This window comes from Streptomyces sp. NPDC093510 (assembly GCF_040683555.1).
In the GTDB taxonomy this organism is placed as follows: Bacteria; Actinomycetota; Actinomycetes; order Streptomycetales; family Streptomycetaceae; genus Streptomyces.
In genome coordinates this window covers 88,820-137,468 of record NZ_JBFBEE010000022.1, presented here as the reverse complement: position 1 = coordinate 137,468, position 48,649 = coordinate 88,820, and the positions used below count along the sequence as shown (strand labels likewise).

The following is a 48,649-nucleotide window of genomic DNA, read 5'->3' as shown; positions in this document are numbered from 1 at the left end:
GGGATACATCCGCCGCGAAGCGGCGGGCTTGAGGCTCCTACCGCGGGGGGGCGTCGCGGGGAACACCCCACCCACCCGCCCCTACTCCCGCAGGACGTCGCGGGGCGAACGGGTGGGTGGGTGGGATGCATCCGCCGCGGAGCGGCGGGCTTGGGGCTCCTACCTCGGGGGGACGTCGCGGGGCAACGGACGGGGAGCGGGACGGGGAAGTCGCGTACCGGCGCCCCGGGGACCCGTGGTCGCCAGATACTCTGGAAGGCGACCTGTTCCCCTTTCCCCGACCCGAGGATTCGCGACCGCCGTGTTCGATACTCTCTCCGACCGCCTCGCAGCGACATTCAAGAACCTCCGGGGCAAGGGCCGCCTGTCCGAGGCGGACATCGACGCCACGGCGCGCGAGATCCGCATCGCCCTCCTCGAGGCGGACGTGGCCCTGCCCGTCGTCCGCGCCTTCATCAAGCAGGTCAAGGAGCGCGCGGCCGGTGCCGAGGTCTCCCAGGCCCTCAACCCCGCCCAGCAGGTCATCAAGATCGTCAATGAGGAGCTCATTGGCATTCTGGGTGGCGAGACGCGGCGCCTCCGGTTCGCCAAGACCGCGCCGACCGTCATCATGCTCGCGGGTCTGCAGGGTGCTGGTAAGACGACCCTCGCCGGAAAGCTCGGTCTCTGGCTGAAGGCCCAGGGCCACTCGCCGCTCCTCGTAGCGTGCGACCTGCAGCGCCCCAACGCCGTCAACCAGCTGAGCGTGGTCGCCGAGCGCGCGGGCGTCGGTGTGTACGCCCCGCAGCCGGGCAACGGCGTCGGTGACCCCGTGCAGGTCGCCAAGGACTCCATCGAGTTCGCGAGGACCAAGCAGTACGACGTCGTCATCGTCGACACCGCCGGCCGCCTCGGCATCGACCAGGAGCTCATGCAGCAGGCCGCCGACATCCGGGACGCGGTCAGCCCGGACGAGGTCCTCTTCGTCGTCGACGCCATGATCGGCCAGGACGCCGTCAACACGGCCGAGGCCTTCCGCGACGGCGTCGGCTTCGACGGCGTCGTGCTGTCGAAGCTCGACGGTGACGCCCGTGGTGGTGCCGCTCTGTCGATCGCGCAGGTCACCGGGCGCCAGATCATGTTCGCGTCGAACGGCGAGAAGCTGGACGACTTCGACGCGTTCCACCCGGACCGCATGGCGTCCCGCATCCTCGGCATGGGCGACATGCTCACGCTCATCGAGAAGGCCGAGCAGACCTTCTCGCAGCAAGAGGCCGAGAAGATGGCCTCGAAGCTGGCCTCCAAGAAGGGCCAGGACTTCACGCTCGACGACTTCCTGGCCCAGATGGAGCAGGTCAGGAAGATGGGCAGCATCAGCAAGCTGCTCGGGATGATGCCCGGCATGGGGCAGATCAAGGACCAGATCAACAATCTGGACGAGCGGGACGTCGACCGCACCGCCGCCATCATCAAGTCGATGACGCCCATGGAGCGTCAGGAGCCGACGATCATCAACGGCTCGCGCCGTGCCCGTATCGCCAAGGGCTCCGGCGTCGACGTCAGCGCCGTGAAGAACCTCGTCGAGCGGTTCTTCGAGGCGCGCAAGATGATGTCCCGCATGGCCCAGGGTGGCGGCATGCCGGGTATGCCCGGGATGCCGGGCATGGGTGGCGGCGCCGGCAAGCAGAAGAAGAAGCAGAAGCAGGCCAAGGGCAAGCGGCGCTCCGGTAACCCGATGAAGCGCAAGCAGGAGGAGCAGGAGGAGGCCGCCCGCCGCGAGGCCGCCGCTCAGTCCGGGGGCGCCCTCGGACTCCCGGGCGGCAAGGCCCCGCAGGACTTCGAGCTGCCGGACGAGTTCAAGAAGTTCATGGGCTGAGAGCGAAGAGCCCGCCCGCCTCGTCGCGGGCCGCTTCGCCTCTCGTACGAGTACGTCATGACCGGCGCCCCTCTGTGGAGGGGCGCCGGTCGCGTTCCGGCGCCCGGAGCGAGTGCTGGCGATCGGAACGAGTGCCGGGGGTTGATTTGTGACGTAACGTCCGGATATGAGCAACCCTGTGCCGCCGCGCCAGGCGTCCGACCCGCCATGGCGCTCCGAGGGCGCGCCGCCCCCCGACCCCACGCCCCCGCCGAAGAAGAAGATGCCCGGCGGCTGGGGCGGGCTGATCCTGACGGCTCTGATCGTCTACCTCATCGCCAACCTCGTGCTGTCCTTCTTCAACGAAGGCGACGAGCCGACGATCTCGTACACGGAGTTCAGCAAGCAGGTCGACTCCGGAAACGTCACCAAGATCTACTCCAAGGGCGACGCGATCCAGGGGCAGCTCAAGAAGGAGCAGTCGAAACCGGGCGGTGACAAGGGGAAGTACACCAAGTTCACGACCCAGCGACCGGCCTTCGCCGACGACAAGCTCTGGGACGACCTGACCGAGCACGACGTCACGGTCACCGCCGAGCCCGTCGTGCAGGAGCGCAGTTTCCTCTCGAATCTCCTCATCTCGCTCGCCCCGATGCTGCTGCTCGTTGTTCTGTGGATCTTCATCGCCCGGCGCATGAGTGCCGGGATGGGCGGCGGTGGCGGCATGCTCGGGCGCAAGACGCCGCCCAAGCCGGTCGAGCTGGAGCCGGGAGCGAAGCGGACCACGTTCGAGGACGTGGCGGGCATCGACGAGGTCGAGGGCGAGCTCAACGACGTCGTCGACTTCCTCAAGAACCCGGACGCCTACCGGGCGATGGGCGCCAAGATGCCGCGCGGCGTGCTGCTCGCGGGGCCGCCCGGCACCGGCAAGACGCTGCTCGCGCGCGCCGTCGCGGGCGAGGCGGGCGTGCCCTTCTTCTCGGCCTCCGCCTCGGGTTTCATCGAGATGATCGTGGGTGTGGGCGCCTCACGCGTACGGGAACTCTTCGCCGAGGCCCGCAAGGTCGCGCCGTCGATCATCTTCATCGACGAGATCGACACCATCGGACGCGCGCGCGGTGGTGGCGGCGCGATGGGCGGGCACGACGAACGCGAGCAGACGCTGAACCAGATCCTCACCGAGATGGATGGTTTTTCGGGTGCTGAGGGTGTGATCGTGCTCGCCGCCACCAACCGCGCCGACGTCCTCGACCCCGCTCTCACCAGGCCGGGGCGGTTCGACCGGGTCGTCAACGTCTCGCCCCCCGACCGGGGAGGCCGCGAGGCCATCCTCAAGATCCACACGAGGGCCATCCCGCTGGCCGACGACGTCGACCTCGCCCAGGTCGCCCGTACGACTCCGGGCATGACCGGCGCCGAACTGGCCAACCTCGCCAACGAAGCCGCCCTCATCGCCGTCAAGCGCCAGCAGAAGACCGTCACGCAGTCCGACCTCTCCGAAGCCATGGAGAAGGTGCAGCTCGGCGCCGAGCGGCCGCTGGTGATGCCGGAGGAGGAGCGCCGGCGTACGGCTTACCACGAGAGCGGACACGCCCTGCTCGGCATGCTCCAGCCCGGCGCCGACCCGGTCCGCAAGATCACGATCGTGCCGCGCGGGCGCGCGCTGGGCGTGACGCTCTCGACCCCGGACTCCGACAAGTACGCCTACACCGAGGAGTACCTCCGGGGCAGGATCATCGGTGCCCTAGGAGGCATGGCCGCCGAACACGTCGTCTACGGAGTCATCACCACCGGCGCCGAGAACGACCTGGAGCAGGTCACCAACATCGCTCGCGGCATGGTCGGCCGATGGGGCATGAGCGCGCGGGTGGGCCGCCTCTCGGCCCTGCCCAACGACGCACAGCAGGCATACGGGCTCGCGGCCGCCCCGCAGACCCTCGACACGATCGACGGCGAGATGCGGCGGATCGTGGACGAGTGCTACGAGAGCGCCTGCCGGCAACTGCGCGAGCACCGGGACCAACTGGACGCACTGGCCGCGGCCCTGCTGGAGAACGAGACGCTGGAGGAGGCGGCGGCGTACCGGATCGCGGGCATCACACGGATGACCAAGGACGGCTAGCACCCGGGCACACGCGCGTGTGCCCGGCATCGCCTCCAGCAACAGCACTACGGAACGGGTCGCTACGGGATACGCGCGATCAGGTACCGGAAGACGTTCGGCATCCACACCGTCCCGTCCCCGCGCCGATGCGCATGCAGTGCCTCCGTCAGCTCCTTGTCCACCTGCACCTGGTCCGTCGCCCGCACCGCCGCATCGAACAGGCCCGTCGAGAGCAGCCCACGTGCCGCGCTCTCCACGTCCGCGTACCCGAAGGGGCACGCCACCCGGCCCGATCCGTCCGGCTTGAGCCCCGCCCGGTGGGCGACCTCCTCCAGGTCGTCCCGGAGCGCGGGGCGCCAACTGCCCGTGCTGCGCAACGGTTCGGCGAGCTTCGTCGCCACCCTCAGCACGGAAGAGGTCGCGCAACGCTCCGGAGGGCCCCAGCCGACGAGCACCACCGGCGTGCCGCGCCCGGCGAGCGGTGCGGCCGACTCCAGGAGCCCGGACAGCCCTTCGGAGTCACCCGCCATGCAGCCGATCGGCTGGAAGGCGGTGACGAGGTTGTACGCGGGCAGATCCGGATCCGCCAGATCCGCGGGGCCGCCATCGGCGAGGCGGGGGCCGGTACGCGCGCGTGCCTCCTTCGCGTCCGGCAGGAGGCGTTCTCGCGCGAGAGCGAGGCGTTCGGGCTGCGACGGGTCGACGCCGGTGACCGCGGCGCCCCGTGAGGCCGCCATCAGCAGAGCCAGTCCGGAACCGCAGCCGAGGCCGAGGAGCCGGGTGGCGTCCGACACTTCGAGCCGTTCGTACACCGCTTCATAGAGCGGGACCAGCATTCGCTCCTGGATCTCCGCCCAGTCACGCGCGCGTGCACACAGGTCCACACGGGGTCCAGCGCCCGCGGGGGAGAGGTGCGACTGCACGAGTGTTGGTGTCATCGAATGCGCCCCAATCAGCCGAGAGTAAGTGCCGTGCCGTAATCCAACGGTTCGTCCGCCCCCGTGCAGTGCGCTCGCACTCCCCCCGTATGCCAGAGAACTCCGCATCCGTCGTTGAGTCCAGAGGTTGTGGGCCAATGCTTGCGTTCCACCGCCGTGCGCCCCCGGACGATAAAGACACGCATCCTCAGGAGGCTCGCCCCTACCATGCGCGCCATGGCCAAAACACCTGTGCTCACACCCCGGGCGGACGACTTTCCGCGCTGGTACCAGGACCTGATCAACAAGGCCGAACTGGCCGACAACGGCCCGGTGCGCGGCACCATGGTGATCCGACCGTACGGCTACGGCCTGTGGGAGCGGATGCAGCAGGACATGGACGCCCGCATCAAGGCGACGGGCACCCAGAACGCCTACTTCCCCCTCCTCATCCCGCAGTCGTACCTGACCAGGGAGGCGGAGCACGTCGAAGGCTTCGCTCCGGAGCTCGCGGTCGTCACGCACGGGGGCGGCAAGGAACTGGAGGAGCCTGTCGTCATCCGCCCCACCTCGGAGACGATCGTCAACGAGTACTTCTCCAAGTGGATGCAGAGCTACCGCGACCTCCCGCTGCTGATCAACCAGTGGGCGAACGTCGTCCGCTGGGAGATGCGTCCGCGCCTGTTCCTGCGTACGTCGGAGTTCCTCTGGCAGGAGGGCCACACGGCCCACGCGACGTACGAAGAAGCCCGAGACTTCGCCGCCCACATCCACCGCCACGTCTACGGAGACTTCATGCGCGACGTCCTCGCCATGGACTTCGTGCTCGGCCGCAAGACCGCCAAGGAGCGCTTCGCCGGCGCCATCAACACCCTCACCCTCGAAGGCATGATGGGCGACGGCAAAGCCCTCCAGCTCGGCACCAGCCATGAGCTCGGGCAGAACTTCGCCAAGGCCTTCCACACCCGGTACCTGTCCAGGGACGGCAATCAGGAGCTGGTCTGGCAGACCTCCTGGGGCAGCACGACACGGATGATCGGCGCCCTGGTGATGATGCACGGCGACGACAACGGCCTGCGCGTGCCGCCCCGCCTCGCCCCCGTCCAGGCCGTCGTCCTCGCCATCAAGGGCGACGACGCCGTGCTCGTCAAGGTCCACGAGATCGGCGAGACCCTGAAGGCCGCGGGCGTACGCGTCCAGGTCGACGACCGCACGGACACCCCCTTCGGAAGGCGCGCAGTCGACTGGGAGCTCAAGGGCGTGCCGGTCCGCGTCGAGATCGGCCCGCGCGACCTGGACAACGGCACCGCGATGCTGGCCCGCCGCATCAGGGGAGGCAAGGAGCCGGTCGTGATCGACGCCCTCGCCGCCCTGCTGCCCACCATCCTCGAGGAGGACCAGGCGTTGCTCCTGACGCAGGCCCGTGAGCGCCGCGAGTCCCGCACCTCGGACGTCCGCACGGTCGACGAGGCCGTGGAGGCCACCGCCGCGGGTGGCTGGGCCCGCGTCCCGTGGGCCGCGCTCGGCGAGGAAGGCGAGGCCAGGCTGGCCGAGCACTCCGTGACCGTACGGTGTCTGGTCGCCGAGGACGGGGCGGTGCCGGACGCCGACGAGACCCCGGGTAACGTCGCTCTTGTGGCCCGCGCCTACTGAGGAGCGCGACTCCGTTCAAGGAGCGCCCCGGCGCGCGGAGTTGGTCTACGCGCTGGGGCGTACGCGCCACTACGTACCGGCTTGATGCGAGCTGTGAGGCTTCTCCGCAGATCAGCGCACCCGCCCTCGTCCGGACGCATCAATGGCAACTGACGGGTACGTGCAAATTATTTGGGATGCCCCGTAATGGAACCCCCGGGGCACCCGGCTCGTTGTCACGACGTGAGCACGACACCACCTGTTCTCGCCGCAGAGCTGGCACAGGCGTGGGCCGACATTCAGCGGCACCACCCCGAGCTGCCCGACCTTGCCGCGCCCGAATCCCTGATCGGAGAGTCGTCGTCCGCCTGCGGCGCCGAGCTCTCCTTCGAGCGACTGCTTCACGAGGCAGTCCATGGCATCGCCGCCTCGCGCGGCGTACGCGACACCTCACGCGCCGGCCGCTATCACAACCGCAGATTCCTCTCGATCGCCGAGGAGCTGGGTCTGGACCACCCCGAGGAACCGCATCCCAGCAGCGGCTTCTCACTGGTCACGCTCAACCCCGAGGCCAAGAAGCGCTACCGCCCGACGATCGACCGGCTGCAGCGTGCCGTGAAGGCGCACAGCGCGGCGACGACGGCGGACACCGCACGCAGTTTCCGGGGCCCGGCCGCCCGGCACGGCTCCTCCGGAGGCGGCGTGCGCGTGAAGGCCGTCTGCGACTGCGGGCGCAACGTCCGCGTCGTGCCCTCCGTGCTCGCCCAGGCGCCGATCATGTGCGGTGGCTGCGGCAAGCCCTTCCGGATTCCGGATGTGGTCGGCGTGGGCGTGGGCTGAGCAGGAGCGGGGCGCCCGGTCCGGGTTCGGGCGCCCCAAAGACGTATGGCACAATGGCTAGCTGTACTCGACAGTCGCATAGGACCCCTCTCTCCTCCGGCTGACGCGTCCATCGGGCACTCGAGTACCGCAACCCCACGCGGCATCACTGTTGTGCCCACCCACGTCAAGACCAGGAGACACCACTCCCGTGGCAGTCAAGATCAAGCTGAAGCGTCTGGGCAAGATCCGTTCGCCTCACTACCGCATCGTCGTCGCCGACTCCCGTACCCGCCGTGACGGCCGGGCCATCGAGGAGATCGGCCTGTACCACCCGGTGCAGAACCCGTCGCGCATCGAGGTCGACTCGGAGCGCGCCCAGTACTGGCTGTCCGTCGGCGCCCAGCCGACCGAGCCGGTCATGGCCATCCTGAAGCTCACCGGCGACTGGCAGAAGCACAAGGGCCTGCCCGCCCCGGCGCCGCTGAAGGTCGCCGAGCCCAAGGACAAGCGCGCTGCGTTCGAGGCCTTCACCAAGGGTCTCGAGGGCGACGACGCCAAGGGCGAGGCCATCACCCAGAAGGCGAAGAAGTCGGACAAGAAGGCTGACGAGGCCGAGACGTCCTCGTCGGCGTCCGCCGCTGAGTCCACCGAGGCCTGAGCATGCTCGAGGAGGCTCTCGAGCACCTCGTGAAGGGCATCGTCGACAACCCCGACGACGTGCAGGTGGCCTCGCGCAACCTGCGCCGCGGGCGCGTCCTCGAGGTGCGGGTTCACCCCGATGACCTCGGCAAGGTGATCGGCCGCAACGGCCGCACCGCACGCGCTCTGCGCACGGTCGTGGGCGCCATCGGCGGCCGCGGTGTCCGCGTCGACCTCGTCGACGTGGACCAGGTTCGCTGAACCGGGTTCGTAGAACCACAGCAGCACCGGCTCGGGCCGGGGAGGGCTTCAGGGCCTTCCCCGGCCCGTAGTCGTGGATGAGGAGAAACGCAGTGCAGTTGGTAGTCGCCCGCATCGGCCGTGCGCACGGCATCAAGGGTGAGGTCACCGTCGAGGTCCGCACCGACGAGCCGGAGCTGCGGCTCGGCCCCGGCGCCGTCCTCGCCACGGACCCCGCCGCCACCGGCCCGCTGACCATCGAGACCGGCCGGGTGCACAGCGGCCGCCTCCTGCTGCGCTTCGAGGGCGTGCGCGACCGCACGGGCGCCGAGGCCCTGCGCAACACCCTCCTGATCGCCGAGATCGACCCGGAGGAGCTTCCGGAGGACCCCGACGAGTACTACGACCACCAGCTGATGGACCTCGACGTGGTCACCGCGGACGGCACCGAGATCGGCCGGATCACGGAGATCTCGCACCTGCCCTCGCAGGACCTGTTCATCGTGGAGCGCCCCGACGGCAGCGAGGTCATGATCCCCTTCGTCGAGGAGATCGTCACCGAGATCGACCTCGAGGAGCAGCGGGCGGTCATCGACCCGCCCCCCGGGCTCGTCGACGACCGTGCCGAGATCGCCTCCATGCGGGACGAGGCGGCTTCGGAGGGCAAGGCGTAATGCGGCTCGACGTCGTCACGATCTTCCCCGAGTACCTGGAACCGCTGAACGTCTCCCTCGTGGGCAAGGCACGCGCGCGTGGGCAGCTCGACGTTCAGGTGCACGACCTCAGGGAGTGGACGTACGACCGGCACAACACGGTCGACGACACCCCCTACGGCGGCGGCCCCGGCATGGTCATGAAGACCGACCCCTGGGGCGCGGCCCTCGACGACGTACTCGCCGACGGGTACGAGGCAGGGGCCCACGGGCCCGTCCTGGTCGTCCCCACGCCCAGCGGCCGCCCCTTCACCCAGGAACTCGCCGTGGAGCTCTCCGAGCGCCCCTGGCTGGTCTTCACGCCCGCGCGCTACGAAGGCATCGACCGCCGCGTCACGGACGAGTACGCGACCCGCATGCCGGTCTACGAAGTCTCCATCGGCGACTACGTCCTCGCGGGCGGGGAAGCCGCCGTCCTGGTCGTCACCGAGGCGGTGGCCCGGCTCCTGCCCGGAGTCCTGGGCAACGCCGAGTCCCACCAGGACGACTCCTTCGCCCCCGGCGCCATGGCCAACCTCCTGGAGGGCCCGGTGTACACCAAGCCTCCCCAGTGGCGCGGGCACGGCATCCCCGACGTCCTGCTCAGCGGCCACCACGGCAAGATCGCGCGCTGGCGGCGGGACGAGGCGATCCGGCGCACCACCCGCAACAGGCCAGATCTCATTGAGCGTTGTGACCCCGGGGCCTTCGACAAGAAGGACCGGGAGATGCTCTCGATCCTGGGGTGGCGGCCGGGGCCCGACGGCCGATTTGGGCGAGACCCCGAGGCCGTGGAAGAATAGAACGCTGCTGTACGTCCAGCGTGCGCCCCTGCCACAGGGGGAAAGACGCCCGCCCGACGCGATCAGCTACCGAAAACTCATCTCCACGTTCCGCTGATGACCTGTGGCATCAGCGAAGAAAGCAGACGATCATGGCTAACCTGCTCGACTCCGTCGACAGCGCGTCGCTGCGCAGCGACATCCCGGCCTTCCGCCCGGGTGACACCGTCAACGTCCACGTCCGCGTCATCGAGGGCAACCGCTCCCGTGTGCAGCAGTTCAAGGGCGTAGTCATCCGTCGCCAGGGTGCCGGCGTGCGCGAGACCTTCACGGTCCGCAAGGTCTCCTTCTCCGTCGGCGTCGAGCGCACCTTCCCGGTGCACACCCCGATCGTCGAGAAGATCGAGCTCGTCACCCGCGGTGACGTGCGTCGCGCGAAGCTGTACTACCTCCGTGACCTGCGCGGCAAGGCCGCGAAGATCAAGGAGAAGCGCGACAGCTGAGCTCCCGCGCGGGTCCACAGCGGGGCCGGATAGCATCTGGCCCCGATGGACACCGAAGCACAGCACACGGAGCGCGACCGCTCCTCCACACCCTCCGATTCCGGAGACGTCCCGCACGTCGCCGAAACATCCGAGGAGACGGAGGAACGGTCGCGCTCCGTTTTTGCGTCCTTCGTCGAGTGGCTGCCGGGCGGCAGGCTCACCCTGACGTTCCTGTCGTGCGTGGGTGCCATGCTCCTGGTCAGCGCCTTCGTGATGCAGCCCTTCCAGATCCCGAGCGGCTCCATGGAGCCCGCGTTCCGCTCCGGGGACCGGGTACTCGTCAACAAGTTGGCGTACCGTTTCGGATCCGAGCCGCAGCGGGGTGACGCGGTCGTCTTCGACGGCAGCGGCTACTTCGGAGATGCCGACTACATCAAGCGGGTCGTGGGCACAGGGGGAGACCGGGTGGTCTGCTGCGACAAGCGGGGGAGGATCAAGGTGAACGGCGAGCCCGTCGACGAGCCGTACCTGTACCCGGGAGACGCCGCCTCCCAAGTGCCCTTCGATGTCGTCGTCCCTGAAGACAGCCTTTTCCTCCTCGGCGACCACCGCAGTGACTCCCGGGACTCCCGTGACCACCTGGGAGAGCCCGGCGGAGGCATGATCCCCGTCGACGAGGTCATCGGCAGAGCCGACTGGATCGCCTGGCCGATCAGCCGCTGGACATCCCTGAAGCGCCCCGGCAGCTACGCGCGCGTGCCCGCACCGGGCGGCGCGCATGGGTAACCGCGGGCGGACACGGGCCACAGGCCACCATGCCGACACCCGGCTGCCCACCGGGTCCCGGCCGACCGAAGGGCCCGTACTGCCGGGCCGGGCCGAGCGGCGCAAGCTCGCCAAGAAGGTCAAGCGGCGCCGGCGACGCTCGGCGATCAAGGAGATACCCCTCCTCATAGGCGTGGCGCTGCTGATAGCCCTCGTCCTGAAGACGTTCCTCGTGCAGGCCTTCGTGATCCCCTCGGGCTCCATGGAGCAGACGATCCGCGTCGGTGACCGGGTCCTCGTCGACAAGCTGACCCCGTGGTTCGGATCGAAGCCGGAGCGCGGCGAGGTCGTCGTCTTCAAGGACCCCGGCAACTGGCTGGAAGAGGAACAGGGCAAGAAGAAGGACGACCCGGTGGTCGTCAAGCAGGTCAAGGAAGGCCTGACCCAGATCGGCCTGCTGCCCTCCGACAGCGAGCGGGACCTGATCAAGCGAGTGGTCGGCGTCGGCGGCGACACCGTGAAGTGCTGCGACAAGAACGACAAGGTCACCGTCAACGGAGTACCGCTGGACGAGCCGTACATCCACCCCGGGGACAAGCCGTCGGCCTTCGAGTTCGAGGTGAAGGTCCCCGAAGGGCGCCTCTTCATGATGGGCGACCACCGGAGCGATTCGGCCGATTCCCGGTTCCACCGCACCGAGAAGTTCAACGGCACCATCTCCGAGGACGAGGTGGTGGGCCGCGCCGTCGTCATCGCCTGGCCCTTCGGCCACTGGCGCAAACTGGAGAAGCCGGAGACATATGCGTCCGTTCCCGACGCGCGTGAGGGATCGGACACCGCCACAGGAGCGTCGCATAGGGTGGCCCCCGGCGATCGATACGGATTGACCCGGCTCCCGACCCCTGCGGAACTCCCGCTCGTTATGGGAGTGGTGGGCCTGCATCGCATCTGGGGCAGGCGGCGGCACGGACTGAGGAGTGGATGTGGGGGATTTGGCGGTCGGCGCACGATCCGGACACGAGGGGCCCGAGGAGCGGCCGGAACGATCCGACGAGCCGGGCGTCGACGCCGTCACGGACGGTGCGGCCCCCGGGAGTGACGCCGCAGGCGGCGACGGCGGTGACGGCGACGGCGGCGCGACGAGAGCGCAGGACACCAGGCAGCCCAAGAAGCCCCGGTCGTTCTGGAAGGAGCTCCCGCTCCTCATCGGCATCGCCCTGGTCCTGGCACTGCTCATCAAGACCTTCCTGGTCCAGGCGTTCTCGATCCCGTCGGACTCGATGCAGAACACGCTGCAGCAGGGCGACCGCGTCCTCGTCGACAAGCTGACGCCGTGGTTCGGCTCCGAGCCCGAGCGCGGCGAGGTCGTCGTCTTCAGGGACCCGGGTCACTGGCTGGACGGCGAACCCACGCCCGACCCGAACGCGATCCAGCGGGTCCTCGGCTGGGTCGGCCTGATGCCGTCCGCCGACGAGAAGGACCTCATCAAGCGCGTCATCGCGGTCGGCGGCGACACCGTGGAGTGCAAGGGCACCGGACCGGTGAAGGTCAACGGCAAGGCGCTGAACGAGCCGTACGTCTTCGCGGGGAACACCCCGTGCAGCGTCGACGACCAGGGCGGTCAGTTCAAGAAGACCGTACCCAAGGGCAAAATCTGGGTCATGGGTGACCACCGGCAGAACTCGCTGGACTCCCGCTACCACCAGAACCAGCCCGGCGGCGGCGCCGTCCCCGTGGACAACGTCGTGGGCCGCGCCATCGTGATCGCCTGGCCGCCCACCCGCTGGGCGACGCTGCCCAAGCCCGACACCTTCGACCAGCCCGGCATCAACGCCCTCTCCAGTGCCGCGCCGGGCGCCCTCGGACTCGCGGGTGCCGTGCCGCTCGTGCTGTGGCGCCGGCGCCGGCTCACGGTGGCCGCCGCCCGCGGCGCGAGGGTTTCTGGGGGCAGTACCGCCAGGTAGGGTGCCGTCCCAGATCGCCGATCTTCCGCCGTCCGTGCATACGGACGGCGGGGTCGTCTCCGAGACGGGGGAGCACTGGGATGAGCGGGACACAACGTACGGACGAGGGCCGCGGACGGCTCGGCAGCACGCTGTCGGGCATCGCCGTGGCCCTCGGCTGTGTGCTCTTCCTCGGAGGGTTCGTCTGGGGCGCCGTCCTGTACCAGCCGTACACCGTCCCCACCGGGTCGATGGCGCCGACGATCGGCTCGGGCGACCGTGTGCTCGCGCAGCGGATCGACGGCGACGAGGTGCGCCGCGGTGACGTCGTCGTCTTCAAGCAGAAGACGTGGGGCGACCTGCCGATGGTCAAGCGGGTCGTCGGCGTGGGAGGCGACCGGATCGCCTGCTGCGAGGAAGGCAAGCTGACCGTGAACGGCAAGGAAGTCGCAGAACCGTATCTTCCCCAGGACAAGTTCACCGGGACCAGCAGCATTCCCGAGACGACAGTCCCCAAGGGCCGCCTCTTCCTGCTCGGTGACGAGCGCAGCGGCTCCCTGGACTCCACCGTCCACCTGGACGACGGGCAGAACGGGTCGGTGCCCCGCGACGCCGTGAAGGGGCGGGTCGACGCGGTGGCCTGGCCGATGGAGAGGTTCGGCATGCTGGAACGGCCCGAGGGCTTCGCGGGCATGCCGGGCGGCATCTCCGAACCAGGACCGCTGCGCCTGATGGTGATCGCGGTCGTCGTGGGCATGGTCCTCGTTCTGGGCGGCGGGGCGTACGGGCCGATCGCCAAGCGCACGGGCCGCCGGCGCGGCAGCGGTCGTACGAGGGAGACCGCCAGTGCCGGCTGAGGCGGCGGCCCTGTCAGCGGGGCCGCTGCGCAGGGTGGCGCGGGTGGTCCTGCTCGACCCGAAGGACCGCGTCCTGCTGCTGCACGGCCATGAGCCCGGGAACCTCGCGGATGACTGGTGGTTCACGCCGGGCGGCGGGGTCGAGGGCGACGAGACGAGGGAGCAGGCGGCCCTGCGCGAGCTCCGGGAAGAGACCGGCATCACAGAGGTGGAGCTCGGGCCCGTCCTGTGGGAGCGGGTCTGCTCGTTCCCGTTCGCCGGACGGCGCTGGGACCAGGACGAGTGGTACTACCTGGCGCGTACGTCGCAGACCGCGATCGCCGCCGAGGGCCTCACGGAGCTGGAAAGGCGCAGTGTCGCCGGAGCACGTTGGTGGACGTGCCGAGAACTGGCCGAGGCGCATGAGACGGTGTATCCGACCAGACTCGCCGAGCTGCTTCACAGACTGCTCGGCGAAGGGCCCCCGGACAGGCCCGAGATCCTCGACACGGAAATCGTGTAGGGGCTCGCGGGGCTGACGCACAATAGGGGGACGCACGGCTGAAGGGGAACATGCCATGAGCGCCGAGGACCTCGAGAAGTACGAGACCGAGATGGAGCTGAAGCTCTACCGGGAGTACCGCGATGTCGTCGGTCTGTTCAAATACGTGATCGAGACCGAGCGGCGTTTCTACCTCACCAATGACTACGAGATGCAAGTGCACTCCGTCCAAGGCGAGGTCTTCTTCGAGGTCTCCATGGCGGACGCCTGGGTGTGGGACATGTACCGGCCGGCTCGGTTCGTCAAGCAGGTGCGCGTCCTCACGTTCAAGGACGTGAACATCGAGGAGCTCAACAAGAGCGATCTCGAACTGCCGGGCAGCTGAGGGCTACGGCCGGTGCGGCGAGGTTCACTCGCGGGGGTGGCGGAGTTTTCCACAATCGCCGAGTTGTGCACCAAGATCCAATAGGTGCGGGCTGATCCGTGACTGTGGATGCCGGAGGTGGTGCCGGCATGAACGCACAGGGAGCACTCGGCAGGTACGGCGAAGATCTGGCCGCGCGGCGGCTGGTCGAGTCGGGAATGACGGTCATCGAGCGCAATTGGCGCGCGGGCAGGACCGGTGAGATCGACATCGTGGCCATGGACGGCGAGGCCCTCGTCGTCTGCGAGGTCAAGACACGCAGGGCGGGGCGGACCGGTTCCACGCCGTTCGAGCATCCGATGGCGGCCGTGAGCCGGACCAAGGCCGAGCGGCTGCGGAGACTGGCCGAGCGCTGGATCGAGGAGCGCGGTGGCCCACCGCCCGGCGGAGTCCGCATCGATCTGGTCGGAGTCCTGATTCCGCAGCGCGGCGTTCCCGTCGTCGAGCACGCGCGGGGGGTGGCCTGATGGGATTCGCGCGTACGTGTTCGGTGGCGCTGGTCGGCGTCGAGGGCGTGGTCGTCGAGGTGCAGGCCGATCTGGAGCCGGGGGTCGCGGCGTTCACACTGGTGGGGCTCCCGGACAAGAGCCTCACCGAGAGCCGTGACCGGGTCAGGGCCGCTGTGGTCAACTCCGGCGCCGAATGGCCCCAGAAGAAGCTCACGGTCGGGCTGAGCCCGGCGTCGGTGCCGAAGGGCGGCAGCGGATTCGACCTGGCTGTCGCCTGTGCCGTCCTCGGGGCGGCCGAGCGGATCGACCCGAGGGTCCTCACCGACATCGTGATGATCGGGGAGCTCGGGCTCGACGGGCGGGTGCGACCGGTCCTCGGGGTGCTGCCCGCGGTCCTCGCGGCGGCCGACGCGGGGTACGAGCAGGTGGTCGTCCCGGAGTGCACGGCGGCCGAGGCCGCGCTGGTCCCGGGCGTCTCGGTCCTCGGTGTGCGCAGTCTGCGCCAGCTCATCGCGGTGCTGACCGACGAGCCGGTGCCGCAGGAGGAGCCGGACGAGCCGGGGCGGCCCGACCCGATGCTCGCGGGGCTCTGCGTGCCCGGCACCGGCGTGGGCACGGGCCTCAGCGGCGCTCTGGACGACACCCATGGACTGGACCTGGCCGATGTCGTCGGACAGGCGTCGGCGAGGACCGCCGTGGAGGTGGCCGCGGCAGGGGCACACCACCTCTTCCTGCAAGGACCGCCGGGGGCCGGAAAGACCATGCTCGCGGAGCGGCTGCCCGCGGTCCTGCCCAGGCTGACCCGGGAGGAATCCCTGGAGGTGACGGCGGTCCACTCGGTCGCGGGCATGCTGCCACCGGGCAAGCCCCTGGTGGACATCGCCCCGTACTGCGCGCCCCACCACTCCGCGACCATGCAGTCGCTCGTCGGCGGCGGCAAGGGTATCGCCCGGCCGGGAGCGGTCTCGCTCGCTCACCGCGGGGTGCTTTTTCTGGACGAAGCGCCGGAGTTCAGCAGCCAGACCTTGGACTCCCTGCGCCAGCCCCTCGAATCGGGGCATGTGGTGATCGCGCGCAGCGCGGGGGTGGTGCGGCTGCCCGCGAGGTTCCTGATGGTGCTCGCGGCCAACCCCTGCCCATGCGGACGGCACACACTGCTGGGTGACGGCTGCGAATGCCCGGCCTCCGTCATCCGCCGCTATCAGGCCCGCCTCTCGGGCCCGTTGCTCGACCGGGTCGACCTGAAGGTCGAGGTGGAAGCCGTCACCCGCTCCGAACTGGCCGGTTACGGCACGCGAGGGGAGTCCACACAGACCGTCGCCGACCGGGTGCGCACCGCCCGCGAGAGAGCGGCGGCCAGGCTGGCCGGCACCGGGTGGCGCACCAACAGCGAGGTTCCCGGACACGCGCTGCGCACGCGCTGGCCGGCGGCCCCCGGTGCGCTGGACGCTGCCGAACTCGATCTGGAGCGCGGCTTTCTGACCGCCCGTGGTCTGGACCGCGTCCTGCGCGTGGCCTGGACCGTCGCCGACCTCGCGGGCCACGACCGGCCCTCCGCACAGGACGTCGCCCTGGCGCTGCAACTGCGCACGGGAGTCTCACGCGGTGTGCCGATGACGATCGGGGCGACGTGAGCGCCGACTCGCCGTCGGACGACGAACGGCTCGCCCGGGTCGCCCTGACCCGGGTCCTGGAGCCGGGGGACGTCGTCGGTGGGCGGTGGCTGCGCGAGGTCGGGGCCGGCGAGGTGCTGCGGCGGCTCGGCGGGGCGAAGGAGCAGGAGCGGCTGCCGGGAGTGACCGTGCGGCGGTGGGAAGGGTTGCGGGCGCGGGCCGCGAAGGTGCTGCCGGAGCGGGATCTGGAGGTGGCGCGGGACGTCGGAGGGCGATTCGTGTGCCCGGGGGACGCCGAGTGGCCGGTGACCCTGGATGACCTGGGGGACGCGCGCCCGCTCGGCCTCTGGGTGCGGGGGCGGGCGTCCCTGCGGATATGGGCGCTCCGGTCGGTCGCGGTCGTCGGGGCCAGGGCCTGCACGGAGTACGGCGCGCACATGGCGGCGAACCTCGCGGCGGGGCTCGCGGAGCGCGGCTGGGTCGTGATCTCCGGAGGGGCGTACGGCGTGGACGGTGCCGCGCACCGGGGGGCGCTCGGCGCCGGTGGGGCGACCGTGGCCGTGCTCGCCTGTGGGGTCGACCGGCCCTATCCGAGTGGCCACGCCGAGCTGATCGGGAGGATCGCGGAACAGGGTCTGGTGGTCGGTGAGTTGCCGCCGGGAGATCATCCGACGCCGAGCCGGTTCATCCTGCGGAACAGGGTGATCGCGGCGCTGACCAGGGGGACGGTGGTGGTCGAGGCCGCCTACCGCAGCGGCGCGCTTGCCACGGCGCGCAGCGCCCGGGAGTTGGGGCGGTTCACCATGGGGGTGCCCGGCCCCGCCACCAGCGGCCTGTCCGCCGGTGTGCACGAACTGCTGCGGGGTGACGGCGTGCTCGTGACCGATGCCGCCGAAGTCGTCGAGCTGGTCGGCGACATGGGGGAGCTGGCCCCGGCCCGGCGGGGGCCCGTCGTGCCGCGTGACCTGCTCGCTTCCGGGTTGCGGCGTGTCCTGGCCGCACTGCCCGCGCGGGGATGCGCGGGGGCACGGGACGTCGCGGTCGGGGCCGGGACGACCGAGGATGACGCGGTCGGGCGACTGTACGAGCTTCAGTCGTTGGAGTTCGTCGAACGACACGGCGACGGCTGGCAGTTGACACGCCAGGCGTTTCTGTCGGTCTTCCCCGGCGGAGGCGATTCGTGACCGAGCGTGTTCCGCCGGACGGATGACCCCCGACGACCTTGGGAATTCGGGCAGTTGATACGTCGGAGCCGTCACACAGCGCGACGGCTCTGACTCCTGAAGGGGTCCAGCGGAACGTATCTGCGCACGCGCGATCCCATACTCTTCGCACACTGCGACCTTTCAGTCACGCTACGCTCACAAGGGTTCCGACACGGACAGGCGACCAGACGGACGAACTCATTCACTCCACGCACGCTCCCCACCGCTCCGGCGCGAGCGACACCGGCCACCCCACCGGCTCGCGCGACCTCCCCGACGCACGCGACCTCCCCGGCTCGCGCGACCTCACCAGTTCACGGCAGAACGGCTCAAGGCGACGAATGCCCCAGCACACCTCAGGGTCCGACCGGGCAGCGGTTCCCCCCGCCGCTCGTAGCGGCGAGCGGGAGCGGCCCCCCGCTCCCTCGTCGCTGGACGAGTTGTGGCGGTCGTACAAGGAGACGGGCGACGGGCGGCTGCGGGAGCAGCTGATCCTGCACTACTCGCCACTGGTGAAGTACGTCGCGGGCCGGGTCAGCGTGGGGTTGCCGCCCAATGTCGAGCAGGCCGACTTCGTCTCCTCCGGGGTGTTCGGGCTGATCGACGCGATCGAGAAGTTCGACATCGAGCGCTCCATCAAGTTCGAGACGTACGCCATCACGCGCATCCGCGGGGCGATGATCGACGAGCTGCGGGCGCTCGACTGGATCCCCCGTTCCGTCCGCCAGAAGGCGCGCAACGTCGAGCGGGCCTACGCCACGCTGGAGGCGCAGCTGCGGCGCACTCCCTCGGAGGGCGAGGTCGCCGCCGAGATGGGGATCGCGCTGGAGGAACTGCACGCGGTTTTCAGCCAGTTGTCGCTGGCCAACGTGGTGGCGCTCGAAGAGCTGCTGCACGCGGGAGGCGACGGCGGCGACCGGCTCAGCCTGATGGACACGCTCGAGGACCACGCGGCCGACAACCCCGTGGAGGTCGCGGAGGACCGGGAGCTGCGGAGGCTGCTTGCCCGGGCGATCAACACGCTCCCGGAGCGTGAGAAGACGGTCGTGACCCTCTACTACTACGAAGGGCTCACGCTCGCCGAGATCGGCAACGTGCTCGGGGTGACCGAGAGCCGGGTGAGCCAGATCCACACGAAGTCCGTGCTGCAGCTGCGGGCGAAGCTGGCGAGTTTTGGACGCTGAGCGCGCTGAATCGTCCCTGCCCGACGGCGTCGGCGCGGGAGCGGCTCCCGTGTGCGGCGCCCCGTCCGTAAAGTGGAGCCGTGCCAAGGATTCGAGCGGCCTCAGTGGCCGAGCACCGGTCGATGCAGCGCGGCGCCCTGCTGGACGCCGCGCGGTCCCTGCTGTCCGAGGGCGGTACGGAGGCGTTGACCTTCCCCGCCCTCGCCGAGCGCACCGGGCTCGCCCGGTCCTCCGTGTACGAGTACTTCCGGTCGCGGGCGGCCGTGGTGGAAGAGCTGTGCGAGGTCGACTTCCCCGTCTGGGCGGCTGAGGTCGCGGCGGCGATGGAGGGCGCCGAGTCGCCCGAGGGCAAGGTCGAGGCGTATGTGCGGCGGCAGCTGGCTCTGGTGGGGGACCGGCGGCACCGGGCCGTGGTCGCCATCTCCGCGAGCGAGCTCGACGCCGGGGCGCGGGAGAAGATCCGCGCCGCGCACGGCGGCCTCATCGCGATGATCGTCGAGGCTCTCGATGACCTGGGTCACGAGCAGCCCCGGATGGCGGCGATGCTGCTGCAGGGCATCGTGGACGCCGCGGTGCGGCGCATCGAGCTCGGGGTGGCCGAGCAGCCCGGCGCCATCACCGAAGCAGCCGTGGCCATGGCGCTGCGAGGGGTCCGGGGCTGACGCCTCGCTCGTACGTGCTCATCGGCGGTGGCCACGGTAGTGGGCCCGGTGGTGGTCCGGGCGGCGGTCCGGGCGGCAGCGGTCCGTTCACGGGAAGCAGGCGTGAAGGGCCGCTGCGCAGCAGCCACGGTGGGAGCAGGGTCACGGGGTTCAGGTAGATGGCGGCCCTGCGCAGGCCCCAGTGGAGGCAGCTGGTGGGGCAGTGGCCCGTGGACGGCTCCAGGAAGCCGACCGGGGCGCCCGCGGTGACCTTGTCGCCCTTCTTCAGCCTCGTCCGCACCGGTTCGTACGTCGTGCGCAGGGGGGGATCGCCTGTGCCGTCCAGTTCCACCGAGACCACACCGCGCCCCGCCACCCGCCCCGCGAACGAGATGCGGCCCGCGGCCACCGCCCGCACGGGAGAGCCCGCAGGGGCGGCCAGGTCCACGCCCCGGTGGCCCGCGCCGTAGTCGGTGGCCGGGGGGTCCCAGCCGCGGACGACCGGAGGGCGGGTGCCCACCGGCCAGGCCGTGGCCGGGCCGGGGGCCGGGGTCAGGAAGGTCGCGAGCAGGGCCGCCAGAGTTGGCAGCAGCAGTTCCAGGCGCATGTGAGAACCGTCCCGTGCCGGGCGGATCCGCGGGGATCATGGTCCGGATCTGTGGACGACCGACTGGTTGTGGACAACGCCGTCACCCGGTTGAGGCCGGGGCGTCGCCGATTGAGGCCGGGGCGTCGCCGGGTGGGATTCGGTGGCGTCATCCGGGCGGGACCGGTGGCGTCACCCCGGCGGGATCGGTGGGGTCACCCGGGCGAGATCGGTGGCGTCGCCCCGGCGGGATCGGTGGGGTCACCGGGGTCGGATCGGTGGGGTCCTGGGGGCCGGATCGTTGGCGTCACCCGGTCGATCTCAGTGGCTTCGCCGGTCAGGGGCAGCGGCGTCACCCGCTGCCCCGCGGGTCCCGTACACTTCTTGTGGCGATCCGGGTCACCGGGTCGACTTCGCACGCCCCGACACCTGGTCATGAAAATGCCGGTGTCAGCGCCCCTCGGTCCCTGGCGACAACCAGTGGCAAGGCGCACAGCGGGCGTCAGGCGCGAGTGCCGTCCGGCACACGCGGCACAACCGAGAATCTCAAGGAGAACGGCCATGGCCGTCGTCACGATGCGGGAGCTGCTGGAAAGCGGCGTCCACTTCGGTCACCAGACCCGTCGTTGGAACCCGAAGATGAAGCGCTTCATCTTCACGGAGCGCAACGGCATCTACATCATCGACCTGCTCCAGTCGCTGTCGTACATCGACCGCGCCTACGAGTTCGTCAAGGAGACCGTCGCCCACGGCGGCACGGTCATGTTCGTCGGCACGAAGAAGCAGGCGCAGGAGGCCATCGCCGAGCAGGCCACCCGCGTCGGCATGCCCTACGTGAACCAGCGCTGGCTGGGCGGCATGCTCACCAACTTCTCGACCGTCTACAAGCGTCTGCAGCGCCTCAAGGAGCTCGAGCAGATCGACTTCGAGGACGTCGCCGCGTCGGGCCTCACCAAGAAGGAGCTTCTCGTGCTCTCGCGCGAGAAGGCCAAGCTGGAGAAGACCCTCGGTGGTATCCGCGAGATGTCCAAGGTGCCCAGCGCCGTCTGGATCGTGGACACCAAGAAGGAGCACATCGCTGTCGGCGAGGCCCGGAAGCTCAACATCCCGGTCGTCGCGATCCTCGACACGAACTGTGACCCCGACGAGGTCGACTACAAGATCCCGGGCAACGACGACGCGATCCGCTCCGTCACCCTGCTCACCCGCGTGATCGCCGACGCCGTCGCCGAGGGCCTCATCGCCCGTTCCGGCGTCGCCACAGGCGACCAGAAGCCGGGCGAGAAGGCCGCCGGCGAGCCGCTCGCCGAGTGGGAGCGCGACCTGCTCGAGGGCGAGAAGAAGGCTGACTCCGAGGAGGCCGCCGAGGCCCCCGAGGCCCCCGAGGCCGAGGAGAAGCCGGCTGAGGCCGCCGCCGAGGCTCCGGCCGCCGACGCCCCGGCCGCCGAGGCGCCCGCCGCGGACGCTCCGGCCGCGGACGCCGAGCAGGCCTGACCCTCACAGGTTCGGTAGTTGACGGCGGGGGCCCGGTCGGCCCCCGCCGTTCACCCGTAGACCTCCGTAGATCTTTCAGACTTCGAGAGAGAATTTTCGATCATGGCGAACTACACCGCCGCTGACGTCAAGAAGCTCCGTGAGCTCACGGGCGCCGGCATGATGGACTGCAAGAAGGCGCTCGACGAGGCCGAGGGCGACGTCGACAAGGCCGTCGAGGCGCTCCGCATCAAGGGCCAGAAGGGCGTCGCCAAGCGCGAGGGCCGCTCCGCCGAGAACGGCGCCGTGGTCTCCCTCATCGCCGACGACAACACCTCGGGTGTCATCGTCGAGCTGAAGTGCGAGACGGACTTCGTCGCCAAGGGTGACAAGTTCCAGGCCGTGGCGAACAACCTCGCCGCCCACATCGCCAAGACCTCCCCGGCCGACCTCAAGGCGCTGCTCGCGTCCGAGATCGAGGCCGGCAAGACGGTCCAGGCGTACGTCGACGAGGCCAACGCCAACCTCGGCGAGAAGATCGTCCTGGACCGCTTCGCGCAGTTCTCGGGCGCCTACGTCTCCGCGTACATGCACCGCACGATGCCCGACCTGCCCCCGCAGATCGGTGTCCTCGTCGAGCTGGACAAGGCCGACGCCGACGTCGCCAAGGGCATCGCCCAGCACATCGCCGCCTTCGCGCCGAAGTACCTCTCCCGCGAGGACGTCCCGGCCGATGTCGTCGAGACCGAGCGTCGCGTCGCCGAGGAGACCACCCGCGCCGAGGGCAAGCCCGAGGCCGCTCTGCCGAAGATCGTCGAGGGTCGCGTCAACGGCTTCTTCAAGGAGGCCACCCTCCTCGGCCAGCCGTACGCGCTGGACAACAAGAAGTCGGTCGAGAAGGTTCTCGCCGAGGCCGGTGTCACCCTGAAGCGCTTCTCGCGTATCAAGGTCGGCATCTGAGTCCGTACCGCGATCGACGGTAGACCCCGCTAGGGTCGACAGCGGTCGCCCGCGCACGGCACTCGTGCGCGATGTACGACCGCAGGATCTGACGAGGAGGCCACTGCCGAGCATGGGATGCGAACAACACCCCACCGGCAGTGGCCTTCTTCGTATGTGTGCCTAGTAAGAGAAGCGAGAACCACATGACCACCAAGGCCGACTCGAAGAGTGACGACGGCAAAGTTGCCGGACGCTTCCTGCTGAAGCTCTCCGGCGAGGCGTTCGCCGGTGGGGGCGGCCTCGGGGTCGACCCCGACGTGGTGCACGCCATCGCCCGCGAGATCGCGGCCGTCGTCCGTGACGGCGCCCAGATCGCCATCGTCATCGGCGGCGGCAACTTCTTCCGCGGCGCCGAGCTCCAGCAGCGCGGCATGGACCGGGCCCGCTCCGACTACATGGGCATGCTCGGTACCGTCATGAACTGTCTCGCGCTGCAGGACTTCCTGGAGAAGGAAGGCATCGGCTGCCGCGTCCAGACCGCCATCACCATGGGACAGGTCGCGGAGCCGTACATCCCGCTGCGGGCCGTGCGCCACCTGGAGAAGGGCCGTGTGGTCATCTTCGGCGCCGGCATGGGCATGCCGTACTTCTCGACCGACACCACCGCAGCGCAGCGCGCCCTGGAGATCGACGCCGAGGCGCTGCTCATGGGCAAGAACGGCGTGGACGGGGTCTACGACTCCGACCCGAAGACCAACCCCGACGCGGTGAAGTTCGACTCGCTCGGCTACGGCGAGGTCATCACGCGCGACCTGAAGGTCGCCGACATGACGGCCATCACGCTGTGCCGGGACAACAAGCTGCCCATCCTGGTCTTCGAGCTGCTCTCCGAGGGCAATATCGCCCGGGCCGTCAAGGGTGAGAAGATCGGCACACTCGTGGGCGACCAGGGAAGCCGGGCCTGACCCCAGGGATCTGGACCAGTCTCAAGAGACGGACGCGAGACGTCACTTGAGAGGGATGGACAAAGCCCTGCCGGTCGGACACCGTGCAGGAAAGAGACGCGACGCAGCCGGCCGCCCCGTGCTAGCCGGGCCACTCAAGACACGCAGGAGCAAGTGGTGATCGAAGAGACCCTCCTCGAGGCCGAGGAGAAGATGGAGAAGGCCGTCGTGGTCGCCAAGGAGGACTTCGCCGCGATCCGCACCGGCCGTGCGCACCCGGCGATGTTCAACAAGATCGTGGCTGACTACTACGGCGCACTGACGCCGATCAACCAGCTGGCCTCGTTCTCGGTGCCCGAGCCGCGGATGGCCGTGGTGACCCCGTTCGACAAGAGCGCGCTGCGCAACATCGAGCAGGCGATCCGGGACTCCGACCTCGGCGTCAACCCGAGCAACGACGGCAACATCATCCGGGTGACCTTCCCGGAGCTCACCCAGGACCGCCGCAAGGAGTTCATCAAGGTCGCCAAGACCAAGGCCGAGGACTCCAAGATCTCGATCCGGTCGATCCGTCGCAAGGCCAAGGAGGCCCTCGACAAGGCGATCAAGGACGGGGACATCGGCGAGGACGAGGGCCGTCGCGGTGAGAAGGAGCTCGACGACACCACCGCGAAGTACGTCACCCAGGTGGACGAGCTGCTCAAGCACAAGGAAGCCGAGCTGCTCGAAGTCTGAGCCGAGGCTCGAGTCCGAGGAATCAGGGAACCCATCCGTGAACGACTCTTCCTGGGGGGCGCCGCCCAGAGCCGGGTATTGGGGGCCGCCCGACCAGGGGCCCGGCCAGGGGGCGACCCCGCCAGGTCCCGCGTACGATGCGCAGGACGCGCTGTTTCCGTCTGAGACGCAGCCCATGCCCATCGTGCCCGACGTACCCGTGAACGGCGGAGACCAGGACGACGACCGGGGGGCCACTCGGATGGGCGGCCCCCTGTTCCGTGACGAGCCTCCGCAGGAGCCCATGCCCAGCGCACCACAGCCGAAGCCCGCCCCGGCGGCACCGCAGAAGAAGAGCGCGGGACGGGATCTCGGGGCGGCCATAGGGGTGGGCGTGGGCCTCGGCGCGGTGATCGTCGCGTCGCTGTTCGTCGTGAAGGCCGCCTTCGTCGGCGTCATAGCGGTCGCCGTCGTCGTCGGCCTCTGGGAGCTCACCTCCCGCCTGGAGGAGCGCAAGGGCATCAAGGCGCCGCTCGTGCCGCTCGCGGTGGGCGGGGCGGCGATGGTCGTCGCCGGGTACGTCCGCGGGCCCGAGGGCGCGTGGGTCGCGATGGCGCTCACCGCGCTCGCCGTGCTGGTCTGGCGGATGACCGAGCCGCCCGAGGGCTATCTGAAGGACGTCACGGCGGGTGTCTTCGCCGCCTTCTACGTGCCGTTCCTCGCGACGTTCGTGGCGCTGATGCTGGCCGCGGACGACGGTCCTCAGCGGGTGCTCACCTTCCTGCTCCTGACCGTGGTCAGCGACACCGGTGCGTACGCGATCGGCTGGCGCTTCGGCAAGCACAAGCTGGCGCCGCGCATCAGCCCCGGCAAGACCCGCGAGGGCCTGGTCGGTGCCGTCACCTTCGCGATGGCCGCGGGCGCGCTGTGCCTGCACTTCCTGATCGACGGCGGCGAGTGGTGGCAGGGGCTGCTGATCGGCCTCGCGGTCGCGGCGAGCGCCACGCTCGGTGACCTCGGCGAGTCGATGATCAAGCGGGACCTCGGCATCAAGGACATGGGCACGCTGCTGCCCGGCCACGGCGGCATCATGGACCGCCTGGACTCGCTCCTGCCGACGGCGCCGGTGGTGTGGCTGCTGCTCGTGGTCTTCGTCGGCTCTGGTTGACACCAGGTCTGACCTGCGTAGATGTGCGTGAGGGGTTCGTTGTCCACAGGGCGGCGAGCCCCTTGTCGTATGTCTGCGACACTGGAAGGACCATGCCTGTACCCGGAGAACTCACTTTCGTCGCGCCCCGCGGTGCCAAGAAGCCCCCGCGGCATCTCGCCGACCTCACGCCCGCCGAGCGCAAGGAAGCCGTCGCCGCCATCGGCGAGAAGCCGTTCCGTGCCAAGCAGCTCTCGCAGCACTACTTCGCGCGGTACGCGCACGACCCGGCCGAGTGGACCGACATCCCCGCCGGTGCGCGCGACAAGCTCCGCGAGGCGCTGCTGCCCGACCTGATGTCCGTGGTGCGGCACATCAGCTGTGACGACGACACGACCCGTAAGACGCTGTGGCGCCTCTTCGACGGGACGCTCGTCGAGTCGGTGCTGATGCGGTATCCGGACCGGGTCACCATGTGCATCAGCTCGCAGGCCGGGTGCGGCATGAACTGCCCCTTCTGCGCCACGGGACAGGCCGGCCTCGACCGGAACCTGTCGACCGGCGAGATCGTGCACCAGATCGTCGACGGCATGCGGGCGCTCAGGGACGGCGAGATCCCGGGCGGGCCCGCCCGGCTGTCGAACATCGTCTTCATGGGCATGGGTGAGCCGCTCGCCAACTACAAGCGCGTGACCGGCGCCATCCGCCGGCTCACCGACCCGGAGCCGGACGGGCTCGGCCTCTCGCAGCGCGGGATCACGGTGTCGACGGTGGGGCTCGTGCCCGCCATCCACCGGTTCTCCGACGAGGGCTTCAAGTGCCGCCTGGCCATCTCGCTGCACGCGCCGGACGACGAGCTGCGTGACACGCTCGTCCCCGTCAACACGCGGTGGAAGGTGCGGGAGGTGCTCGACGCGGGCTGGGAGTACGCGGCCAAGTCCGGCCGCCGCCTCTCCATCGAGTACGCGCTGATCCGGGACATCAACGACCAGGCGTGGCGCGGTGACCGGCTCGGCCGGCTGCTCAAGGGCAAGCCGGTGCACGTGAACCTGATTCCGCTGAACCCGACGCCGGGCTCCAAATGGACGGCGTCGCGGCCCGAGGACGAGAAGGCGTTCGTGGAGGCCATCGCCGCCCATGGTGTGCCGGTCACGATCCGGGACACCCGTGGTCAGGAGATCGACGGAGCGTGCGGCCAGCTCGCCGCGGCCGAGAGGTAGTCTGGCGGACGTACGCCCTTGTAGGAGGGCGTGCACACATCTGCATATTCCGACAGGGGAGCGCCACAGCGCTGAGAGTGCGGCACCTTGGACAGGTGGGCCGCAGACCCTCTGAACCTCGCCCAGGTCATTCTGGGTAGGAAGTTCGGGCATCACTCAAGCTGTAGCGCCCTGCCCGCGTGCCGTCGGCGCGCGGGCAGGGCCGCGTCTCTTCCTGGTCACCCAGGAGGAAAACCAGTGAGCACCACCAAGTCAGTGAGCACCAGGGGCACCACCAAGAAGGTTTCGTTCACCGCCGTGGCGGTCGGCGTCGGGCTCGTCGCGGTCTCCGCGTGCGGCAGCTCCGACAGTGATTCCGGAGGGTCCGACTCCAAGAGCGTGACCCTCGTCAGCCACGACTCCTTCAACGTCTCCAAGGACGTGCTGAAGGACTTCGAGAAGCGCTCCGGCTACAAGGTCAAGGTCCTCAAGGACGGTGACGCGGGCGCCGCCGTGAACAAGGCGATCCTCTCCAAGGACAACCCGCAGGGCGACGTCTTCTTCGGCGTCGACAACACTCTCCTCTCGCGGGCGCTCGACAACGGCCTCTTCCAGTCGTACGAGGTCAAGGGCTCGGAGAAGATCAAGCCGGAGTTCCGGGTCGACCAGGGCAAGCACCGGGTCACGCCCGTCGACAGCGGTGACATCTGCGTCAACTACGACAAGAAGTACTTCGCCGACAAGAAGCTCGCGCCGCCGAAGTCGTTCGAGGACCTGACCGAGCCCGCGTACAAGAACCTCCTCGTCACCGAGAACGCCTCGACCTCCTCTCCCGGCCTCGGTTTCCTGCTCGGCACCGCCGCGAAGTACGGCGACAAGGGCTGGGAGAGCTACTGGAAGAAGCTCAAGGCCAACGGCGTGAAGGTCGTCGACGGCTGGGAGCAGGCCTACAACGAGGAGTTCTCCGGGTCCGCCGGCGGCAAGAAGGCCAAGGGCGACCGGCCGCTCGTCGTCTCCTACGCCTCCTCGCCGCCCGTAGAGGTCCTCTACGGAGAGCCGCAGCCGAAGAAGGCCCCGACCGGCGTCGCGACCGGCACCTGCTTCCGCCAGGTCGAGTACGCGGGCCTGCTCAGCAACGCGAAGAACGAGAAGGGCGGCAAGGCGCTCCTCGACTTCCTCGCGGGCAAGGAGTTCCAGGCGGACATGCCGCTGAACATGTTCGTGAACCCGGTGCGCGAGGGCATCGAGCTGCCCGAGCTGTTCACCGAGCACGGTGTGACGGTCGACAAGCCGCAAACCATGGACCCGAAGAAGATCGCCGACAATCGCGAGCCGTGGATCAAGTCGTGGACCTCGCTCGTACTGAAGTAACGAAGTCACGCTCCCGCGCGGGGTCCGGCCGGGGAAGCGCGGCGCGGCTCGGTCTGATGGTCGCGCCCGTCGCGTTCTTCGCGCTCTTCTTCGCCTATCCGGTCTCGGCGATCGTCGCGCGCGGGCTGCACATCGGCGGGACCTGGCAGTTCGGGCGCATCACGGACGTGCTCGGGCAGTCCGACATCCGGCACGTGCTGTGGTTCACCACCTGGCAGGCGCTCGCGTCGACCGCGCTCACGCTGCTCATCGCGCTCCCCGGCGCGTACGTCTTCGCGCGCTTCGAGTTCCCGGGCAAGGGCGTGCTGCGGGCCGTCGTCACCGTGCCGTTCGTGCTGCCGACGGTCGTCGTCGGGACGGCCTTCCTCGCGCTGATCGGGCGGGGCGGGCTCTTCGACGAGCTGTGGGGCGTGCGCCTGGACACCACTGTGTGGGCGATCCTGCTCGCGCACGTGTTCTTCAACTACGCGGTCGTCGTACGGACCGTCGGCGGGCTCTGGTCGCAGCTCGACCCGCGGCAGGAGGAGGCCGCGCGGATGCTCGGCGCCTCGCGCTGGACGGCGTGGCGGACGGTGACGCTGCCCGCGCTCGGCCCGGCGGTGGCCGCCGCGGCGCTCATGGTCTTCCTCTTCACCTTCACGTCCTTCGGCGTCGTGCAGATCCTCGGCGGACCCGCGTACTCCACGCTCGAAGTGGAGGTCTACCGGCAGACCGCGCAACTGCTCGACCTGCCGACTGCCGCGGTCCTGACCCTCGTGCAGTTCGCCGCGGTGGGACTGATCCTCGCCGTCCACGCGTGGACGGCGAGGCGGCGCGAGAGCACGCTGAAGCTCGTCGACGCCTCGGCGGTGGCGCGCAAACCGCGCGGCGCCGGGCAGCGGACGCTGCTCGGGCTCGTCATCGCGACGGTCGCTCTGCTGATACTGCTGCCGCTCGGGGTGCTGATCCAGCGGTCGTTCGACGGCCCCGACGGCTTCGGGATCACGTACTACAAGGAGCTGACCTCGGCGGACGGCGGCGCCTTCCTCGTGCCGCCGATCGAGGCGGTCTGGAACTCGCTGGAGTACGCGGTCGTGGCCACGGCCATCGCCGTGCTGATCGGCGGGCTCGCGGCCGCCGCCCTCACCCGGCGCGCCGGCCGTCTCGTGCGCGGCTTCGACGCGCTGCTCATGCTGCCGCTCGGGGTGTCCGCGGTGACCGTGGGCTTCGGCTTCCTGATCACCCTCGACAAGCCGCCGCTCGATCTGCGCTCGTCGTGGATTTTGGTGCCGCTCGCCCAGGCGCTGGTCGGCGTGCCCTTCGTCGTACGCACGATGCTGCCCGTCCTGCGCGCGGTGGACGGACGGCTGCGCGAGGCGGCGGCCGTGCTCGGGGCGTCGCCGCTTCGGGCCTGGCGGGAGGTGGATCTGCCGATGGTGCGCCGGGCGCTGCTGATCGCCGCCGGGTTCGCGTTCGCCGTGTCCCTTGGCGAGTTCGGGGCGACCGTCTTCATCGCGCGGCCCGACAACCCGACGCTGCCGGTCGCCGTGGCGCGGCTGCTCGGCCGCGCCGGCGACCTCAACTACGGGCAGGCGATGGCCCTCTCGACGATTCTGATGGTGGTGTGCGCGGTGTCTCTGCTGCTGCTGGAACGCGTCCGGACCGAGCGCACCACGGGGGAGTTCTGATGACGGACGCCTTGCTGAGTCTGCGGGACGCGACGGTACGGTTCGGGGCGCGGGCAGTGCTCGACGCCGTCGACCTCGACGTCGCTGAGCACGAGATCGTCTGTGTGCTCGGGCCGAGCGGCAGCGGCAAGTCGACGCTGCTGCGGGCGGTCGCCGGACTCCAGGGGCTCGACGCGGGGCAGGTGCTCCTCGGCGGGCACGACCAGCGCGGGGTGCCCGCGCACAAGCGGGGCGTCGGCCTGATGTTCCAGGACCATCAGCTCTTCCCGCAGCGCGATGTGGCGGGCAACGTGGCCTTCGGCCTCCGCATGCACGGCGCGTCGCGGGGCGAACAGGCCGACCGCGTCGCCGAGTTGCTGGAGCTCGTGGGCCTCCCGAAGGCGCAGCGGCGCGCGGTGGCGTCGCTGTCGGGTGGGGAGCAGCAGCGGGTGGCGCTGGCGCGGGCACTCGCGCCGCGGCCCCGGCTCCTGATGCTGGACGAGCCGCTCGGGCAGCTCGACCGCTCGCTGCGGGAACGCCTGGTCGTCGAACTCAGGGAACTCTTCGACGAGTTGGGTACGACCGTGCTGGCCGTCACGCACGATCAGGGTGAGGCCTTCGCGCTCGCCGACCGCGTCGTCGTCATGCGGGACGGGCGGATCGCGCAGTCCGGCACGCCCCTCGAGGTGTGGCAGCACCCCGTGGACGAGTTCGTGGCGCGCTTCCTCGGCTTCGACAACATCGTCCGGGCGACCGTGGCGGGCGAGACCGCCGACACGGTCTGGGGCAAGATTCCCGTGCCCGCGGGCGCCCCGTCCGGACAGCGGCAGATCCTGGTGCGGCCCGCCGGTGTCCGGCTCGTCCGCGCCGACGAAGGGCTGCCGTGCGCGGTGACGGCGCGCACCTTCCGCGGCACGCACGTCGCGGTGCATCTCCAGCCGAAGGAGGGGCCGCGCCTGGAGGCGGCGTGCGCGTTGCGCCGGGCGCCTGAGGTGGGGGAGACGGTGGGTGTCGCGTTCGACGCGGAGGACGTGGTGGTCCTCGGCTGAGGGCCGGTGGCCACGGGTCGGCCCCGTAGGAGCGCGGGTGCGGCCGAGATGCGGGTGACGGGAGCGGTCGAAATGCTGGTGACGGGCGCGGCCGGAATGCGGGTGACGGGAGCGGTCGAAATGCGGGTGACCTGCCCGAGGATTCGCTCTACTGTCCGACCATGACGACACTCAGTCACGAGCGGTACTGCGCCGAAGTCACCCGGCAGATCGACCTCTTGCGCACCACGGTGACCGGCGCGGACCTCTCGGCCACCGTGCCCACCTGCCCCGACTGGACACTGGGCGAGCTCGTACGGCACACGGGCGGCGCGGTGCGCTGGAGCGAGCGCCTGGTCGCGACGCGTGCCGAGAAGAACATCCCGGAAGAGGACATTCCGGAGGCCACAGGGCCCCGGGGCGACGACCCGGCCGCGCTCGACGCCTGGCTGGCCCGGACCGCCGAACTCGGCACGAAGACGTTCCGCGCCGCGGGCGCCGACGCCCCGGTGTGGTCCTGGTCCGGCGATCACCGCGCCGGGTTCTGGGCGCGGCGCATGACCCACGAGCTGGTGGTCCACCGCGCGGACGCGGCCATCGCCGCCGGTGTCGTGTACGAGGTCGAGCCAGATGTCGCCGTGGACGCGATCGACGAATGGCTGGACCTTGTCGCGCTCGCGCAGCGCACCGACCCGGAGGACAGCGCGACGGAGCTCAGGGGCGCGGGACGCAGCATCCACCTGCACGCGACCGACGACGCCCCGGACGGGCTCGACGCCGAGTGGCTCATCGAGTTCGGCGACGACGGCTTCACCTGGCGGCGCGGCCACGCGAAGGCGACGGTCGCGCTGCGCGGACCGCTCACGGAGGTGCTGCTCGCCTTCTACCGGCGGCGGTCCCTGGACAGCGGGCGCGTGGAGGTCCTGGGGGAGCGGGAGCTGTTGGACTTCTGGCTGGAGCGCGCGTCGTTCGTGTGACGGCGGCCGGCGCGGACCTCTTCGTACGACGGCAGCCGGAGCGGGATCGGGGGACTGGGGGCGGCCCTACGAGGTGCTCGCCGGGCTGCTCGCCGGGCTGCTCGACGCGTGACCGGACAGCGGGGCGGCACCGGACAGCAGGGCGGCGAGGGCCTGTGGTGCCTCCTCCACCCGGTCCACCAGCGCGATCCGCGACTCCATCGGCCTGCCGCGGGCCAGCGACCGGAGCAGCGGCCACACCGGCAGGTGCTCGGTCCAGTGCGCCCGGTCGACCAGCACCATCGGGGTGGGTTCGCCGCGGGACTCGTAGTAGTTGGGGGTGGCGTTGTCGAAGACCTCCTGGACCGTGCCCGCGGCGCCGGGCAGGAAGACGACGCCCGCGTTCGAGCGGGCGAGGAGACCGTCCTCGCGGGTGGCGTTGGCGAAGTACTTGGCCAGGTGGGAGGCGAACGCGTTCGGAGGCTCGTGGCCGTAGAACCAGGTGGGGATGCCCACCGACGAGCCGCCGTCGGGCCACCGCTCGCGCACGGCGAAGGCGGCCCGCGCCCAGTCGGTGACCGATGGCGTGAACGACGGGGCCTTGGCGAGGAGTTCGAGGGCCTCGTCCAGCATCGCGTCGTCGCAGGGTGCCGCGTAGGCGCCGAGGTTCGCCGCCTCCATCGCGCCGGGTCCACCGCCCGTCGCGACCGTGAAGCCCGCGCGCGCCAGCGCCCGGCCGAGCCGTGCCGCCCCCGCGTAGGACTCGGTACCGCGTGCCATCGCGTGGCCGCCCATGACGCCCACCACCCGCGACCCGGCGAGGAGTTCGTCGAGGGCGTCGGAGATGGAGTCGTCGTGGATGGCGCGCAGCATCGACGAGAAGACGTCGCCGTCGGCCTTGGTCCGCTGGAACCAGTCGTACGCGTGGGCGTCCGGCGTCGCCTCGTACCCGCCGTCGGCGAGGCCGGTGAAGAGGTCCTCGGGGGAGTACAGCAGGCCGCGGTACGGGTTGAACGGCAGACCGGGGACCGGCGGGAAGACCAGCGCGCCACCGGCCCGCACCTTCGCCGCCGCGTCCTCCCGCATCGGGCAGCCGAGGAAGACGGCGCCCGCCACGTCGGCCGCGAGGAGCGCGGAGGTGCGCTCGGTCAGATCGACGGCCTGGACGCGGCAGCCCGCCAGGGCGCCGCGGCCGGACACGTCGTCGAACTCGGCGAGGGTCTCGATCTCTCGGTCCTCACCGGGGAGTTGCGGGGCGGACGCGCGGTCGGGAGTCGGCTGCATCCGCCCATGCTATGCAGGGCGCCCACCGGGGGTTCGCTCAGCCCTGGACCTCCGACGGGTCCATCCACATGACCTCCCAGGTGTGGCCGTCCAGGTCGTCGAAGGCGCGGCCGTACATCGTGCCGTAGTCCTGGACCTTGCCGGCCGTGGCGCCGGCGGCGATCGCGCTGTCGACGAGCTCGTCGACCTTCTCGCGGCTCTCGGCGCTCAGACAGATCAGCGTCTCGCTGATCTTCGTGGAGTCCGCGATCTCCTTCTGCGTGAAGTTCGCGTAGTGCTCCTTGCTGAGCATCATCGCGATGATGGTGTCGCTGATCACCACGCACGCGCAGTCGTCGCTCGAGAACTGCGGGTTGATCGTGTAGCCCAGCTCCGTGAAGAACTTCTTCGACGCGGCGACGTCGGACACGGCCAGGTTCACGAAGATCATCTGCTGGTACATGAGTGTCTCTCCCGGTGAGTGCGTGTGCGTACTTACGGAGGGATAGACATCCGTTCGACGCGGAACTCATCGCCCGTCGCGAACTTTTCTTCCGCGAGTTCCGCGAGTTCCGCGAGTTCCGCGAGTTCCGCGAGTTCCGCGAGTTCCGCGAGTTCCGCGAGTTCCGCGAGTTCCGCAGGGCCTCGGGGCTCGCGCCGTCACGGGGCCAGCGGCAGCGCCGCCAGCTCCGCGACGATCCAGGTCAGCGGCCCGAACACGGCGGCAAGCGCACCCGCACGGAGCACCGCCGAAGCGCGCAGCATCGTCGCGGGCGCCCCGAGCCGCAGCAGCGCGGCCGTCGTGTCCGACCGGGACTGCCGCGCCTCGACGGAGGCCGTGGCCAGGGTCAGCACGGCGCAGCCCGCGACGAGCAGCCCGCCGAGCGTGGTGAGCGGCCCGGCCTCGGGGCGCGGCCCCGCGTACAGCACGATCGAGGCGTACGCCGCCGAAGCCACCGCGCACAGCACGCCGAGCGGCCGTCCGACGCGCCGCGCCTCCTCCTGAAGGACGCGCCCGGCGAGCAGGCGCAGCGCGCCGGGCCGCACCGACTGGAGGAGTCGCCCGCAGAGATAGGTGAGGCCGGGGCCCGCGAGCATGAGGCCGAGCGCGGTCAGCGCCCAGCCCGCGAGGACCCCCACGGGGCTGCCGTCGGCGCCGCCCGGCATGGGGAAGCCGCCGGAGCGCGGTCCGGCCTCGGAGCGGCTCGCGTACGTCTCCACGGCGAGGCCCGCCGCGAGCAGCGCGACGCCCCAGGGGAGGCCGCCCGGCTGCGGGGCGGGGGCGTCCGGGTCGTTGTGGTCCGTGCCGTCGGCGGGCTCGGAGCCGGGTTCCTTCCCGGTGGCCTTGGCGGGCCGGGGCCGCAGTGCGACGGCGCTCGCGGCCGACGCGGCGACCGGGACCAGGGAGAGCAGGGTGAGCGTCCCGGCGAGGGGCAACGGCCGGTCGGCGGCGAGCAGTTCGGCCGCGGCCCCGTCGAAGGGCAGCCCCGAGACGTCGCCGCGCAGGTGCAGGAAGAAGAGCAGCGCCACCATGGAGCCGAGGACGCAGGCCACGGCCGTGGAGATCGTGGCGAGCACCATCAGACGGCTGGGGCCGAGGCCCACCGCCGAGAGCCCGCTGCGCGGCCGGGTCCCGGGGTCGGTACGGGCCACGGCGACGGCGAAGTACACGGTGGCGGTGATCGGCGCGAGGCACCACACGAGGCGCAGGACGGCTCCGGCTCCCGGGTGTTCCATCGCGTACGCCAGGGTGCACAGCAGCAGGAAGCCGGTGCCGGCGGACGCGGCGGCGACGAGGAGGCGCCGCAGCTGCACGAGCGGGTGGGCGCCGCGGGCTAGACGGAGAGCGAGCACGCGGCCCGGCCTTCCGCGACGACAGAGCCGGCGCCGACCGCACCGGTGGTTCCGAGGCTGCCCGTGGTGCTGACGGTGTTGGAGGTACCGACGGGGTTGGGGGTGCCGAGGGTGCTGGGGGTGCCGACGGTGCTGGGGGTATCGACGGAGCCGGGAGCGTCGACGGAGCCGGGGGCGGCGACGGGTCCTTCCGCGCCCAGGGCGCCCGGGACGCCCGGGGCATCCAGGACATCCGGGGCATCCGGGATGTCGGGCACGGCTGGCGCCCCCGTCGTACGCGAAGTGTTCGCCCTCGGCCCGTCACCGGACGTGTCCGAGCAGCCCTCGGGGAGCCCCTCCGTCGTCGGCAGGTGGACCGTGTGCACGCGCCGGCCGTCGAGGAGCGTGAAGGTCCGGTCGGCGAGGGCGGCGACCTCCGCGTCGTGCGTGGCGAGGACGACGGTGATGCCGTGCGAGCGGGCCGCCGTCGTCAGCGTGCGCAGCGCGTGCGCGCGGTCGGCGCGGTGCAGGGGAGCGGTCGGCTCGTCGGCGAAGAGCACGGACGGCGTGGTGACCAGGGCGCGGGCGATGGCGACGCGCTGACGCTCGGCCTGGAGGAGGGCGTGCGGGCGCTTGCGGGCGCACGCGCCGATGTCGAGGCGGTCCAGCCACTCCTGGGCGGCGGCCTTGGCGACCCGGCGGGAGGCGCCGCGCAGCATCAGCGGCAGGGCGACGTTCTCCCAGGCGGTGAGTTCGGGCACGAGGTGCGGCTCGGGGTCGATCCAGCCGAACCGGTCGCGGCGCAGGCGTTCGCGCACGAGCGGGCGCATCGTGTGGACGGGGGTGCTGTTGAACCACACTTCGCCCTGCTGGGGGAGCAGCTGCCCGGACAGGCACTGGAGCAGTGTCGTTTTGCCGCAGCCGCGAGGGCCGTTGACGGCGAGGATCTCGCCCTCGCGGACACCGAGCGAGACGCCGGTGAGGGCGGGGGAGCCGTTGTGCGTGACGTGCAGTGCGCGTGCCCACAGCACGTCGTTGTCCGGCGGGGCCACCATGGCGTACACCTCGGTTCAGATCAGTTTGCCTCCCCCGTACGGGGGAACGAAGGCGGGGCCGATCGGTCACTGGGCACGCTAGGGATTCGGGCGTACCTGCCCGGAAAAGACGCGGCCCGGGGGCGCCCGTTCTCACTCGAACGGACGCCCCCGGGGCCGGTGTTCATCACTCGATCATACGAAAGGCCGACCGAGGGATCAGAGCTTCGTCCACGCCTCCGTGAGGACCTGCCGCAGGATGCCCTCGATCTCGTCGAAGGTGTCCTGCGTGGAGATCAGCGGCGGGGCGAGCTGGACGACCGGGTCGCCGCGGTCGTCGGCACGGCAGTACAGGCCGTTGTCGTAGAGCGCCTTGGAGAGGAAGCCGTACAGGACGCGCTCGGTCTCCTCGTCGTTGAACGACTCCTTGGTGTCCTTGTCCTTCACCAGCTCGATGCCGTAGAAGAAGCCGTTGCCGCGGACGTCGCCGACGATCGGCAGGTCGAGGAGCTTCCGCAGGGTCTGGTAGAACGCGTCCTCGTTGTCGAGGACGTGCTGGTTGAGACCCTCCTTCTCGAAGATGTCGAGGTTGGCGATGCCGACCGCGGCGGAGACGGGGTGGCCGCCGAAGGTGTAGCCGTGCAGGAAGGTGTTGTCGCCCTTGTAGAACGGCTCGGCGAGCTTGTCCGAGATGATGCACGCGCCGATCGGGGAGTAGCCCGAGGTCATGCCCTTGGCGCAGGTGATCATGTCCGGGACGTAGCCGAACTTGTCGCAGGCGAACATCGTGCCGAGGCGGCCGAACGCGCAGATGACCTCGTCCGAGACGAGCAGCACGTCGTACTTGTCGCAGATCTCGCGCACGCGCTGGAAGTAGCCGGGCGGGGGCGGGAAGCAGCCGCCCGCGTTCTGCACCGGCTCCAGGAAGACGGCGGCGACCGTCTCGGGGCCCTCGAAGAGGATCTCCTGCTCGATCTGGTCGGCGGCCCAGCGGCCGAAGGCCACCGGGTCGTCGCCGTGGATCGGGGCGCGGTAGATGTTCGTGTTCGGCACCTTGTGCGCGCCGGGGACCAGCGGCTCGAAGGGGGCCTTGAGGGCGGGCAGACCGGTGATGGACAGGGCGCCCTGCGGGGTGCCGTGGTAGGCGACCGCGCGGGATATGACCTTGTACTTCGTGTGGTTGCCGGTGAGCTTGTGGTACTGCTTCGCCAGCTTCCAGGCGGTCTCGACGGCCTCGCCGCCACCGGTGGTGAAGAAGACCTTGTTGAGGTCGCCCGGCGCGTAGTTCGCGAGGCGCTCGGCGAGCTCTACCGCCTTCGGGTGGGCGTAGCTCCACACCGGGAAGAAGGCCAGCTCCTGGGCCTGCTTGTAGGCGGTCTCCGCGAGCTCGTGACGGCCGTGGCCCGCGTTGACGACGAAGAGGCCGGAGAGGCCGTCCAGGTACTTCTTGCCCTTGTCGTCGTAGATGTAGGTGCCCTCGCCACGCACGATGGTGGGGACGGGCGCGTTCTCGTACGACGACATGCGGGTGAAGTGCATCCACAGGTGGTCGTAGGCGGTCTGGCTGAGGTCCTTGCTCACGGCTATCGGGTTCCCCACATATAGGTCTGCTTCTTGAGCTTGAGGTAGACGAAGCTCTCGGTGGAGCGCACGCCGGGGAGGGCGCGGATGCGCTTGTTGATGACTTCGAGCAGGTGGTCGTCGTCTTCGCAGACGATCTCCACGAGGAGGTCGTGCGAGCCCGCGGTCATCACCACGTACTCCGCCTCCGGCATGGCGGCCACGGCGTCCGCGACCGGGTCCACATCGCCCTCGACATTGATGCCGACCATCGCCTGCCTGCGGAATCCCACGGTGAGCGGGTCCGTGACGGCGACGATCTGCATCACGCCCTGGTCGAGCAGCTTCTGGACGCGCTGGCGCACGGCCGCCTCGGAGAGGCCCACGGCCTTGCCGATGGCGGCGTACGGACGGCGTCCGTCCTCCTGGAGCTGCTCGATGATCGCCAGAGAGACGGCGTCCACGGGCGGGGTGCCGTTCCCATTGCCGCTCCCGCCCGGATTACCGGTGCGTGAGCCGCGAGGGCTGCTGGGGTCTGCGCTGCGACTTGCCACGACCTCACTGTGCACGACGTCTCGTCACTTCCGCAAGGCCAGATCGATGAAATTCGTTGTCTACGACTCCGATCCTCACGGATTCCGCAGTTCTGGGCCGCTGGGTATGTTGAAAGCGTCGGTGTAGCGACTAGGGTGGGTGTCTCATCCACTGGACATCTGACTTGGAGGGCCGCGGAAGTGACCACCGAGCTGCGCCGTCTGCGCAACTACATCAACGGAGAATTCCGGGACGCGGCCGACGGACGGACCACCGAGGTCATCAACCCGGCGACCGGCGAGGCCTACGCGACCGCGCCGCTGTCGGGCCAGGCCGACGTGGACGCCGCGATGAAGGCCGCCGCCGACGCGTTCCCCGCCTGGCGGGACCTGACGCCCGCCGAGCGGCAGAAGGCCCTGCTCAAGATCGCCGACGCGTTCGAGGAGCGGGCCGAGGAGCTCATCGCCGCCGAGGTCGAGAACACGGGCAAGCCGACCGGGCTCACGCGGTCCGAGGAGATCCCGCCCATGGTCGACCAGATCCGCTTCTTCGCGGGCGCGGCCCGGATGCTGGAGGGGCGCGCCGCGGGCGAGTACATGGAGGGCCTGACCTCCATCATCCGCCGCGAGCCGATCGGTGTCTGCGCGCAGGTCGCGCCGTGGAACTACCCCATGATGATGGGCGTGTGGAAGTTCGCCCCGGCGCTCGCGGCCGGTAACACGGTCGTGCTGAAGCCGTCCGACACCACCCCCGCGTCGACCGTCCTGATGGCCGAGATCATCGGCTCCATCGTGCCGCCCGGCGTCTTCAACGTCGTCACGGGCGACCGCGACACCGGCCGCCTGATGGTCGAGCACAAGACGCCCGCGATGGCCTCCATCACCGGCTCCGTGCGCGCCGGCATGCAGGTCGCCGAGTCCGCCTCCAAGGACCTCAAGCGGGTCCACCTGGAGCTCGGCGGCAAGGCCCCCGTGGTCGTCTTCGAGGACACCGACATCCCCAAGGCCGTCGAGGACATCTCCATGGCGGGCTTCTTCAACGCGGGCCAGGACTGTACGGCCGCCACGCGCGTGCTCGTCCACGAGTCCATCCACGACGACTTCGTGACGGCGCTCGCCAAGGCCGCCGCCGACACGAAGACCGGCCAGCCGGACGACGAGGACGTGCTCTACGGCCCGCTCAACAACGCCAACCAGCTGAAGCAGGTCTCCGGCTTCATCGAGCGCCTCCCGGCGCACGCGAAGGTCGAGACGGGCGGCCAGCGGGTCGGCGAGAAGGGCTACTTCTTCGCGCCCACCGTCGTCTCGGGCCTCAAGCAGGACGACGAGATCATCCAGAACGAGGTCTTCGGCCCGGTCATCACCGTCCAGTCCTTCACGGACGAGGCGCAGGCCGTCGAGTACGCGAACGGCGTCGAGTACGCCCTCGCCTCCTCCGTCTGGACGAAGGACCACGCGCGCGCGATGCGCATGTCCAAGGTCCTCGACTTCGGCTGCGTCTGGATCAACACGCACATCCCGCTGGTCGCCGAGATGCCGCACGGCGGCTTCAAGAAGTCCGGCTACGGCAAGGACCTCTCGGCGTACGGCTTCGACGACTACACGCGCATCAAGCACGTGATGACGTCCATCGAGGGTTAGTACCTCTTTGGCCTGGGCTAATTGAGATGCCGGGCCCCGCCGCCCCCGCGTACCGTTGCGTACGCGGGGGCGGCTCCGCGGTGTGCTTCCTTCTTTCTCTTCTCTGCAAAAGATCCGTAGCGCACCCACTCCCCGCCCCCGCCCTTTTTCTGCGCGACGGGGGTGGCACCTGATGACGACGACGATGACCGACGACCTGCTGGGGATGCTGCTGCGCCGGCGGCAGAGTGTGTACGTTCCCGAAGGTGCCGGACGGTCCGCCGTGTCGGATGCCGGCGTCGTCGTCCTCGAAGCCGAACTCGCCGACCGCGGGCACCTGCTGACCGCCCCGCTGCGCCGCGCGCTGACCGCGCTGTCCGCCGACGACCTCGCGACGGCCGGGCGCAAGCTGCTCGCCGACGTCGACGCCCTGATGGGCTCCGACCGGCACCACGCCCCGCTGTTCGCACGGTTCCCCGCCGAGACCGCCTACCAGCCCGCGTACGAGCACTACATCTCCGTCGTCGCCGAGCACCTCGCCGCCCAGCCGCACCAGCCCTGCATGAACTGCGCGGGCACCAAGGCGAGCGTCCGCGCGCTCGACCCCTGCGCCCACCTCCTGTGCGACGACTGCCTCGGTGCCAAGAGGGGCGTCTGGTACTGCTGCGACCAGTGCTGCGAGTGGTACGTGTGCCCGATCTGCGACAAGCGCTACGAGACCGACGGTCCTCTGGACCCCTGGCTCGACACCGGGGCCGACCTGGGCGGTGACGGCGGCCCCGTCCTGCGCGCCCTGACCCTCGGCGCGCCCGGCGACGCCGCCGCCGAACTCGCCGCGCTGCTCGCCCGCCGCACGCCCCTGCACCTGCAGGACCACGACGACCTCGTCCTGCTCCTCGGCCACCTGGACCCGGCCGCCGCCGCGGACTGGCTCCCGGCCGCCATCCCGCTGCGCGAGAGCAAGGCGCTCGCCCTCGCGCCGCTCCTCGACCTGCCCGAGACGCGCCCGCTGGCCGGGCGGTACGCGGACACGGCCACCGACGTACTGCGCATCCTCGTCGTACGCTCCGGGGGCGACCCCGACCTGCTCGAACTCCCGCGCCTGCGCAGCCCTGCGCGTCCCGTGCGCCGCGAACTCCTCGCCCTGCTGAACGGGTTCGACTTCCGGCGCCTCGCGGAGGACATGGCACGCCACCCGCGCGCGTGGAAGCGCGTCGGTGAAATCCTGCACCCCTTCGAGCAGGCACACCGCCACGCGCGCGTGGCCCTCGCCTTCGCCGCCCTGCGCGGCACCCGCGTCGGCGACGGCCCGCTCGGCGAGGTGCTGCTCGCCGAGGCCGCCCGGCACGACGACGTCCGTCTCGTCGGGGACCGGCTGCACGTCGTGACCTGGCAGGCCCGCGCCGAGGAAGCGCTCGCACGCTGGGACGTCGAGGGGGCGGTACGGCTCCTGCGCGAGCGCCCCGGCGAACTCCTGCGCCGACTCGACCTGCTCCTTGCCCGCTCGGGTTCGACGACGCTCCCCGACACCGTCGGCGAGGCGCTCGCCGACGCCCTGCCGCACGCCGGCCCCGGGCCGCTCCTCGGCGCGTACGGCCGCATGAAGATCCGTGCCGTGCCGGGGCACCGCCGCGTCTTCTTCCCGCGCGGCCGCGTCACCAAGGCGTTCGCCGTCGAGGACCACCGGCCGCCGCTGCCCGCCCGCGTGGCGGGTCGCGCCGGTGAGCTGATCGAGGCCGAGGCGGTGCGACGCCTCACGGAACGGGACGGCGAGCGGTACGACGTGGCCGTCCTGGACGCCACGCTCGCCGACCTGCCCGTGCCCTTCGCCGAGCGCGCGTCGGCCGCCTCCCTGGTCGCCGTGCCGCGCGGCAGCTCCCTGCCCATGCCCACGGACAGCGAGACCGTACGGCTCTTCCTGCACTGGACGCAGCCCAAGGGCGTACGCGTCGACCTCGACCTGTCCGTCGCCCTCTACGACGACCTGTGGCGCTTCATGGGCCTCTGCGACTACACACAGCTGGAGTACGCGGGCGGCGCCGCCCGGCACTCCGGAGACCTGACCTCCGCGCCCGCCCCGCAGGGCGCCACCGAGTACCTGGACCTCGACCTGCCGCGGCTCGCGAACACCGGGGTGCGGTTCGTGGTGCCCGTGGTGTTCTCGTACAACGACGTGCCCTTCGAGGAACTCCCGGACGCCTTCACGGGGTTCATGGCGGTCCGGGACGAGGAGCGGGCCGTCTACGACCCGCGCACGATCCGGCAGCGCTTCGACCTCGCGGGCGACGCGAAGCTGACCGTGCCGATGATCGTCGACCTCCGGACGCGGCACGCCTGGTGGACGGACGTCACCCTCGCCACGACCGGCACCCACCACTCCGTGTGGCGCTACCGCAAGCAGATCGGCCACATGGGCAACGACCTGCTCGACACCTTCCAGCCGTGCGGCCGGGCCACCCTGTGGGACCTCGCCTGCTGGACGGCGGCGGCCCGCACCGACGGCGACGTGTACGTGCGCGGACGCGGCCACGTCCTGTGGGGCTACCGCCGAGCCGAGGACGAGCCGCGCGCCGACTTCGCGCTGCGCATACGGGATGGCTGGGAGCCCGACGCGCTGTGCGCGGAACCGCAGTTGAGGGGCCGCGCCGCCCTGCTGGCGCTGCTGCACGGCGAGCTGCCGGGCGCGCAGGACGCCGCGTCCGGCACGGCGTACCGCCTCTACCCGGGGCCCGTCGACGCCGCACCGCTGGAGCGGGTGACCGCGGGCGACCTGACGGGGTGGCTGGAGCCCGCGCGACTCCGCGCGGCGCACGCCGGGTGATCGACAAGGTGTCGGCTCCTCGCGGCGGGGCTCGACGCTGCGTCCATTGCCGCGCCGCCGAACGAGGGCGCATGCTGCCGGGGTGCGAGCGAACCCCGTAGCTTCCCCCGTGTCCCGCCGTTCCCTGCTGCGCGCCCTGGGCGGCGGTGCGGCCGTCAGCGCGCTCGCGGGCTGCGGGGTGCCCGCCGCGTACATCGCTCCGGAGGAGCGGGCCGCGGGTGACCGCTCGCGCCAGGACAAGAAGCTGGCCTTCGCCAACTGGCCGCTCTACATAGACACCGATGACACCGACAGCGGCGACAAGACGAAGCGCCCCTCGCTGGAAGCCTTCGAGAAGCGGACCGGGATCGACGTCCGCTACACGGAGGAGATCAACGACAACGACGAGTTCTTCGGCAAGATCAGCCCGTCCCTGATGAACCACCAGGAGACCGGCCGCGACCTCATCGTCATCAGTGACTGGATGTGCGCGCGCTTCGTACGGCTCGGCTGGGTCCAGGAGATGGACCGCGCGCGGCAGCCCAACGTCACCAAGTACCTGGACCCGCTGCTGCGTTCACCGCACTTCGACCCGGGCCGCAAGTACACCGTCCCCTGGCAGTCGGGCATCACCGGCATCGCGTACAACAAGCGCAAGGTCGGCCGCGAGATCAAGCAGGTCTCCGACCTGTGGGCCGACGACCTGAAGGGCCGCGTCACCCTCCTCTCCGGCCTCGACGAGGCGTTCGCGCTCCTCCTCCAGGGGGACGGCGTCGACATCAGGAAGTGGACGGCGGACGACTTCCACCGGATGTGCGACAAGGTCGAGAAGATGGTGAACAGCCACCACATCCGCCGCTTCACCGGCAACGACTACATCAAGGACCTCTCCAGCGGCGACGTCCTGGCCTGCCAGGCCTACAGCGGCGACGTCATTCAACTCCAGGCGGACGACCCGGACATCGAGTTCGTCGTCCCGGAGGAGGGCGCGGAGCTGTGGGCCGAGTCCCTGATGATCCCCAACCTGGCCCGCCACAAGCAGAACGCCGAGCGGCTCATCGACCACTACTACGACCCCGAGGTCGCCGCGGAGCTCGCCGCCTGGGTCAACTACGTCTGCCCCGTCCCGGCCGCCCGCGACGTCCTCGCCTCCTCGAAGGACAAGGAGCTCGCCGCCCTCGCCGACGATCCGCTGATCTTCCCCGACGACGCGATGCGCGAGCGGCTCGTCATCGCGCGCGACATCACGTCGAAGGAGCGCACGGAGTTCGCGAAGCGGTGGAACGCGCTGGCGGGGCTGTAGGGGACGGCGGGCGGGCCGGCCGGGGCCCGGGAGCACGCCTTCGGAGGACTGGTTCGGAGGGTCGGTTCGGAGGACCGGTTCGGAGGTATGTCGTTGGGGCCCGCCGTGGTGTCGGAGCTGTAGCGTCGCGGCGTCTTGCTGCCCGTACCTGGCAAGGATTCCGCGTTCGAGCCAGGGGCCTCGCGGGTCCGCCGAGGAGATCGCATGGATGCCACGCAACACGTTCACGAGGTTCTGCGTCAGAGTTTCGGTGTCGACGCGCAGACCGTCCCGTCCGACACCGTTCTTCAGCAGGTGCTGCTGGACTCGCTGGCCCTGGAAGAGTTCCGGCTGCTCATCGAGGAGCGCCTGGGCATCGACCTGGAAGCCGTCCCCCTCACCTCGCGGGACACGGTGGGTCACCTCGTGGACATGGTGAGCGCCAAGGCCTCGGCGTGAGCGACGAGACCGTACGCCAGCTGTCCCTGGGCGGAGAGCGGTACGCCTACCGCGTGCTCCGGCAGTCCTCGCCACGGACACATCCCATTCTGCTCCTGGGCGGAGTCTTCCAGGGCGTCCACGGCTGGCCGGGCATCGACGAGGAGCTCGCGTCGGTGGCCGACGTCATCACCATGGACTTTCCCCTCCATGAGGCGGAGCCCGACGGGCCCGGAGCACCGACCACGGCGTGCCGCGCCGTGGAACAGGTGGTGGACGATCTGGGAGTGGAGCGGATCAACCTGTTCGGATACTCCTACGGCTCCGTCATCGCCCACCAGTACGCCCAGCGGCATCCACGGCACGTCGCCCGCCTGCTGCTCGGCGGTGTCCCGTCCGACGTCTCACCGTTCCGGCATCGGGCGGAGCGGCTCGTGGCGCTGGTCAGGGCGGGCCGGGAGCAGGAGTTCGCGACCCTGCTGACCGAGACCATGGTGTGCATGGACCCCGAGAAGCAGGTCCCGCACCGGGAGCTGGTCCACCGCATCTTCCGCAGGACCGTGCTGCAGAACCTGCGGACACCGGACGCCCTGGCCGTCCTCCGGCGTTTGTTCGGCACGCAGGCCGTCGCGACCGGTGCCCTCGCGGGCGTGCCCACGCTGGTCTTCGGCGCGGAGCACGACAGCCTCACGCCCGTCGCGCAGCAGCGTGCCTTCGCCGCCACCATCGACGACTGCTCCTTCGTCGTCCTGGACTCGGCCGATCACTTGATCCTGCTGGAACGGCCCGCGGAGGTGGCCGCTCTGGCGCTGCGGCACTTCGGGGCGGACTCGTTCTCCGGGGCCCGGCATCGGGTGCCTGCCCTGGCGGGCCCCGGGGTGCCTCCGCCGTAGGGACGGAGGCACCCGCACTCCTTGCCGCGGTCAGCCGTTCGTGCAGGTACCGCGGATGGCCGGATTGGCCAGGGCGATGACGTCGACGGTTCCGTGATGCCGAACGCAAGAACACCCGTCGGCTCTCCGAGCCGGTCAACGTGCCGTCGCCTCCGCGGACACTGTCCGTTGCGCCATCCGGTGCGAGACCCCGCTGCTCAGGGCCGGCGCCGGCGCAGGGCCTTTCCGATGTCCTCGGCCGCGTACGTGATGTGCAGCCGCCAGACGTCCAGCTTGTTCTCGACCGCCGACGCGACCTTCCGCCACTTGAACCACGGCGGCAGGTCCCGGAACGGCACGAACGTCAGGGTGTCGTCGACGGCGGTCTCGGCGAAGCCGCGGTGGCCCTCCGCCCGGAGCGCGGCGTACAGCTCCGGGGTCAGCTCACCGTTGAGCCGTGCCGCGTGGCCCGCCGCGGTGAAAGCGAACCCGCGCTGGCCGGAGTCCGGCAGCCGCATCGCCTTGAGGATGCGCGGCGAGACCTCGGCCAACGTGCAGTGGAAGGCGAGCCCGATGACCGCCGTGCCCAGCGGCCGCTCGCCGCGTTCGTAGGCGGCGTCCCAGTCGGCGGGGTCGTCGATGCGCAGCAGACCCTCACCGGTTTCCCAGTCCCACTCAGCCGCCATGTCCGGCCTTCGCCCCTGCCCTCGTCCACCCGGTCCACCCGGTCGCGTCGACCGGGTGGACGAGGATACGGGAGCCGTTCCCCGGTGGCGGGGCGGCTCCGTCTCACGGGGCGCCTCAGGCGGGGGCGCGCAGGCTCTGCAGGACGTCGACGCGGTTCGTGGTGATCGAGTCGGTGCCCGCGTCGAGCAGGCGGCGCATCGAGCGGCGGGTGTCCGGGGTCCAGGCCGAGACCAGCAGGCCCTGACGGTGCACCTCGAGGACGAGGTCGCGGTCGACCAGGGGGAAGCGGTAGTTGAGCCAGCGCGGCTTCACCGCGTCCAGCAGGACCGGTCGGGGCGGCGCCAGGGTCGTCCAGGTCAGCGCGATCTCCGCGCCCGGATCGGCCTCGCGCACGGCCAGCATCGTCCGCCCGCCCGCGCAGTAGTACACGCGCTCGGCCGCGCCGCACTCGGCGACGACCCCGACGACCGTGCGCACCGCCTCGTACGTCGCGTCCGGCAGGTCGATCATGAGCCGGTGTCCCTCGGTGGCCGCGATGGCCGCTTCGAGCGTCGGGACGCTGCCTTCGGTGAGGCCGTCGACCTCGGCCGAGGACAGGGCGGCGAGCGGACGTTCGTACCCCCACAGGCGCTTCAGTGTCGGGTCGTGCAGCAGGACGGGCACGCCGTCGCTGCTCAGACGGACGTCGATCTCCACCGCGTCCGCGCCCCGTTCGATCGCGGAGCGCAGGGACGGGATCGTGTTCTCGCGGACGCGGTAGGGATCGCCTCGGTGGGCCACAGCAGTCACGGTGCGCATGGGCCCATTGTGGTCACGGGATCACGGGGCGAGCCACGTCTCCGTGTACGTGTCGATCTCGGCGGCGATCCGCGCCTTGCCCGCCGGGTCCAGGAAGGACGCCTCGACGGCGTTCTTCGCGAGCGCCGCGATGCCACGCTCGTCGAGGCCGAGGAGGCGGGCCGCGACGGCGTACTCGGCGTTCAGGTCGGTGCCGAACATGGGCGGGTCGTCGGAGTTGACCGTGACGATCACCCCGGCCTCCACGAACTGCTTGATCGGGTGCTCGTCGAGGGTGCGGACCGCGCGGGTCGCGATGTTCGAGGTCGGGCAGACTTCCAGCGGGATGCGGTGCTCGGCGAGGTGGGCGAGCAGCTTCGGGTCCTGCGCGGCGGTGGTGCCGTGGCCGATGCGCTCGGCCCGCAGGTGGGTCAGCGCGTCCCAGACAGTCTCGGGGCCCGTGGTCTCGCCGGCGTGCGGGACCGAGTGCAGGCCCGCCTCGATCGCGCGGTCGAAGTACGGCTTGAACTGCGGGCGCGGCACGCCGATCTCGGGCCCGCCGAGTCCGAAGGAGACCAGCCCCTCGGGGCGCAGCTTGTCGGTGACGGCCAGCCGGAGCGTCTCCTCGGCCGACGCGAGCCCGGCCTCTCCGGGAATGTCGAAGCACCAGCGCAGCACGGTGCCGAACTCGCTCTCGGCGGCCTTGCGGGCGTCCTCGATGGCATCCATGAAGGCGCGGTCGTCGATGCCGCGGCGGACGGAGGAGTACGGGGTGATGGTCAGCTCGGCGTAGCGCACGTTCTGCCGCGCCATGTCGCGGGCCACCTCGTAGGTGAGGAGGCGCACGTCGTCCGGGGTGCGGATCAGGTCCACGACGGACAGGTAGACCTGGATGAAGTGCGCGAAGTCCGTGAACGTGAAGTAGTCGGCGAGCGCCTCGGGGTCGGTGGGCACCGCGGAGTCGGGGTGCCGGGCGGCCAGCTCGGAGACGATGCGCGGGGAGGCCGAGCCGACGTGGTGCACGTGCAGTTCCGCCTTGGGCAGTCCGGCGATGAAGGCGTGCGGGTCGCCGGCTGTCGCGGCTGCGGTCTGCTGCTCGGTCACGGTTTCCTCCCCAGGAACGGGTTTGATCGGCTGATCGATGGGTCGGAGGTCATCGTAGGCGCCGGTCGGCGACGCGAAAGCGGGGGCCGTAGCATGACGGAACGTAAGAAAGAGGTGACCCGTCATGTCCGCCAAGTCCGAAGGCGATGCGGTGTCCGGAGCGGGGGGCGCGGGGGCGCCGGGGGCGCCGGGGGAGCGGGATCCGTGGGCGCCGCCCGCGGAGGACGCGGAGCGGCGGCGGCCGGAGAGCGGGCCGGCCCCCGCTCCCGGGCCGGGGGCTCCGGCCGGGCTGCCGTCGGTGCCGGGGGCTCTGGCCGGGCCGCCGTCGGCGCCCGACCACGGGCCACCGCCGGCGTCCGACCAGTGGACTGTTACGGCGATGCCGGGGCCTTCGGCGGAGACGGGGCCCGGGGCGATGCCGGGAGCGGCGCCGGATGCGGGGGCGATGTCTGGGCCTGGGACGATGCCGGGGCCGGTAGTGGGGTCCGGGTCTGGGCCGGCATCCGGGTCGTGGGCGGCGCCTGGGTCGGGGGCGGTGCCGGGTTCCGGGGCGATGTCAGGGGCGGGGGCGGCGGCGATACCGCCGTTCGCGTCCTCGCAGGTCGGCGGCGGTAATCCGTTCGCGGCGCCCGGAGAGCCGGTGCCGCCGCCTCCACTCTCGCCCGACGGGCCGGGGCAGGTGCCGTACGGGTATCCGGGGCCGGGCGGGTATCCCGGTCATCCGGGGTACCCGGGCTATCCGGGACACCCGGGACACCCGGGACACCCGGGTCCGGGTTATCCGGGCGGGCAAGGTGGGCCGCCCGGATACGGCTGGCCCGCCATGCCGATGGCGCCCGCGAACGGCATGGGCGTGACCGGACTCGTCCTCGGGATCATCGCGGCCGTCGGCTTCTGCCTCTGGCCGCTGGCGATCGTTCTCGGCATCCTCGCGGTGGTCTTCGGGGCGGTGGGGCGCGGGAAGGCGCGCAGGGGCGAGGCGACGAACGGGGGCCAGGCCCTCGCCGGGATCATCTGCGGAGCCGTGGGCATCGCCCTGGGCGTGGCGCTGCTGGTGATCTTCGTCGTGGTGCCGGACGAGGACACGGACGCGGCTTCCCTGCCGGACGACCCGGGCCATTCGGCCACGTC

The 48,649-nt window shown here is 70.6% G+C and carries 46 protein-coding genes, 1 pseudogene and 1 riboswitch; of the genes and pseudogenes, 36 read left to right on the top strand and 11 right to left on the bottom strand.

What is annotated here, in order from left to right; genetic code table 11:
- Window positions 1–301 precede the first annotated feature (301 nt).
- Window positions 302–1,855, top strand: a complete 1,554-nt coding sequence (gene ffh / locus AB0N81_RS31050; protein ID WP_365364135.1) for a signal recognition particle protein — start codon at window positions 302–304, stop codon at window positions 1,853–1,855.
- 166 nt (window positions 1,856–2,021) lie between these two features.
- The gene (gene ftsH, locus AB0N81_RS31045) at window positions 2,022–3,956 is read left to right on the top strand and encodes an ATP-dependent zinc metalloprotease FtsH (protein ID WP_365364133.1); all 1,935 of its coding nucleotides are present in this window, start codon (window positions 2,022–2,024) and stop codon (window positions 3,954–3,956) included.
- Between the two features lie 62 nt (window positions 3,957–4,018).
- Here the strand turns inward: ftsH and AB0N81_RS31040 are convergent, their stop codons facing one another.
- Window positions 4,019–4,876 (bottom strand): SAM-dependent methyltransferase, encoded by an 858-nt coding sequence (locus AB0N81_RS31040; RefSeq protein ID WP_365364131.1) that lies wholly within the window; start codon window positions 4,874–4,876, stop codon window positions 4,019–4,021.
- A 216-nt stretch (window positions 4,877–5,092) separates the two neighbouring features.
- Between AB0N81_RS31040 and proS the strand changes: the two genes are divergently transcribed.
- The 18 genes from proS to AB0N81_RS30950 all read left to right on the top strand — a co-directional run bounded on the left by proS (window position 5,093) and on the right by AB0N81_RS30950 (window position 19,730).
- Entirely contained in the window at window positions 5,093–6,508 is a 1,416-nt protein-coding gene (gene proS / locus AB0N81_RS31035; protein ID WP_365364129.1) for a proline--tRNA ligase, read from the top strand.
- Between the two features lie 186 nt (window positions 6,509–6,694).
- Window positions 6,695–7,327 carry a hypothetical protein gene (locus AB0N81_RS31030; protein ID WP_365364126.1) on the top strand — a complete coding sequence of 211 codons (633 nt, stop codon included), beginning with the start codon at window positions 6,695–6,697 and terminating at the stop codon, window positions 7,325–7,327.
- Between the two features lie 190 nt (window positions 7,328–7,517).
- The gene (gene rpsP / locus AB0N81_RS31025; RefSeq protein ID WP_365364123.1) at window positions 7,518–7,967 is read left to right on the top strand and encodes a 30S ribosomal protein S16; all 450 of its coding nucleotides are present in this window, start codon (window positions 7,518–7,520) and stop codon (window positions 7,965–7,967) included.
- 2 nt (window positions 7,968–7,969) lie between these two features.
- On the top strand, window positions 7,970–8,209 hold the full coding sequence (locus tag AB0N81_RS31020) for an RNA-binding protein (protein WP_014176063.1): 240 nt from the start codon (window positions 7,970–7,972) through the stop codon (window positions 8,207–8,209).
- 92 nt (window positions 8,210–8,301) lie between these two features.
- Window positions 8,302–8,862, top strand: a complete 561-nt coding sequence (gene rimM, locus AB0N81_RS31015; RefSeq protein WP_365364119.1) for a ribosome maturation factor RimM — start codon at window positions 8,302–8,304, stop codon at window positions 8,860–8,862.
- Entirely contained in the window at window positions 8,862–9,683 is an 822-nt protein-coding gene (trmD, locus tag AB0N81_RS31010) for a tRNA (guanosine(37)-N1)-methyltransferase TrmD (protein ID WP_365364117.1), read from the top strand. Before rimM ends, trmD begins: the two co-directional genes overlap by 1 nt.
- Window positions 9,684–9,814: 131 nt before the next feature.
- Window positions 9,815–10,165, top strand: a complete 351-nt coding sequence (gene rplS / locus AB0N81_RS31005; RefSeq protein WP_055529866.1) for a 50S ribosomal protein L19 — start codon at window positions 9,815–9,817, stop codon at window positions 10,163–10,165.
- A 45-nt stretch (window positions 10,166–10,210) separates the two neighbouring features.
- On the top strand, window positions 10,211–10,933 hold the full coding sequence (lepB, locus tag AB0N81_RS31000) for a signal peptidase I (RefSeq protein ID WP_365364115.1): 723 nt from the start codon (window positions 10,211–10,213) through the stop codon (window positions 10,931–10,933).
- Entirely contained in the window at window positions 10,926–12,011 is a 1,086-nt protein-coding gene (gene lepB / locus AB0N81_RS30995; protein ID WP_365364113.1) for a signal peptidase I, read from the top strand. Before lepB (AB0N81_RS31000) ends, lepB (AB0N81_RS30995) begins: the two co-directional genes overlap by 8 nt.
- Entirely contained in the window at window positions 11,896–12,876 is a 981-nt protein-coding gene (lepB, locus tag AB0N81_RS30990) for a signal peptidase I (protein WP_365364111.1), read from the top strand. Before lepB (AB0N81_RS30995) ends, lepB (AB0N81_RS30990) begins: the two co-directional genes overlap by 116 nt.
- Before the next feature lie 80 nt (window positions 12,877–12,956).
- Window positions 12,957–13,712 (top strand): signal peptidase I, encoded by a 756-nt coding sequence (gene lepB / locus AB0N81_RS30985; protein ID WP_365364109.1) that lies wholly within the window; start codon window positions 12,957–12,959, stop codon window positions 13,710–13,712.
- Window positions 13,702–14,214, top strand: coding sequence for an NUDIX hydrolase (locus tag AB0N81_RS30980; protein WP_365364107.1), 513 nt, complete (start codon window positions 13,702–13,704; stop codon window positions 14,212–14,214). The genes lepB (AB0N81_RS30985) and AB0N81_RS30980 overlap by 11 nt, the downstream gene beginning before the upstream one ends.
- Before the next feature lie 55 nt (window positions 14,215–14,269).
- Window positions 14,270–14,578, top strand: a complete 309-nt coding sequence (locus tag AB0N81_RS30975) for a DUF2469 domain-containing protein (protein ID WP_005311352.1) — start codon at window positions 14,270–14,272, stop codon at window positions 14,576–14,578.
- A gap of 128 nt (window positions 14,579–14,706) precedes the next feature.
- Entirely contained in the window at window positions 14,707–15,084 is a 378-nt protein-coding gene (locus tag AB0N81_RS30970; protein ID WP_365364104.1) for a YraN family protein, read from the top strand.
- Window positions 15,084–16,700 carry a YifB family Mg chelatase-like AAA ATPase gene (locus tag AB0N81_RS30965; protein WP_365364102.1) on the top strand — a complete coding sequence of 539 codons (1,617 nt, stop codon included), beginning with the start codon at window positions 15,084–15,086 and terminating at the stop codon, window positions 16,698–16,700. Before AB0N81_RS30970 ends, AB0N81_RS30965 begins: the two co-directional genes overlap by 1 nt.
- Window positions 16,697–17,863: a DNA-processing protein DprA gene (gene dprA / locus AB0N81_RS30960; protein WP_365364100.1), complete on the top strand. Its 1,167-nt coding sequence runs from the start codon at window positions 16,697–16,699 to the stop codon at window positions 17,861–17,863. The genes AB0N81_RS30965 and dprA overlap by 4 nt, the downstream gene beginning before the upstream one ends.
- Before the next feature lie 362 nt (window positions 17,864–18,225).
- Complete coding sequence (whiG, locus tag AB0N81_RS30955) at window positions 18,226–19,068, top strand: RNA polymerase sigma factor WhiG (protein WP_365364098.1); 843 nt, start codon at window positions 18,226–18,228, stop codon at window positions 19,066–19,068.
- A gap of 104 nt (window positions 19,069–19,172) precedes the next feature.
- On the top strand, window positions 19,173–19,730 hold the full coding sequence (locus AB0N81_RS30950; RefSeq protein WP_365364145.1) for a helix-turn-helix domain-containing protein: 558 nt from the start codon (window positions 19,173–19,175) through the stop codon (window positions 19,728–19,730).
- Here AB0N81_RS30950 and AB0N81_RS30945 read toward each other — a convergent pair.
- Window positions 19,684–20,316 carry a M23 family metallopeptidase gene (locus tag AB0N81_RS30945; protein ID WP_365364096.1) on the bottom strand — a complete coding sequence of 211 codons (633 nt, stop codon included), beginning with the start codon at window positions 20,314–20,316 and terminating at the stop codon, window positions 19,684–19,686. The genes AB0N81_RS30950 and AB0N81_RS30945 overlap by 47 nt on opposite strands.
- Before the next feature lie 540 nt (window positions 20,317–20,856).
- Here AB0N81_RS30945 and rpsB point away from each other — a divergent pair.
- From rpsB to AB0N81_RS30895, 10 genes are all read left to right on the top strand, one after another.
- Window positions 20,857–21,789 carry a 30S ribosomal protein S2 gene (gene rpsB / locus AB0N81_RS30940; RefSeq protein WP_365364094.1) on the top strand — a complete coding sequence of 311 codons (933 nt, stop codon included), beginning with the start codon at window positions 20,857–20,859 and terminating at the stop codon, window positions 21,787–21,789.
- Between the two features lie 102 nt (window positions 21,790–21,891).
- Complete coding sequence (gene tsf, locus AB0N81_RS30935) at window positions 21,892–22,728, top strand: translation elongation factor Ts (protein ID WP_365364091.1); 837 nt, start codon at window positions 21,892–21,894, stop codon at window positions 22,726–22,728.
- Between the two features lie 185 nt (window positions 22,729–22,913).
- Window positions 22,914–23,675 carry a UMP kinase gene (pyrH, locus tag AB0N81_RS30930; RefSeq protein WP_365364089.1) on the top strand — a complete coding sequence of 254 codons (762 nt, stop codon included), beginning with the start codon at window positions 22,914–22,916 and terminating at the stop codon, window positions 23,673–23,675.
- Window positions 23,676–23,831: 156 nt separating this feature from the next.
- Window positions 23,832–24,389, top strand: a complete 558-nt coding sequence (frr, locus tag AB0N81_RS30925) for a ribosome recycling factor (protein WP_355811774.1) — start codon at window positions 23,832–23,834, stop codon at window positions 24,387–24,389.
- Between the two features lie 37 nt (window positions 24,390–24,426).
- Window positions 24,427–25,536 carry a phosphatidate cytidylyltransferase gene (locus AB0N81_RS30920; RefSeq protein WP_365364087.1) on the top strand — a complete coding sequence of 370 codons (1,110 nt, stop codon included), beginning with the start codon at window positions 24,427–24,429 and terminating at the stop codon, window positions 25,534–25,536.
- Between the two features lie 92 nt (window positions 25,537–25,628).
- Window positions 25,629–26,735, top strand: coding sequence for a 23S rRNA (adenine(2503)-C(2))-methyltransferase RlmN (rlmN, locus tag AB0N81_RS30915; RefSeq protein WP_365364085.1), 1,107 nt, complete (start codon window positions 25,629–25,631; stop codon window positions 26,733–26,735).
- 44 nt (window positions 26,736–26,779) lie between these two features.
- Window positions 26,780–26,896, top strand: a riboswitch (TPP riboswitch).
- Window positions 26,897–26,972: 76 nt separating this feature from the next.
- Window positions 26,973–28,085 carry a thiamine ABC transporter substrate-binding protein gene (locus AB0N81_RS30910; RefSeq protein WP_365364083.1) on the top strand — a complete coding sequence of 371 codons (1,113 nt, stop codon included), beginning with the start codon at window positions 26,973–26,975 and terminating at the stop codon, window positions 28,083–28,085.
- Window positions 28,086–28,141: 56 nt separating this feature from the next.
- The gene (locus AB0N81_RS30905; protein WP_365364143.1) at window positions 28,142–29,752 is read left to right on the top strand and encodes an iron ABC transporter permease; all 1,611 of its coding nucleotides are present in this window, start codon (window positions 28,142–28,144) and stop codon (window positions 29,750–29,752) included.
- Window positions 29,752–30,780: an ABC transporter ATP-binding protein gene (locus tag AB0N81_RS30900; RefSeq protein ID WP_365364081.1), complete on the top strand. Its 1,029-nt coding sequence runs from the start codon at window positions 29,752–29,754 to the stop codon at window positions 30,778–30,780. The genes AB0N81_RS30905 and AB0N81_RS30900 overlap by 1 nt, the downstream gene beginning before the upstream one ends.
- A gap of 161 nt (window positions 30,781–30,941) precedes the next feature.
- Complete coding sequence (locus AB0N81_RS30895) at window positions 30,942–31,736, top strand: maleylpyruvate isomerase family mycothiol-dependent enzyme (RefSeq protein ID WP_365364079.1); 795 nt, start codon at window positions 30,942–30,944, stop codon at window positions 31,734–31,736.
- Window positions 31,737–31,802: 66 nt separating this feature from the next.
- Here AB0N81_RS30895 and AB0N81_RS30890 read toward each other — a convergent pair whose 3' ends face one another.
- The 6 genes and pseudogenes from AB0N81_RS30890 to AB0N81_RS30865 form a co-directional block, all read right to left on the bottom strand.
- Window positions 31,803–32,999 carry a Rossmann fold nucleotide-binding protein gene (locus AB0N81_RS30890; RefSeq protein WP_365364077.1) on the bottom strand — a complete coding sequence of 399 codons (1,197 nt, stop codon included), beginning with the start codon at window positions 32,997–32,999 and terminating at the stop codon, window positions 31,803–31,805.
- 37 nt (window positions 33,000–33,036) lie between these two features.
- Complete coding sequence (locus AB0N81_RS30885) at window positions 33,037–33,441, bottom strand: VOC family protein (RefSeq protein WP_365364075.1); 405 nt, start codon at window positions 33,439–33,441, stop codon at window positions 33,037–33,039.
- Between the two features lie 197 nt (window positions 33,442–33,638).
- Window positions 33,639–34,832, bottom strand: a complete 1,194-nt coding sequence (locus tag AB0N81_RS30880) for a hypothetical protein (protein WP_365364073.1) — start codon at window positions 34,830–34,832, stop codon at window positions 33,639–33,641.
- Window positions 34,833–35,176: 344 nt separating this feature from the next.
- Window positions 35,177–35,866, bottom strand: a pseudogene (locus AB0N81_RS30875) (ATP-binding cassette domain-containing protein); the annotation flags it as partial.
- 198 nt (window positions 35,867–36,064) lie between these two features.
- Window positions 36,065–37,444: an aspartate aminotransferase family protein gene (locus tag AB0N81_RS30870; protein ID WP_365364071.1), complete on the bottom strand. Its 1,380-nt coding sequence runs from the start codon at window positions 37,442–37,444 to the stop codon at window positions 36,065–36,067.
- Complete coding sequence (locus AB0N81_RS30865) at window positions 37,429–37,974, bottom strand: Lrp/AsnC family transcriptional regulator (RefSeq protein WP_365364069.1); 546 nt, start codon at window positions 37,972–37,974, stop codon at window positions 37,429–37,431. Before AB0N81_RS30865 ends, AB0N81_RS30870 begins: the two co-directional genes overlap by 16 nt.
- Window positions 37,975–38,139: 165 nt before the next feature.
- On the opposite strand from AB0N81_RS30865, the gene AB0N81_RS30860 reads away from it, so the two are divergent.
- The 5 genes from AB0N81_RS30860 (at window position 38,140) to AB0N81_RS30840 (ending at window position 44,971) form a co-directional block, all read left to right on the top strand.
- Entirely contained in the window at window positions 38,140–39,579 is a 1,440-nt protein-coding gene (locus tag AB0N81_RS30860) for a gamma-aminobutyraldehyde dehydrogenase (protein WP_365364067.1), read from the top strand.
- Window positions 39,580–39,751: 172 nt separating this feature from the next.
- On the top strand, window positions 39,752–42,379 hold the full coding sequence (locus AB0N81_RS30855) for an MXAN_6230/SCO0854 family RING domain-containing protein (RefSeq protein ID WP_365364064.1): 2,628 nt from the start codon (window positions 39,752–39,754) through the stop codon (window positions 42,377–42,379).
- A 109-nt stretch (window positions 42,380–42,488) separates the two neighbouring features.
- A complete protein-coding gene (locus tag AB0N81_RS30850; protein ID WP_365364061.1) occupies window positions 42,489–43,661 on the top strand; it encodes an extracellular solute-binding protein in 1,173 nt (390 codons plus the stop codon).
- A gap of 204 nt (window positions 43,662–43,865) precedes the next feature.
- Window positions 43,866–44,099, top strand: coding sequence for a phosphopantetheine-binding protein (locus tag AB0N81_RS30845; RefSeq protein ID WP_365364059.1), 234 nt, complete (start codon window positions 43,866–43,868; stop codon window positions 44,097–44,099).
- A complete protein-coding gene (locus tag AB0N81_RS30840; protein ID WP_365364057.1) occupies window positions 44,096–44,971 on the top strand; it encodes an alpha/beta fold hydrolase in 876 nt (291 codons plus the stop codon). The genes AB0N81_RS30845 and AB0N81_RS30840 overlap by 4 nt, the downstream gene beginning before the upstream one ends.
- 197 nt (window positions 44,972–45,168) lie before the next feature.
- Here AB0N81_RS30840 and AB0N81_RS30835 read toward each other — a convergent pair whose 3' ends face one another.
- From AB0N81_RS30835 to AB0N81_RS30825, 3 genes are all read right to left on the bottom strand, one after another.
- Entirely contained in the window at window positions 45,169–45,636 is a 468-nt protein-coding gene (locus AB0N81_RS30835; protein WP_365364055.1) for a hypothetical protein, read from the bottom strand.
- Window positions 45,637–45,751: 115 nt separating this feature from the next.
- Window positions 45,752–46,435, bottom strand: a complete 684-nt coding sequence (locus AB0N81_RS30830; protein WP_365364054.1) for a glycerophosphodiester phosphodiesterase — start codon at window positions 46,433–46,435, stop codon at window positions 45,752–45,754.
- Between the two features lie 21 nt (window positions 46,436–46,456).
- Window positions 46,457–47,518, bottom strand: coding sequence for an adenosine deaminase (locus AB0N81_RS30825; RefSeq protein WP_365364052.1), 1,062 nt, complete (start codon window positions 47,516–47,518; stop codon window positions 46,457–46,459).
- A gap of 823 nt (window positions 47,519–48,341) precedes the next feature.
- On the opposite strand from AB0N81_RS30825, the gene AB0N81_RS30820 reads away from it, so the two are divergent.
- Window positions 48,342–48,649: DUF4190 domain-containing protein (locus AB0N81_RS30820; RefSeq protein WP_365364050.1), on the top strand; the 308-nt coding region annotated here is incomplete at its 3' end.

Coding starts and splice junctions, on each gene's coding strand:
- AB0N81_RS31020 (WP_014176063.1), top strand. CDS start 7,970: ATGCTCGAGGAGGCTCTCGAGCACCTCGTGAAGGGCATCGTCGACAAC.
- AB0N81_RS30895 (WP_365364079.1), top strand. CDS start 30,942: ATGACGACACTCAGTCACGAGCGGTACTGCGCCGAAGTCACCCGGCAG.
- AB0N81_RS31040 (WP_365364131.1), bottom strand. CDS start 4,876: ATGACACCAACACTCGTGCAGTCGCACCTCTCCCCCGCGGGCGCTGGA.
- AB0N81_RS30845 (WP_365364059.1), top strand. CDS start 43,866: ATGGATGCCACGCAACACGTTCACGAGGTTCTGCGTCAGAGTTTCGGT.
- proS (WP_365364129.1), top strand. CDS start 5,093: ATGGCCAAAACACCTGTGCTCACACCCCGGGCGGACGACTTTCCGCGC.
- whiG (WP_365364098.1), top strand. CDS start 18,226: ATGCCCCAGCACACCTCAGGGTCCGACCGGGCAGCGGTTCCCCCCGCC.
- AB0N81_RS30945 (WP_365364096.1), bottom strand. CDS start 20,316: ATGCGCCTGGAACTGCTGCTGCCAACTCTGGCGGCCCTGCTCGCGACC.
- AB0N81_RS30855 (WP_365364064.1), top strand. CDS start 39,752: ATGACGACGACGATGACCGACGACCTGCTGGGGATGCTGCTGCGCCGG.
- AB0N81_RS30975 (WP_005311352.1), top strand. CDS start 14,270: ATGAGCGCCGAGGACCTCGAGAAGTACGAGACCGAGATGGAGCTGAAG.
- rplS (WP_055529866.1), top strand. CDS start 9,815: ATGGCTAACCTGCTCGACTCCGTCGACAGCGCGTCGCTGCGCAGCGAC.
- tsf (WP_365364091.1), top strand. CDS start 21,892: ATGGCGAACTACACCGCCGCTGACGTCAAGAAGCTCCGTGAGCTCACG.
- trmD (WP_365364117.1), top strand. CDS start 8,862: ATGCGGCTCGACGTCGTCACGATCTTCCCCGAGTACCTGGAACCGCTG.
- AB0N81_RS30970 (WP_365364104.1), top strand. CDS start 14,707: ATGAACGCACAGGGAGCACTCGGCAGGTACGGCGAAGATCTGGCCGCG.
- rpsB (WP_365364094.1), top strand. CDS start 20,857: ATGGCCGTCGTCACGATGCGGGAGCTGCTGGAAAGCGGCGTCCACTTC.
- AB0N81_RS30830 (WP_365364054.1), bottom strand. CDS start 46,435: ATGCGCACCGTGACTGCTGTGGCCCACCGAGGCGATCCCTACCGCGTC.
- lepB (WP_365364113.1), top strand. CDS start 10,926: ATGGGTAACCGCGGGCGGACACGGGCCACAGGCCACCATGCCGACACC.
- AB0N81_RS30905 (WP_365364143.1), top strand. CDS start 28,142: ATGGTCGCGCCCGTCGCGTTCTTCGCGCTCTTCTTCGCCTATCCGGTC.
- lepB (WP_365364109.1), top strand. CDS start 12,957: ATGAGCGGGACACAACGTACGGACGAGGGCCGCGGACGGCTCGGCAGC.
- AB0N81_RS30900 (WP_365364081.1), top strand. CDS start 29,752: ATGACGGACGCCTTGCTGAGTCTGCGGGACGCGACGGTACGGTTCGGG.
- AB0N81_RS30835 (WP_365364055.1), bottom strand. CDS start 45,636: ATGGCGGCTGAGTGGGACTGGGAAACCGGTGAGGGTCTGCTGCGCATC.
- AB0N81_RS31030 (WP_365364126.1), top strand. CDS start 6,695: ATGGAACCCCCGGGGCACCCGGCTCGTTGTCACGACGTGAGCACGACA.
- ftsH (WP_365364133.1), top strand. CDS start 2,022: ATGAGCAACCCTGTGCCGCCGCGCCAGGCGTCCGACCCGCCATGGCGC.
- rlmN (WP_365364085.1), top strand. CDS start 25,629: ATGCCTGTACCCGGAGAACTCACTTTCGTCGCGCCCCGCGGTGCCAAG.
- AB0N81_RS30885 (WP_365364075.1), bottom strand. CDS start 33,441: ATGTACCAGCAGATGATCTTCGTGAACCTGGCCGTGTCCGACGTCGCC.
- AB0N81_RS30890 (WP_365364077.1), bottom strand. CDS start 32,999: ATGCAGCCGACTCCCGACCGCGCGTCCGCCCCGCAACTCCCCGGTGAG.
- pyrH (WP_365364089.1), top strand. CDS start 22,914: ATGACCACCAAGGCCGACTCGAAGAGTGACGACGGCAAAGTTGCCGGA.
- AB0N81_RS30965 (WP_365364102.1), top strand. CDS start 15,084: ATGGGATTCGCGCGTACGTGTTCGGTGGCGCTGGTCGGCGTCGAGGGC.
- lepB (WP_365364115.1), top strand. CDS start 10,211: ATGGACACCGAAGCACAGCACACGGAGCGCGACCGCTCCTCCACACCC.